Here is a 56,385-nt window from a genome sequence, read left to right as displayed (position 1 = left end):
GTGTTCTATTGGCTGATGTACCCGGCGATCTGGGTGCTCAACACCAGCGCCAACCGCCTGCTGCGGGTGCTGGGCTGGGGCGATGTGGAGCACCAGTCGCATCGCTATTCGCGCGAGGAGCTGATGCTGATCGTCGGCCGCCAGGATCCCAACGCCGCCACGCCCGATCACGGGCTGGCCCTGATGAGCCATGCACTGGAACTGCCCGACCTGGTCGCCGGCGACCTGATGCGTCCGCGCGAGCACCTGCGCAGCCTGCGCGAAGGCATGACGCTGGAATCGGTGCTGGCCGAGTTCAGCGAGTCGCGCTACAGCCGCTACCCGTGGTTCGACGCCGATGGCGAGCAGGTGCTGGGCATCCTGCATACCAAGGATCTGTTGGTGGCGATGGCACGCAGCCAGGATCTGGACGATCTGCGCCCGTTGCTACGCCCGCCCACCCTGCTGACCCTGGAAACCCCGATCCCCAGCGCGCTGGAGCAGTTCCGCACCGGCACCACCCATCTGGCGCTGTGCGTGGGGGAGGAGGGCCGCATCCTGGGCTTTTTCACCCTGGAAGACCTGCTGGAAGTGGTGGTCGGCGAGATCGAGGACGAGCACCGCCACGTGGTACGCGATGCCCCGATCCGCAGCCAGGATGGCTCGCTGCTGGTGGCCGGCAGCACCTCGATCTTCCGCCTGGAACGTCTGCTGGGCCAGGACCTGAGCGCGCCGGACCACGTCAATTCGGTCGGCGGGCTGATCGTGCACCAATTGCAGCGGCTGCCCGAAGAAGGCGAAACCCTGGAGCTGGACGGCCACGCACTGACGGTGCGGCGCATGGCCGGGCACCGGATCCAGGCCATCACGGTGCGGCCAATCGGCGAAGCCGGCGCTGGGGCGGCGTAGAATACGCACCCCCGCCAGCCTCCCAGTGCCCTGCCCATGTCGGATTCCGCCCTGCTCGCCCTGTCCCCGCTCGACGGCCGCTACGCTTCCAAAGTGGATGCGCTGCGCCCGATCTTCTCCGAATACGGCCTGATCAAGGCGCGGGTCAAGGTCGAGATCGAATGGCTGCTGGCATTGGCCGCCGAGCCGGGCATCGCCGAGCTGGCGCCATTCTCGGCCGCCGCCACCCAGACCCTGCGCCGCCTGGCCGACGACTTCAGCGTCGGCGATGCCGCGCGGGTCAAGCAGATCGAGCGCACCACCAACCACGACGTCAAGGCGGTGGAATACTTCATCAAGGAACAGCTCAAGGACGATGCCGAGCTGGGCCCGGCACTGGAATTCGTGCATTTCGCCTGCACCAGCGAGGACATCAACAACCTCAGCTATGGCCTGATGCTGGAACAGGCGCGCCGCGAGGTGCTGCTGCCCACGCTGGACGGCATCACCGCCAGCCTGCGCACCCTCGCCCATGCCCAGGCCGGCCAGCCGATGCTGTCGCGCACGCATGGCCAGACCGCCTCGCCCACCACGCTGGGCAAGGAAATCGCCAATGTGGTCGCGCGCCTGGAGCGGCAGCGCAAGCAGATCGCCGCGGTCGAACTCACCGGCAAGATCAACGGCGCGGTCGGCAACTACAACGCGCACCTGGTGTCGTACCCGGAGCTGGACTGGGCCGCGTTCGCGCAGCGCTTCGTCGAAAGCCTGGGCCTGGTGTTCAACCCCTACACCACCCAGATCGAGCCGCACGACAACGTGGCCGAAATCGGCGACGCCAGCCGCCGCGTCAACACCATCCTGATCGACCTGTCGCGCGACATCTGGGGCTACATCTCGCTGGGCTACTTCAAGCAGAAGCTCAAGGAAGGCGAAGTCGGCTCCTCGACCATGCCGCACAAGGTCAACCCGATCGACTTCGAAAATGCCGAAGGCAACTTCGGCATCGCCAATGCGCTGTTCGAACACTTTTCCGCCAAGCTGCCGATCAGCCGCTGGCAGCGCGACCTCACCGACTCCACCGTGCTGCGCGCGCTCGGCACCGCGTTCGGCCATACCCAGGTCGCGCTGGATTCGCTGGCCAAGGGCCTGGGCAAGCTGACCGTCAATCCCGAACGCCTGGATGCCGATCTGGATGCGGCCTGGGAAGTACTGGCCGAAGCCGTGCAGACGGTGATGCGTCGCCACGGCCTGCCCAACCCCTACGAGCAGCTCAAGGCGCTGACCCGCGGCCAGGGCATCACTGCCGCGTCCATGCAGGCCTTTGTCGAGAGCCTGCAGTTGCCGGAGCAGGACAAGCAGCGGCTGCGGGCGCTGACGCCGGGTGCCTACACCGGGCTGGCCGAACAGCTGGCGCGCGCGATCTAAGCAGCGGTATCCATCCACCGGTATCACGCCCTTGTATCCAGCTGTCAGGAGTATTGCCATGGCATTGCGCGCGCTGCTGTCTGTCTCCCTGCTTGCGTCGGTGGCCTGCGGATTGCTGGCCTGCGGGAAGCAGGCCACTCCCGACTCGCAGCCCGACTCCGCCGCTGCCGTGCCGCGCGCGCCGGCCGGCGTGACGGCCGCACCGGTTCCGTCTGTTCCGTCTGTTCCGTCTGTTCCGTCTGTTCCGTCGGTTCCGTCGGTTCCGAGCATGGACGGCGCCACCCAGGTCGCCAGCAATGGCGAGCGGCCGACACTGATGGTCACCTCGACCAGCGGCACGGTCAGCTGCGACGGCCATAACGTCGATCTGACCGGCCAGAACGCCAATCTGGCCCTCAAGGGTGACTGCGGCACGATCGCAGTGCTGGGCCAGCATGCGATCGTGCAGATCGAGCGCGCCGAGGCAGTGCGCATGGTCGGCAACGATGCCCAGGTCACCCTCGCCGGCGATGCCAGCACCATCGAACTGTTCAGCCGCACCTCCACGCTCAAGGCCGGCCGCATCGGCACGCTGCTGGTGCCGGGCGACGACAACCAGGTACAGGCGCAGGCGATCGCCTCCGCCACGCTGCACGGCCGCGGCAACCGCATCACCCAGCAATCCGGCACTGCGATGGTCAACGACTACGGCAGCAACAACCAGATCTCCACCCGCTGATCTGCTGACACCGAGACACCCAGGTGCATCCCCGGCCGTGCATGGCCCGGACGCGCACCGCAACCTCACCGCGACACCCGCATGCAAGGCAGCGCATGGCGGGCTGGGCGACAATAAGCCACCTCGCCGGCCGCACCGCGCCGGCCCTCCAGTCGGACCCGTGACACCATGAAAAAGACCCCCACAAAAAAGATCGCCGCCAGGAAAGGCGCGCCACTGCCCTTCGAGATCCACGCCACCCGCGACCAGCCGCTGGGCATGCCGGTCGAGCGCTTCCTGCGCAACTACTGGCACAAGCATCCGCTGCTGATCCGCAACGCGTTTGCGGACTTCCAGTCCCCGCTGCAGCCCGAAGACCTGGCCGGCCTGGCCTGCGAAGACGGCGTGCTGGCACGCCTGATCAGCCACGACCGCGCCACCGACGACTGGAACGTGCGCACCGGCCCGTTCCAGGAAACCGACTTCCCCGGCCTGCCCGACCATGACTGGACCCTGCTGGTGCAGGACGTGGACAAGTGGGACGCCGACGTACGCGCACTGCTGGAACAGTTCCGCTTCCTGCCGCGCTGGCGCATCGACGACATCATGATCAGCTTCGCCGCCACCGGCGGCTCGGTCGGCGCACACGTCGACCATTACGACGTGTTCCTGCTGCAGGGCCAGGGCCACCGCCGCTGGCAGATCGACGCACGCGCGCAGCAGGGCCGCAAGGCCGCGCCGCTGGCGTTCCGCGACGATGTCGAGCTCAAGCTGCTGCGCGACTTCAAGCCCACCCACGACTGGGTGCTGGGCCCGGGCGACATGCTGTACCTGCCGCCGCTGGTGCCGCACCACGGCGTGGCCGAAGACGCCTGCCTGACCTTCTCCATCGGCACCCGCGCGCCGTCCTCGGCCGAGCTGATCGGCGACTACCTGGACACCTTGATCGCCGATGCCGACGAGGCCGTGCGCTATCACGACGAAGACCTCAAGGTGCCGGCCGATCCGTACGAGATCGACGTCACCGCGATGAACCGCGTGGTCGAAGCGCTCAACGCGCTGCGCATGAACGATCCGGATCGCCTGGGCGACTGGTTCGGCCGCTTCATGACCACCTACCGCGCCTCCGGCGACGTGGTGCCGGCACCCGAACCGATTCCCCGCGAGGCGGTCGAGCAGGCGCTGGAAGAAGGCGTGCTGCTGCACCGTCACCCCTGGTCGCGGCTGGCCTGGCGGCGCGCCAAGCGTGGCGCCACCCTGTTCTGCAGCGGCCTGGAATTCGCGCTGTCGGCCAAGGATGCCGCGCGTCTGGCCGCAGCCGAAGAGATCGACGGCACGCTGTATGCGCAGCTGTCCAACCGTGGCCGCGAGGTGGTGCTGGAGCTGCTGGCGCAGGGCCATTACCAGCGCGCCCACGAGGACGCGGAGGACGACATCGAGGACATCGACGACGACCAGGGCCACGTCCTGAGCCTGTCGGGCGACCATGACCATGACGATGCCGACGCCGGGGCCGACACGCCGGACGCGGATGACGAGATCGACGCCGAAGCCGACGTCGAGCAGGTCGCCGATGCCGCGGACGGCCCGGCCCAGGCTGAGGAGGCCGAACAAGGCGAGGATGCCGACCAGGGCGACGACAGCGGGCTGGCCGACGACGACGCGGCATCGGACGCTGGCGACGACGACGGGTCCGACCAGCGCGCATGAGTTCCCACGCCGGGCTGCAGATCGTTTCGCTGGATGCGGCGTCCGACGCCGCAACCCTGCGTGCGCTGCGCCTGGCCTGCGGCACCGGCAGCACCGAGGACAGCGCTGCCGACTGGGACGCCCTGGACCCGCTCAGCCTGCACCTGGCGCTGCGCAACGAGGACGGCCAGTTGGTCGGCTCGGTGCGGCTGACGGCGGATCGGCGCATCGACCGGCTCGGCGTGCTGCCGGGCTGGCGCCGCCGCGGCCTGGCCGACCGGTTGCTCGCAGCCGCCGTCGCCACCGCGCAACAACGCGGCTGGCCCGGCCTGCAAACCCGCGTGAACACAGACGCCGAGGCTGTGTTCGCACGCCTGGGCTTCCTGCCGGACACCTCTTCCGACCGGCACCCCGCTAGCGCCGCAACGGCGGGCGATCGTCCGGGCAGGCCGCTGCACCGCCGTCTCGACGGCCCGATGGCGGTGGACGACCTGCGCGCGGCCCTGGCCGCCACCACCGGCCTGCTGTGCGCCGCACGCCGCCAGGTGCTGATCTATACGCGGGCACTGGATCCGCCGCTGTTCGACGACGCCGCAGTGCTTGATGCACTGCGCCGCTTTGCCACCGCCCGCCACGACAAGCGCGTGCAGGTGCTGGTGCAGGACACTGCCGTCGCGGGCGCCAACAGCAGCGCGATGCTGCGGCTGGCCCAGCGCCTGCCCAGCGTGTTCCGCTTCCGTGCGGTCAGCGATCCGGTCGATGCCAGCTACGCGTCGGCCTATGTGGTGGGCGATGACGCCTACTACTTTCGTCCAACAGGCCATCGCTTCGACGATGGCGAAACCTGGCTGTCGGGCGCGGCGCGCAGCCGCCAGCTGGAGCGCGAATTCGCGCAGATATGGGAGCGCAGCGCGCTTTGGAACGAACCACGCGCACTCGGCATCTGAGACCGCAGCGCCCTTCGCACGTAGGCGCCAGGCGCTTGCACCTACCCGTCCGGTCAGCTGGCAGACGCCCCCTCACTAGCGCAAGGGGGTATAATTTTTCGAGATTTGAGACCGACCGACAGGGCATCTCGCCCCGCCGCTTCCGCACAATCATCCCCACAGCAGACCCGACTTACCATCGTGGATAATCTCCTAAAGCAGTTCGCACAGTCATCGCAGCTCGCCGGCGGCAACGCCGCCTATATCGAGGATCTGTACGAGCAGTACCTCGTCGCCCCGGACAGTGTTGACCCGAAGTGGAAGAGCTATTTCGATGGCTTCAAGGGTCGCGATGCCGGTGATGTGCCGCACTCGGCAGCCATTGCCCACATCCTCACCGCCTCCAAGCAGGCTGCCAACGCCGGCACCGGCGCAGCGGCCAGTGACGAGCGCGAGCGCAACGTCGGCCGCCTGATCACCGCCTACCGTGCGCGTGGCCACCTCGGCGCGCAGCTCGATCCGCTCGGCCTGACCCCGCCGGTCAACCCGCCCGACCTGGACCTGCCGTTCCACAGCCTGTCGCAGGCGGATCTGGACAGCGAGTTCAGCACCGGCGGCGTCGGCGGCCAGCCGCGCATGAAGCTGAAGGACCTGCTGGCCCGCCTGAAGGCGACCTACGCCAGCACCATCGGCGCAGAGTTCATGCACATCCAGGAGTTCGACCAGCGCCAGTGGATCTACAAGCGCCTGGAAGATGCCGGCGGCAAGATCGCCGGCGACGCGGCCAGCCGCAAGCGCACGCTGGAGCGGCTCACCGCCGCCGAAGGCCTGGAGCGCTACCTGCACACCAAGTACGTCGGCCAGAAGCGCTTCTCGCTGGAAGGCGGCGACGCGCTGATCCCGATGATGGACGAGATCATTCGCCAGTCCGGCAACGATCAGGTCAAGGACATCGTGATCGGCATGGCCCACCGCGGCCGCCTCAACGTGCTGGTCAATACGCTGGGCAAGAACCCGCGCAAGCTGTTCGACGAGTTCGAAGGCAAGTTCGAGCACGCCCACGACGACCGCGCCCACACCGGCGACGTCAAGTACCACATGGGCTTCTCGGCCGACATCGCGGTCGGTGGCGACAAGCAGGTGCATCTGGCGCTGGCCTTCAACCCCTCGCACCTGGAAATCGTCGACCCGGTCGTGGTCGGCAGCGTGCGTTCGCGTCAGGAGCGCTTCGGCGATGCCGAGCGCAAGAGCGTGCTGCCGATCCTGATCCACGGCGATGCCGCATTCGCCGGCCAGGGCGTGGTGATGGAACTGTTCCAGATGTCGCAGGCGCGCGGTTTCGCCGTCGGCGGCACCGTGCACATCGTGGTCAACAACCAGATCGGCTTCACCACCAGCGCCCGCGACGACGCCCGTTCCACGCTGTACTGCACCGACGTGGCCAAGATGATCGGCGCGCCGGTCTTCCACGTGAACGGCGACGACCCGGATGCGGTGATGTTCGTGTCCAAGCTGGCCTACGAATTCCGCCAGCAGTTCAAGAAGGACGTGGTCATCGACCTGGTCTGCTACCGCCGTTGGGGCCATAACGAGGCCGACGAACCGGCAGCGACCCAGCCGGTGATGTACCAGACCATCCGCAAGCACAAGACCACCCGCGAGCTGTACGCCGCCAAGCTGGAAAGCGACGGCGTGCTGAGCGCCGACGAGGCCAAGGCGCTGGTCGATGGTTACCGCAACAAGCTCGATTCGGGCGAATACACCACCGAACTGGCGACGCGCAAGCCGGACGAATTCGCCATCGACTGGTCCAAGTATCTGGTCGGCACCGCTGCCGATCCGGTCGACACCCGCGTCAAGCGCGAGCAGCTGGACCGTCTGGCCAAGCTGATCACCACGATTCCGGAAGGCGTCGAGCTGCATGCGCGCGTCGGCAAGATCTACGACGACCGCGTCAAGATGGCCGCCGGCGAGCAGGCCGGCGACTGGGGCTTTGCCGAAAACCTGGCCTATGCCACCTTGCTGGCCGAAGGCCACAAGCTGCGCCTGGTCGGCCAGGACGCCGGTCGCGGCACGTTCTTCCACCGTCACGCGATCCTGCATGACCAGAAGACCGACAGCTACCACCTGCCGCTGCGCCAGCTGGTGCAGAACCCCGAAGACGCCACCATCATCGACTCGCTGCTCAGCGAAGAAGCCGTGATGGGCTTCGAATACGGCTACTCCACCACCGACCCGAATGCGCTGTGCATCTGGGAAGCGCAGTTCGGCGACTTCGCCAACGGCGCGCAGGTGGTGATCGACCAGTTCATCGCCGCTGGCGAAGCCAAGTGGGGCCGCATCGCGGGCCTGTCGCTGTTCCTGCCGCACGGCTATGAAGGCCAGGGCCCGGAGCACAGCTCCGCGCGTCTGGAGCGCTTCCTGCAGCTGTGCGCGCTGGAGAACATGCTGGTCTGCGTGCCGACCACGCCGGCGCAGTGCTTCCACATGATCCGCCGCCAGATGCGCATGACCACCCGCAAGCCGCTGGTGGTGATGACGCCCAAGTCGTTGCTGCGCCACAAGCTGGCGGTGTCGAGCCTGGAAGAACTGGCCGAGGGCGAGTTCCAGCATCTGATTCCCGACGCCAAGGCCGATGCCGGCAAGGTCAAGCGCGTGGTGCTGTGCTCGGGCAAGGTCTATTACGACCTGCTCGAAGACCAGACCAAGCGTGGCCAGGACGACGTCGCCATCCTGCGCGTGGAGCAGCTGTATCCGTTCCCGCGTGCGCAGCTGGCCGCCGAGCTCAAGGCCTATGCCAACGCCACCGACGTGGTGTGGTGCCAGGAAGAACCGCAGAACCAGGGTGCGTGGTACCAGATCCGCCACCACCTGAACTTCTGCCTGGCCAGCGGTCAGAGCCTGCATTACGCCGGCCGTGCCCGTTCGCCCTCGCCTGCCGCCGGCCATATGGCCGACCACATCGTCGAACAGCAGAAGCTGGTCGCCGATGCGCTCCTCAATCCGTTCAACGACCAAGTCGCTGAATAACTCACCTTCCCCAAAGAACGAAAACCCTAGGACGCTCCCCGAATGGCCACCGAAGTCAAAGTTCCGGTACTGCCCGAATCCGTTTCCGACGCCACCATCGCCAGCTGGCACAAGAAGGCCGGTGAAGCGGTCAAGCGCGACGAGAATCTGGTCGACCTGGAAACCGACAAGGTCGTGTTGGAAGTTCCTTCGCCGGTCGACGGCGTGCTGAAGGAAATCAAGTTCGAAGCCGGCAGCACCGTCACCAGCAACCAGATCCTGGCGATCATCGAAGAAGGCGCCGTGGCTGCGGCCGCACCGGCCGACGAGAAGAAGGCCGAGGCACCGGCGGCCGCTGCTGCCCCGGCCGCCGCGCCGGCCCCGGCTGCTGCCGCTGCGCCTGCCGCTGCATCCAAGTCCGCTGCCGATGCGCTGCCGCCGGGTGCGCGTTTTTCCGCGATCACCCAGGGCGTGGATCCGGCCCAGGTCGAAGGCACCGGCCGTCGTGGCGCGGTGACCAAGGAAGACATCGTCAACTTCGCCAAGGCCGGCGGCGTGGGCAAGGCATCCGGCGCCCGTCCGGAAGAGCGCGTGCCGATGACCCGCGTGCGCAAGACCATCGCCAAGCGCCTGATGGAGTCCAAGAACTCCACCGCGATGCTGACCACCTTCAACGAGGTCAACCTGGCCAAGGTCTCGGCCGCACGCAAGGAGCTGCAAGACGAGTTCCAGAAGGCGCACGGCATCAAGCTCGGTTTCATGAGCTTCTTCGTCAAGGCCGCCGCCAACGCGCTGCAGCGCTTCCCGCTGGTCAACGCCTCGATCGACGGCGACGACATCATCTATCACGGCTACAGCGACATCTCCATCGCCGTGTCCACCGACAAGGGCCTGGTCACGCCGGTGCTGCGTAACGTCGAGCGCCAGTCGTTTGCTGACGTCGAACAGGGCATTGCCGACTACGCCGCCAAGGCGCGCGCCGGCAAGCTGGGCCTGGACGATCTGCAGGGTGGCACCTTCACGATCACCAACGGCGGCACCTTCGGCTCGCTGCTGTCGACCCCGATCATCAACCCGCCGCAGAGCGCCATCCTGGGCATGCACGCGATCAAGGAACGCCCGATCGCTGAGAACGGCCAGGTCGTGATCGCCCCGATGATGTATCTGGCGCTGTCCTACGACCACCGCATCATCGACGGCAAGGACTCGGTGCAGTTCCTGGTCGACATCAAGAATCAGCTGGAAAACCCGGGCCGGATGTTGTTCGGTCTGTGATGAAAGCCGGGATTGGGGATTCGGGATTGGGGATTGGCGAGAGCCGCCCTTTCCCGAGCATCCCGCTTTTACGAATCCCCAATCCCCAATTCCCAATCTCGTGAGCGAAGAATGAGCGAACAAGAACAATTCGACGTCGTCGTCATCGGTGCCGGTCCGGCCGGTTATCACGCTGCGATTCGCGCGGCCCAGCTGGGCATGAAGGTCGCCTGCATCGACGCGGCTATCGGTAAGGATGGCAAGCCGGCGCTGGGCGGTACCTGCCTGCGCGTGGGCTGCATTCCGTCCAAGGCGCTGCTGGATTCCTCGCGCCAGTTCTGGAACATGGGCCACCTGTTCGGCGACCACGGCATCAGCTTCAACGACGCCAAGATGGACGTGCCCACCATGATCGGCCGCAAGGACAAGATCGTGAAGCAGTTCACCGGCGGCATCGCGATGCTGTTCAAGGCGAACAAGATCACCCCGTACTACGGCTTCGGCCAGCTGCTGCCGGGCAACATCGTCAAGGTCGCACAGCACGAAGGCGGCGAGATCGAACTCAAGGGCACCAACGTGATCCTTGCGGCCGGCTCGGAATCGATCGAGCTGCCGTTCGCCAAGTTCGACGGCGACACCATCGTCGACAACGTCGGCGGCCTGGACTTCACCGCCGTGCCCAAGCGCCTGGCCGTGATCGGCGCCGGCGTGATCGGCCTGGAACTGGGCAGCGTGTGGAAGCGCCTGGGCGCCGAGGTCACCATCCTCGAAGCGCTGCCGGATTTCCTGGCGCTGGCCGATGCCGAAGTGGCCAAGACCGCGCTGAAGGAATTCAAGAAGCAGGGCCTGGATATCAAGCTGGGCGCCAAGGTCAGCAAGACCGAGATCACCGGCAGCGGCGATGCCAAGCAGGTGGTGCTCAGCTACACCGACAGCGCCGGCGAGCAGACCCTGACCGTGGACAAGCTGCTGGTGGCCGTGGGCCGCAAGGCCGCCACCAAGAACCTGCTGGCTGACGGCACCGGCGTCAAGGTGACCGACCGCGGCCAGATCGAGGTCGATGGCCATTGCCATACCGGCGTCGACGGCGTGTGGGCCATCGGCGACTGCGTGCGCGGCCCGATGCTGGCGCACAAGGGCTTCGAGGAAGGCATCGCGGTCGCCGAGCTGATCGCCGGCCTGCCCGGCCACGTCAACTTCGACACCATTCCGTGGGTCATCTACACCGAGCCGGAGATTGCCTGGGTCGGCAAGACCGAGCAGCAGTTGAAGGCCGAAGGCGTCGCCTACAAGGCCGGCAGCTTCCCGTTCGCGGCGATCGGCCGTGCCGTGGCCATGGGCGAGCCGGCCGGCTTCGTCAAGGTCATCGCCGATGCCGAAACCGACCGCGTGCTGGGCATGCACCTGGTTGGTGTGGGCGTCTCCGAGCTGGTGCACGAAGGCGTGCTGACGATGGAGTTCAACGGCTCGGCCGACGACCTGGCACGCATCTGCCACGCCCACCCGACGCTGTCCGAAGCGATCCACGATGCCGCGATGGCAGTGAGCAAGCGCGCGATTCATAAGGCCAACTGACCGGGATTGGTGGATTCGGGATTGGGGATTCGCAACTGCGGCTCTCCGTCCCGGCCCTCACCGGCAATGACATGGCGCCGGGTGAAAACCCGGCGTTATGTTTTTCAAGCCAGGCAATAACTCAAACAATTCAGCGCGCCCCCTGCCGATGGCATCACCTGCAATCAGCAGCGCTGCCTCGCTTTTACCAATCCCCAATCCCAACTCCCGAATCCCATGAAAAGCATCTGCGTCTACTGCGGCTCCAATGCCGGCAACAAATCCGCCTACGCCGAGCGCGCCACTGCGCTGGGCCAGCGCATCGCCGAGCAGGGCCTGCGGCTGGTGTATGGCGGCGGCAATGTCGGGCTGATGGGCACCGTGGCCAATGCGGTGCTGGCGGCTGGTGGCGAGGTGACCGGGGTGATTCCGCAGCAGCTGGCCGATTGGGAAGTGGCGCACCGTGGGCTGACCACGCTGGAAATCGTTGGCTCCATGCATGAGCGCAAGATGCGCATGTTCGAGCTGTCCGATGCCTTCGTCGCCCTGCCCGGCGGCTTCGGCACCATGGAAGAGATCTTCGAGATGCTGACCTGGCGCCAGCTCGGCATCGGCAACAAGCCCTGTGCGTTCCTGGATATCGAAGGGTTTTACGCACCGCTGATCGGCATGATCGATCGCATGGTGGAAGAGCGCTTCCTGCATCCGGACCAGCGCAGCGACCTGTGGTACGGCGCCGATATCGAACAGATGCTGGAGTGGATGCAGCACTACACGCCGGCGCAGGCCTCCAAGTGGATCGACGAGAAGCGCCGCTCCACGCTGGTGTGATGCGGGGCGACGCCCGCTCCCTGCCCTATCGCGGGCCATGCCCGGCGTCATGGTCGGGCATGCGCAACAGCAAGCGCGCAGCGGCGCTGTAGTCATACGTCAGCTGCGTGGAAGTAGCCACGCACCGGGCCATGTCCCACTTATTGCGGCCATCGCTCAGGCGCGATGCCGCACCCGGCGGCGCTGCCGTGTCACGCACCGCGTCACGTTGTTCACCAGGTCGACAGATCAACGACAGCACCCTGGCGTAACCGCCTAGGAGCCACGGCGCTCATTGCACATCCCCCGTCGCAACGCACCGCCCAACCCCCTGCCGATCTGCAAGCTTGCAACGGCAGTCACGATGGCTACGGCGTCGGGCGCGAGCGGCTCGCATAGAATGGCGACGATGCTCGATACCCTCGCCGCTGACGCGCACCACAGCCTGGACATCAAGCACAGTCGCTTTCTGGCCAATGCTGCGGCACTGGACTCTCCCGCGCAGGCGCTGGAGATCGTGCAGCGCGTGTCCGTTGCCGATGCCACCCACAACTGCTGGGCCTACCGATTCGGGCAGGACTACCGTTCCAGCGACGATGGCGAGCCCAGCGGCACCGCCGGGCGGCCAATTCTCGCGGCCATCGATGGCCAGGGCTACGACCGCGTGGTGGTGGTGGTCACACGCTGGTATGGCGGCATCAAGCTCGGTGCCGGTGGGCTGGTGCGTGCCTACGGCGGCGCCGCGGCCGAATGCCTGCGACTGGCGGCGCGACAGCCATTGATTGCGTTGTCGCTGCTCGACCTGCAATGCCGGTTCGACGACCTGGGCCTGGTGCATGCTGCCTTGAGCGCCTTCCACGCCGACAAGCTGGACGAGCGCTTCGACGCGCAGGGCGCGGCACTGCGCGTGCAACTGCCTGCCGATCAACTGGCCGGCTTGAAAACGCGCCTGTGCGACGCCACTCGCAACCGTGTCCATCTCTCATCACCGGAAGCCGCATGAACCAGCCAGCCGCCGCCAGGCCCAACCCGTTGCGGAAGCTTGGCAGCCTGCGCACCTTGTGGCCGTTCGTGCAGCGCCAGCGTGGCCTGTTCGCCGCCTGGCTCATCGCACTGGCCATTTCTTCGGCCGCCACGTTGAGCCTGCCGGCGGCGGTCAAGCAGATGATCGACCATGGTTTCTCCGGCGGCTCGCAGATCAACCACGCCTTCGCGCTGTTGTTCGCGGTGGCGGTGGTGCTGGCGGTGGCAACGGCCGCGCGGTTTTATTTCGTCGCGTTGCTGGGCGAAAAAGTGGTGGCCGACCTGCGCGGCCGCCTGTATGCGCATCTGATCGGGCTGGACGCCGGCTTCCATGACCGCAGCCGCAGTGGCGAGCTGGTGTCGCGCCTGTCGGCCGACAGCGAGCTGCTGCGCGGGGTGATCGGCACCACCATGTCGGTGGCGTTGCGCAGCTCGGTGACGGTGATCGGCAGCATGGTGATGCTGTTCGTCACCAGCCCGCGGCTGGCCGGCTTCACCCTGATCGGTATTCCGCTGGCGGTACTGCCGATCGTGCTGGGCGCACGCCGCCTGCAGAAGATCTCGCGCGCCAGCCAGGACCGCGTCGCCGATGCCAACACGCTGGCAGCCGAAACGCTGGGCGCGGTGCGCACCGTGCAGGCGCATGCGCGCGAGCGCTACGAGAGCCAGCGGTTCAGCCAGGCCCTGTTCGCCGCGATCGATACCGCACGGCTGCGCATCCGCACCCAGGCCACCGTGACAGCGGTGGCGATCATGCTGATCTTCGGCGCCATCGTCGGTGTGCTGTGGCTGGGCGCGCACGATGTCATCGCCGGACGCATGACCCCCGGCACGCTGGGACAGTTCGTGTTGTACGCGCTGATCGGCGGCGGCTCGGTCGGTGCCTTGGCCGAGGTCTGGAACGAGTTGCAGCGCGCGGCCGGCGGCATGGGCCGGGTCGGCGAATTGCTCGACGAGCGGCCGGCGATCGTCGCGCCGGCCACGCCGCAGCCCTTGCCGCAGCCGCTGCGCGGCGCGATCCATTTCGATCAGGTGGTGTTCCATTATCCGCAGCGCCCCGATGCGCCGGCGCTGGATGGCTTCGACCTGCATGTCCATCCGGGCGAAACCGTGGCGCTGGTCGGGCCCTCCGGCGCCGGCAAGAGCACGGTGCTGGCGATGTTGCTGCGCTTCCACGACCCGGTCAGCGGCAGGCTGCGTATCGACGAGGTGGACCTGCGCGATACCGACCCGGTACTGCTGCGCGAACGCATCGCCCTGGTGCCGCAGCAACCCACGCTGTTTGCCGCCAGCGCCGCCGACAACATCCGCTATGGGCGCCTGGACGCCAGCGATGCGGAGGTGCAAGCCGCCGCCGCGGCCGCCGAGGCCGACAGTTTCATCCGCGCCCTGCCGCAGGGCTACGCCAGCGAACTCGGCGAACGCGGCACGCGCCTGTCCGGCGGCCAGCAGCAACGGGTGGCGATCGCGCGCGCCTTGCTCAAGGACGCGCCGATCCTGCTGCTGGACGAGGCCACCAGCGCGCTGGATGCGCAGAGCGAACGCGCCGTGCAGCAGGCGCTGGACCGGCTGATGGAAGGCCGCACCACGCTGGTCATCGCCCATCGCCTGGCCACCGTGCTCAAGGCCGACCGCATCGTGGTGATGGATGCCGGCCGCATCGTCGCGCAGGGCACGCACGCGCAGTTGATCGCCGAAGGCGGCCTGTACGCGGAGCTGGCGCGGCTGCAGTTCATCGATCAATGACGCCTGGGTGACACCGGCGTGTGCTGTCATGCCAGCGTGTCTGCGGCAGCGGCCCGGGCCGATCCTGCGCCCCCACGCGCCCCCACCTGACGACGTCACGCATGCCCCGCCCCAGAACCACCATTCGCCAACTCAGTTATTTCGTCGCGCTCGCCGACACCGGCAGCTTCACCCGCGCCGCCGAGCAGATGGGCGTGTCGCAACCCTCGCTGTCGCAGCAGATCCGTGCGCTGGAAACCATCGTCGGCGCCGCGCTGTTCGAACGCGGCGTGCCGGCCATCCTGACCCCGTTGGGGCGCGACCTGCTCGAGCGCGCGCGCAGCATCCTGCTGGACGTCGCCGATCTGGAAGAGGTCCGCGCCACCTCGGCCGACACCTTGATCGGCACCATCCGGCTGGGCGTGTCGCCAACGCTGGGCGCCTACCTGATGCCGAGCCTGGTCGCGCGCCTGCACCGCGAACATCCGGCACTGCGCGTGCACGTGCGCGAAGGCCTGCCGACCGCGCTCGCCAGCGGCCTGGCCAGCGGCGTGCACGACCTGATCCTGGCGCAATTGCCGGTGGCCGGGCGCGGCCTGCACAGCGAGCGGCTGTTCCGCGAACCGCTGCACGTGACCATGGCCGCCGATCATCCCTTGCGGGCCAAGACCTGCATCACGCCGGCCGATCTGCGCGGCGCCAACCTGCTCACCTTGATGCCAGAGTACCGCCTGGCCGAACAGGTGGCGGCGATCGCCATGGACGTCGGTGCCAATGTGCTGCGCGATTACGAAGGCACCAGCCTGGATGCGATCCGCCAGATGGCCGGGATGGGCATGGGTCTTGCACTGCTGCCAGACCTGTATGTGCGCCAGGAAATCCGCGAGGGCGACGATGTCGTGGTCCGGCCGATCAAAGGCGGACGCTACTATAGGGAGATCGGGCTGTTGTGGCGGCAGGGCGCAGGACGCGCGCCGGCCTTCGGCCTGATCGCCGATCTTCTGCGTGCGGTGGCCGCATAGGAAAATCCTATGCGTCGAATAAGTGCTGCGGCCTTGTTCGCCAGCTGCAACTCGTCAATGCTTCATTGAACTCATCAACGGAAATCGAATGGCGGGCAAGCAGATCGGATGGCGGGAAGCGGGAGCCTGGCTGGCGGAAATCGTCGGGCCGGACATGCCCTATGTGCGCCTGGCCATGGTGTACGGAGTCGCGATCAGCCTGCTGTCGCTGGCCACGCCGATCTCGGTGCAGTTGCTGATCAACAGCGTGGCCAATACCGCGCTGGCGGCGCCGCTGTGGACCCTGTCGAGCCTGTTGCTGGGCCTGTTGCTGCTGGTCGCCGGCCTGAGCGCGATGCGGGTGTGGGTCATGGCGCTGTTCGAGCGCCGGCTGTTCGCACGCGTGGTGTCGGAAATCACCGTGCGCGCGGTGCATGCGCAGAATCCGTTCTTCGCCGACCAGAACCGCGGCGACATGTTCAACCGCTACTTCGATCTGGTGGTGGTGCAGAAAGCGGTGCCGAGCCTGGCCATCGGCGCCTTCACCATCGTGCTGCAATCGGCGGTCGGGCTGATACTGACCAGTTTCTACCACCCGTTCTTCCTGGGCTTCAACGCCCTGCTGCTGCTGGTCATCTTCGGCATCTGGATGATCTGGTCGCGCGGGTCGATCCGCACCGCGGTCGACCTGAGCCATGCCAAGCACGAGGCTGCGCGCTGGCTGGAAAGTGTCGGCGGCTCCAACGGTTTCTATAAGTCCAGCCGCCACCTCAACTTTGCGATGGACCGCTCCGAGTCCGTCACCGCCGCCTATGTCGACCGGCATCGGCGCCACTTCCGTTACAGCTTCACCCAGACGGTGGCGTTCCTGCTGGTCTACGCGATCGCCAGCGCGGCGCTGCTGGCGCTGGGCGGCAACCTGATCCTGCGGGGCGAGCTGTCGATCGGCCAGCTGGTGGCAGCCGAGCTGATCCTCAGCGCGGTCTTTTACGGCATCTCGCAACTCGGTGCGTACCTGGACGCGTTCTACGACCTGGTGGCCAGCTCCGAGGAACTGTCGCTGCTGTTCGCCATCCCGCAGGAACGCGCGGTCGTGGCGCCCGGCAAGACGCCCGGCAACAGCGCGGTGCGCCTGGACGGGGTGGTGATCGACGGCGCGCGTTTCGATTTTTCGCTGGCTGCCGGCGAGCAGTTGGTGACGATCGCCGATGGCGGCGCGGAGCGGCTGCTGGCGATGATCCTCAAGCGCCACGTGGTCCCCGATCGCGGGCTGGTCATGGTGGGCGGTGCGGACCTGGCCACCTTCGACATGTATCTGCTGCGCTCGGAAGTGACGGTGCTCGACCGGCCGACCATTGTCGAGGTCACCATCCGCGAATATCTGGCGCTGGCGTCGGCCGATGTGAACTCCGAAGCGATGCTGGAGGCGATCGATGCGGTGGGCTTGCGCACCCGTATCGCCGCGCTGCCGCAGGGCCTGGACACGCGGCTGGCCGCCTCCGGCTACCCGCTGTGGATCGGTGAAGTGATGGCCTTGAAGCTGGCCAATGCGCTGCTGGTGCGCCCGCGCGTGCTGATGCTGTCGCAGCTGTACGACCTGATTCCCGCCGACCGCCTGGCCGGCGTGCTGCGACGCCTGAAGGCGGCCGGCACCACCGTGCTGCTGTGCACCGGGCGGCCGGAAGACATCACCCTGGATGGCTGGTTCCACCTGCAGCCCGAGCGACAGCAGCGCTTTGCCACCCGCGCCGAACTGGTCGCCTCCACGCAGGAGGCAAACGATGCAGCACGCTACTGATCGCGACGCGCACTTTCCCACCCTGGCGGCGATGCGCCCACCCAGCATTGCCAAGGCGCTGGCCTGGATGCTGCTGATCGGCATTGTCATTGCCAGCGCGATCCTGGCGCTGGCGCCGTGGGTGCAGACCGCCAGCGGCAAGGGCCAGGTGGTGGCGCTGGATCCGGGCGACCGCCAGCAGCAGGTCACCGCCTTCGTGCCCGGCCGGGTCGAGCGCTGGTATGTGCACGACGGCCAGCATGTCTCGCGCGGCGATCCGATCGCGCGTGTCGGCGACCTGGACCCGGATCTGCTCGCCCGCCTGGCCAGCGAGCGGGCCCAGGTGCAGGCGGAAATCACCGCGATCCAGCAATCGCGCGCGGTTGCCAGCATCGATGTGGCGCGCAGCAGGCAATTGCTCGCCGAAGGGCTGGCCGGCCGCCGCGACTTCGAGCTGACCCAGATCAAGGTCGCCGAGGCCGATGCCAAGCTGGCCGAATCGCGCGCCAAGCTGACCCGCATCGACATCCAGTTGAACCGCCAGTCGGCGCAGCTGGTGCGTGCACCGCGCGATGGCCGCGTGCAGCAGCTCAACGCCGCCAGCGGCAGTGCGATGGTCTCGCCCGGCACGGTGCTGGCGGTGATCGCGCCGGAGCGGGTGGAGCGCGCGGTCGAGCTGTATATCGACGGCCGCGACGTGCCGCTGATCCGCCCCGGCCGCCCGGTGCGGCTGGAGTTCGAAGGCTGGCCGGCGATCCAGTTCAGCGGCTGGCCGTCGGTGGCGCACGGCATGTTCGATGGCCGCGTGCGCGCCATCGACCCCAATGCCGCGCCCGACGGCCTGTTCCGCATCCTGGTCGAACCGCAGCCGGGCAAGCCGGCCTGGCCGGCGCAGGAATTCGCCCGCCAGGGCGGCAAGGTGCGCGGCTGGGTGCAGGGCGAAACGGTGAAGGTGGGCTACGAACTGTGGCGCCAGCTCAACAATTTCCCGCTGGAGTTCGGCCGCCGTCCGGCAGCGACGACGCAGGATGAGGGCAAGGCCAAGGCGGCGCCCAAGGCCGAAGACGACGAGACCGGCAAGAAATGATCCGCCGTCTTGTCGCCTTGCTGATCGCGCTCGTACCGGGCGTGGTCGCCGCCCAGACCACCCCGCTGACGCTGGACGAAGTGCTGCGCTCCTCTGCACGCGCTTCCCCGCAGATCGTCGAAGCGCTGGCCAAGGTCCGCCAGGCCGAGGGCAAGGGCATCTCGGCCGATGGTGCGTTCGATACCGTGTTCGATCTCGACGGCCGCTCGCGCGAGGCCGGCTACTACGACGGCAGCACGATCGAAAGCACCGTCAAGCGTCCCTTCGATGACAACGGCGGCTATTACTACGGCGGTTACCGCTCCTCGCGCGGTGCGTTCCCGGTCTACGAAGACAAGTCCTACACCGACCGCGGCGGCGAAGTGAAAATCGGCGCGCTGTATGCGCTGCTGCGCGACCGCGTCGTCGACGAACGCCGCACCCGCCGCAGCGTTGCCGGTGGCGATATCGATGTCGCCCAGTACGAAGCGCAAATGGTCGCCATCGGCGTGCAACGCCGTGCGGTGGATGCCTACCAGAGCTGGGTCGCGGCCGGCCTGAAGCTGCGCGCGTACAACGACCTGCTGCAGCTGGCCGAGCAGCGCCGCAATGCGATTTCCCGGCAGGTGACGCTGGGCGCGCGGCCCACCATCCTGCTGACCGAGAACGACCAGAACCTGGTCCGCCGGCGTGCCCTGGTGGTGCGTTCGGAGCAGGACTTCGCCAACGCCGCCAATGCCTTGTCGCTGTACCTGCGCGACGATGCCGGCATGCCGTTGATCGTCTCCACCGAACGCCTGCCGGCCGATACGTCGGCGCTGGAAGGTCTGGCCGGTGCCAGCAGGATCACCGCGCCGGTGGAGCGCCCCGATTACCGCGCGGTGCTGACCCGGATCGACCAGGCCACCGCGCGGCTGATGCTGGCGCAGAACGATCTCAAACCACGCCTGGATGTCAGCTTCGAGGTCAGCAAGGATCTGGGGGCGCCCGGTGTGGGCGGCCCGAACCGCTCGCCGACCGATGCGATCATCGGCTTCCGCTTCAGCGTGCCGCTGGAAAACCGCACCGCCAAGGGCAAGGTCGCCGAGGCACGCGCCGAGATCGAGGCGCTGGATCAGCGCAGCCGCTACCTGCGCGACCAGATCACCGTGGAGGTCGAGTCGATCGTCATCTCGCTCACCGCTGCCGAGCGGCTGGCTAAGATCGCCGACGAAGAACGTAGCCTGGCCGACCGCTTGGCCGTGGCCGAGCGCCGCCGCTTCGAACTGGGCTCGGGCGATTTCTTCCTGGTCAATCAGCGCGAGGAAACCGCCAACGATGCCCGCGTGCGCCTGATCGATGCGCAGGCGCGGATTGCCTCGGCGCGTGCCGAGCTGGCAGCGGCAACGGCCGACCGGGACGCATTGCAGCTGAGCCGTTGAGCAGGCTGCCTGCTGGCTCCCGAGCGATGCCGCAGTGCGCAATGACGCCCGGGTAACACCTGCCTGCGCATGCTCGCCTGCACCGGCAAAGTGCCGGGCGTGCGGTCCTTTGCGGCTCGCACTGCGACCCTGAAATCCTTCGGAGGTGCGTATGTCTTTCCGGCAATTTCCCGCAATCGGTGCAGATGGCGAGTCCTACGTCATCATCGAATTCCGCGACGAGCTCGAATCTCGCAACGGGCAGCAAGCACGCACGCAAGCGCATACCGCGCCACGCTACGAACTGCCCGATGGGCGCCGCCTGCAACGGCAGGGCCAGCGCTTCATCACCGCTGGTGGCGAGCTGCGCCTGTCGACGCCCTGAAATAGCACTGGTCATTTTTTGACCAACCTGTCTGTAGCCGTTGCCGCGCAAAGGCTGCGCGCAGTTATCCACATGCTTGTGCCGGTTTCATCCACACCCTGTGTGGATGAAACCGGTCTGCCTTATCCGGCATTGCGCCCAATGACAATCACCCTCGCCCTTGGCGGCGACGCATGCGGTGTCACTCGGCCAGCACATGATCGGTGCCTGATATCTGCACCCTGCTGCGGCCATCGACAGCGGGCAAGCCCACGGTCGCCCCGCACTGCTGCTACCCGTTGCGGTCGGAACGCTCCAGCACCCGTCCGATGCCGCTGCGGTCGATTTCGCTGGCCGCCTGCGCCAGCGCGGCGCGATCGCTGCCCGGCTCGAACCCGATGCGGAAATGCAGCTCGCCGACCGGCGTGCGCGAGGAGTGGATCGACGACAGGTTCACCCCATGCTGCTCGAACACATGCAGCAAGGCACGCAACGACCCGGGCTGGTCTTGCGGCAGATACACGCTCAAGGTCAGCGGTTCGGTGAGGTCGGCCAGCAGGTAGCCCACGCGCTCATAGGTGTAGTTGCCGGCCGCGAGCGATTCGCCCTGCAGCGCCTGCGCGTTGTCGTCCAGGAACCGGGCGCGAAACTGCGCGCGCGCCGCATCGTCACCTCGCGCGACCAGGGCGCGCAGCTCCTGCAGTTGCAGCAACAGCCGATCGAGCATCTCGCCAACATAGGGGTTGCCGAACTGGATGTCTTCGTAGATCGCCGGATTGAGCGAGAGGATGCGTGCGATCACCGCGGTATCCAGCTCGAACGAGGCCGAGCGATACGGCATCAGCGCGCGCAGCTCGCCGAGCAGCGGCGCGTAGTCGCGCAAGGTGCCGGCCTGCGCCAGATGGGTGGCGTGCACCATTGCCTGCACCAGCGCCATCACGCGGTCGTGGTGCTCGGGCGTGGCGTACACGCACTCGGCCTGCAACGCGGTGCACAGCGCCTGTACCCACGTGGACCAGTGCTGCAGGCGTGCCTGGCAGACCACCATCACCCGACCTTTCAAGGTGGGCGATTTGGGCGGTGCGGTCATCGGATGCAGGCCGACGACCTCGGCCGGCGAGGCCAGCATCGCAGCCACCGGTGCCTGCTTGATCGAGGTGACATCCATCCACAACTGCGACGCGGCGCGCGGGCCGGCAAGCGCCACATAGCGCTCGATCAAGCCGGCGGTGTGGCGGATCGGCGCAGAAAAAATCAGCACGTCCGCTCGCTGCGCCAACGTGGCTTCGTCGATGTCGCCGTCACCGGCCGGATCGAAGCCGATCACCTCCAGCCGCATGCGCGTGCGCAGGAACTGCGCCAGCCAGCGTCCGTAGGCGCCGGCGATGCCGACGATGCCGACCACCGGCTGCGCCATCACGCCAAGCGCTCGACGGCAAAGCGCGGTGCGGCCGCGAGTGCGGCCGGCGCGGCGGCCAGCACATCGAACTCTTCGAAGCCTGCAGCCAGGGTCGCTTCCAGCGCGCTGTGCACGCCGCTGAGCGCATGCCCCACCGCCTGCTCGAACGGCACCTCGCGCAGCAGCAAACCGATCAGCAATGCCATCAGCACATCGCCGGTGCCGGCCACATCCACCGGCAGATGCGGCGTGGCCCAGCGATACACTGCCGCGTTGCTCACCGCCAACGTCACCAGCTCACCGGCCGCACCGGCCACGCTGTGCGCAAGCACCCATTGCGGGCCGCGCGCCAGCAATGCGCGCGCGGCGACGATGGCATCGTCCTGCTGCAGACTCGGCAAACCGGTCAGGCGCCCGAGTTCGAACGCATTCGGCGTCACCAGCCAGGCATGCGGCAACAGCCGCTCGGCGAAGACGCGCTCCAGTCCGGGCTCGACATACGGGCCGGTGTGCGTGTCGCCGATCACCGGGTCCAGGCAATACCGCAGCTGCGGCGCCTGCGGCAGGGTTTGCTCGAGCCATTCTGCGAATGCCTCGCCATTGGCCAGGCTGCCGAAGTAGCCGGAGACCAGCATGCGCGCACGCTGCGGCAGGCCGCGCTCGGTGGCACCCAGCAACAGGTCGGCCAGCCAGTCGGCCGGCAGGATGCGGCCGCGCAAGGTGGCGTAGAACGGCGCGTTGCTCAGCAGCGTGGTGGGCACTTCCGCCACCCGCAGGCCCAGCGCACGCAACGGCGGCACCGCCGCGCTGTTGCCGGCATGGCCGTAGACCAGTTGCGATTGCACCGAGATCACATCGATCGGTGAAGGACCATCCGGGCGCTGGCGGCGACCGTGGACGAGGTGACTGTCGGGGGCATTGTTCATCGCCGCATTTTACGCCAGCGCCACGACGCGCCCAGCGTCGATCGATGCGCCCACCGTCCGCTCGCCGCTGCATGCTCCGCCGCCAGGCTGGTCTATGCGCCGGCAGCAGTCGCTATCGCTCTTACCTTTACGGGCTCCCGCCGCACAAACGCAAATGCCGGCCCCTGGGGCCGGCATTCGTAGGGAGAACTTCGCTCAGCCGTGCAACTCTCCGGGCATTCGGAAGCGGGCATCCGCTCCCACGAATCCCGAATCGCCACACTGGCGCACTACCCCGGCAGGCCGGGCCACACCGCCCTTACGATTCCCCAATCCCGATTCCCGACCCCCGGCCTCAGGACGTCATCCGATCCCAGAAGCCCTTGACGCCATCGATGAACGTGGCCGACTTGGGCGAATGCTTGCGGGCATCCTCACCGGTGAACGTGGCCTCGAACTGCTGCAGCAACGCGCGCTGGTCGGCGGTCAGATTCACCGGCGTTTCGACCACCACGCGGCAATACAGGTCGCCTTCGGTACGGCTACGCACCGAGCGCACACCCTTGCCGCGCAACCGGAACAGCTTGCCGGTCTGGGTTTCGGCCGGAATGCGGATTTCCGCCTCGCCGCCCAGGGTCGCCACGCGCACGGTGTCGCCGAGCGCCGCCTGCGAGATACGGATCGGCACTTCGCAATGCAGGTCGTCGCCGTCGCGCTGGAAGATCGCATGCTCGCGCACGCGCACCTCCACATACAGGTCGCCCGGCGGCGTGCCAGCCGGACCGGCCTCGCCCTCGCCTGCCAGGCGGATGCGGTCGCCGGTATCCACGCCGGCAGGCACCTTGATCGACAGCACCTTGTCTTCTTCCACGCGACCGGCGCCGTGGCAGGTCTTGCACGGATTCTGGATCAGCGTGCCGCGCCCGTCGCAATGCGGGCAGCTCTGCTGCATGGCGAAGATGCCGCGCTGGATGCGTACCTGGCCGCGTCCGTGGCAGGTCCCGCACACTTCCACCTTGCCGTCTTCCGAACCGCTGCCGTGGCAGGGCTCGCACTCGATCAGGGTCGGGATCTCGATGCGGCGCTCGATGCCAGCGACGGCTTCTTCCAGATCCAGTTCCAACACGTAACCGACGTCGGCGCCACGTCGCGCAGCGCGCGGACCGGCGGCGCCACCGCCGAAAATATTGCCGAAGATATCGCCAAAGATATCTCCCATGTCCGGGCCACCGGGCCCACCACCACCGCCCATGCCGTGCTCGAACGCAGCGTGGCCATGCGCATCGTAGGCACGGCGCTTGTTGCCATCCGACAACACTTCATAGGCTTCCTTGCACTCCTTGAACATCGCCTCGGCAGCAGCGTCGCCTGGATTGCGGTCCGGGTGGTGCTTCATCGCACAGCGCCGATACGCCTTCTTCAGCTCCTCGTCGCTGGCGCCACGGGCAACGCCCAGCACTTCGTAGTAATCGCGTTTGCTCATAAGCCGGTATTGGGGATTCGTGATTTGAGATTCGTTGAAACGCAAAAGCGGACAGCATGCGCTGGTCCGCCTTGGCGACGCGACGCGTAAAGGATATCGGGATGGCGATCGGCACCTTTAGCGGCTGCCAATCCCCACTCCCGACTCCCAAATCACGGCTTACTTTTTGTCGTCCTTGACCTCGGTGAACTCGGCGTCCACCACGTCGTCGGCGGCCTTGGAGGCCTGCGCGTTGCCGCTGGCCGCATCGGCGTTGCCGCCCTGCTCTGCCGCGGCGGCGGCGGCGTACAGCGACTGGCCGGCTTCTTCCAGGGTCTTGCTGCGGGCCTCGATCTGCGCCTTGTCGTCGCTCTTCATGGCGGTTTCCAGATCCGACAGCGCCGCTTCCACCTTGCCGATCACATCGCCACCGACCTTGCTGCCATGCTCGGTGATCGCGGTGCGGGTGGCGTGGATCAGGCCATCGGCCTGGTTACGGGCCTGCACCAGTTCCTGGAACTTCTTGTCTTCCTCGCGGTTGGCTTCCGCGTCGGCGACCATGCGCTGGATCTCTTCGTCCGACAGACCCGAACCGGCCTTGATCTCGACCTTCTGTTCCTTGTTGGTCTTCTTGTCCTTGGCCGACACGTGCAGGATGCCGTTGGCGTCGATGTCGAAGGACACTTCCACCTGCGGCATGCCGCGCGGCGCCGGCTCGATGCCGGACAGGTCGAACTTGGCCAGCGACTTGTTGAAGCGGGCCTGCTCGCGCTCACCCTGCAGCACGTGCACGGTCACGGCCGACTGGTTGTCCTCGGCGGTGGAGAAGGTCTGCGAGGCCTTGGTCGGGATGGTGGTGTTCTTTTCGATGATCTTGGTGAACACGCCGCCCATGGTTTCGATACCCAGCGACAGCGGGGTCACGTCCAGCAGCAGCACGTCCTTGACGTCGCCGGCCAGCACGCCGCCCTGGATCGCAGCGCCCACGGCCACGGCTTCGTCCGGGTTGACGTCCTTGCGCGGTTCCTTGCCGAAGAAATCGGCAACCGCCTGCTGCACCTTCGGCATGCGGGTCTGACCGCCGACCAGGATCACTTCGTTGATGTCGCTGGCGCGCAGGCCGGCATCGTTCAACGCGGTGCGGCACGGCTCGATCGACTTCTTGACCAGGTCTTCCACCAGCGCTTCGAGCTTGGCACGGGTCAGCTTGATGTTGAGGTGCTTCGGGCCCGAGGCATCGGCGGTGACGTACGGCAGGTTCACTTCGGTCTGCTGGCTGGTCGACAGCTCGATCTTGGCGCGCTCTGCGGCGTCCTTCAGGCGCTGCAGTGCCAACGGATCCTTGCGCAGATCGATGCCCTGATCCTTGTTGAATTCGTCGACCAGGTACTCGATGACACGGTTGTCGAAGTCTTCGCCGCCCAGGAAGGTGTCACCGTTGGTGGCCAGCACTTCGAACTGCTTCTCGCCATCGACTTCAGCAATTTCGATGATCGACACGTCGAAGGTACCGCCGCCCAGGTCGTACACGGCGATCTTGCGGTCGCCGCCGTTCTTGTCCAGGCCATAGGCCAGGGCGGCTGCGGTCGGCTCGTTGATGATGCGCTTGACGTCCAGACCGGCGATGCGGCCGGCGTCCTTGGTGGCCTGACGCTGGCTGTCGTTGAAGTACGCCGGCACCGTGATCACGGCCTCGGTGACCTTCTCGCCCAGGAAGTCCTCGGCGGTCTTCTTCATCTTTTCCAGCACGCGCGCAGAGATTTCCTGCGGCGCCATGCGCTTGCCATCGCTGGTCTGCACCCAGGCATCGCCGTTGTCGTGGGCGAGGATGCCGTACGGCACGTGCGAAATGTCCTTCTGCACTTCGGCGTCGGTGAACTTGCGGCCGATCAGGCGCTTCACCGCGTAGAAGGTGTTCTTCGGGTTGGTCACCGCCTGGCGCTTGGCCGAGGCGCCGACCAGCACTTCGCCGTCCTTGGTGTAGGCGACGATCGAAGGCGTGGTGCGGTCGCCCTCGGAATTTTCGATGACGCGGGCCTTGCCGCCGTCCATGATCGACACGCACGAGTTCGTGGTGCCGAGGTCAATACCAATGATCTTGCCCATGGATACGCTCCTGATGATTCTGTAGCTGTGTCCGGCGACGCCGGGTCTGGCTGAGATGTGGGGGTGGTGCGCAGGTGTTCAAGCCACCTGCACGAATCTGCGTTTCGCGCATGCGCCCGGCAGTTCAGCCGGGCGCTGCGGTTCAGTCGTGCTTGGCCACGACCACCAGGGCCGGGCGCAGCAGACGCTCGTTGAGCAGATAGCCTTTCTGGAACACCTGCACCACGTGGCCCGGGGCGATGCCCTCGGCCTCGCCCTGGCTGATCGCCTGGTGCTGGTCCGGGTTGAACGGCTGGCCGACCGGGTCGAGCAGGGTCAGGCCGTTGTCAGCCGCGACCTTGAGCAACTGCTTGTAGGTCATGTCCAGGCCATCGCGCAGCGGGCTGGGTTCGGTGCCGGCCGCGGTCAGGCCGGCGTCCAGGCTGTCGAACACCGGCAGCAGCTCGCCCAGCAACTTCTCGTTGGCGAACTTGCGCGCGTTCTCGACGTCGCGGGCGATGCGCTTGCGCTGGTTTTCCAGATCGGCCCGCTCGCGCAGGGCATCGGCCTTGACCAGCGCGATCTCGCTGCGCAGCGACTCGATCTCGGCCTTGAGCGGATCGGTCTCGGGTGGGTTCTGGGACAGGTCTTCGGAATCGAATTCGGGGTGGTCTTGGTTCATGTGCAGTTCCCGGGCAAGCGGAACGCCCGCCCCAACGTCACCCCGTATGTGGGCGCGCGCGCGCGTTTCAAGCAAAACGATCGTATCGATCGCTGCCGCTTATCGCGTGCCGGGCGGTTCCATGGCAGCGCCCAGCACCTGGGCGGCGGTCTGCACCAGCGGAATCACCCGGTCGTAGGCCATGCGTTTGGGCCCGATCACGCCCAGCACGCCCAGCACCTGGCCATTGGCGGCATACGGCGCGGTGACCAGCGAGACATCGTCCAGCGACAGCATGCCGGTCTCTTCGCCGATGAAGATGCGCACGCCCGGCGCCTGGATGGTGCGTTCGAGCAGTTGCAGGATCTCGCGCTTGCTGGCGAAGGCCTCGAACAGCTCGCGCAGCCGGTCCAGGTCCGACAGGTCCTGCACGCCCATCAGGCGGGTCTGCCCGGCCATCACCATGTCGTCGGCGTCGGCCGGCACCAGCGCCTCGCTGGCCAGATCCACGCTGTGCGCCAGCAGCTGCTCCATCTCGTTCTTGGCCATGCGCAGCTCGCGCAGCAGCGAGGCGCGGATGTCCGACAGCGCGCGCCCGGCAAATTGCGCATTGAGGTAATTGGCCACCCGCTCCAGCTCGGCCGGCTCGTAGGCCCGGCGCGGCTCGATCACCCGGTTCTGCACCTCGTTGTCGGCAAACACCAGGATCGCCAGCACCCGGCGCGCGTCCAGCGCCACGAAGTCGATATGCCGGAACGCGAACTGCTCGCGCCGCGGTGCGCTGACCACGCCGACGAAATGGCTCATCGCCGACAGCATCTGCGAGGCGCTGCCCAGCAGCGACTGGGTGCCGTTGCCGCTGGCAAGCTCCGCGCGCAGACGGCGCACTTCTTCCTCGCCGGGCGGCTGCATCTGCACCAGGCTGTCGACGAACACCCGGTAACCGTGCGCGGTGGGCACCCGCCCGGCCGAGGTATGCGGAGAGCTGAGCAGCCCCACATCCTCCAGGTCGGCCAGGATGTTGCGGATGGTGGCCGGGCTGACGTCCAGCCCGGCGTGCTGGGCCAGCGTCTTGGAGCCCACCGGCTCGCCATCGCGGATGTAGCGGGCAATCAGCGTCCGCAGCAGTTGGCGTGCGCGGGGATCGAGCGTTGGGGACTGTGACGCGCGCATGGGATCATCCGGTGAGACTGGGCATAGATAATGTCTGGCCCTGCGGTTGGCAAGCGTCTTATTCCCTGCCCGCCGCTCCCACCCTAAGCTTCCCCAAAGCGTTCACACTCGATCCCATGCTCAGACACCTCTCCATCAAGGATTTCGCCGTCGTCCGCGCCACCGAACTGGAATTCGGGCCAGGCATGACCGTGGTTTCCGGCGAAACCGGCGCCGGCAAGTCGCTGATGGTGGACGCGCTAGGCTTCCTGTCCGGGCTGCGCGCCGACAGCGGCGTGGTCCGCCACGGTGCCGACCGCGCCGAACTGTCGGCCGAATTCCAGCTGCCGGCCCAGCACCCGGGCCTGACCTGGCTGTCGGACAACGAACTCGACGACGACGCGCAATGCCAGCTGCGCCGGATCATCCGTGCCGATGGCGGCTCGCGTGCCTGGATCAACGGCCGCCCGGTGACCTCTTCGCAACTGGCGGAGCTGGCCTCGCGGCTGGTGGAGATTCACGGCCAGCACGAACACCAGGCCTTGATGGCCCGCCACAGCCAGCTCGCCCTGCTCGACGCCTACGCCCGCAACGGCGCGCAGCGCGAGCAGGTGCGCCAGGCCAGCCAGCGCTGGCAGGCCCTGTTGGACGAACGCGATGCGCTGTCCGCGCAGGGCGATGTCTCCGACCGCATCGGCTTTCTGGAACACCAGCTCAGCGAACTGGAACGCGAGGACCTGGATCCGGCCGCGATCGCCGCGCTGGACGTCAATCATCGCCGCCAGGCGCACGCCACCGCATTGATCGGCGCGTGCGACAGCGTGGCCCTGCAGCTCAACGGCGACGACGGCGTCTCCGCACTGGGCCTGCTGCAGGACAGCCGCCATGACCTCGCGCGCGTGGCCGAGCACGAGCCGCGCCTGGGCGAGGTCGATGCACTGCTGGACAGCGCGGTCATCCAGATCGAGGAGGCGCTGGCCCTGCTCGACCGCGTGCGCGACGACCTGGAGGCCGACCCGGCCCAGTTCGAGGCGATGGAGCGCCGGCTCGGTCGCCTGCACGATCTGGCCCGCAAGCACCGCGTCACCCCGGACGAACTGGCCGCCCAGCGCGACCGCATGAGCCTGGAAGTGGAGAGCCTGCGCGGCGCCGACGAGCGCCTGCAGCAGCTGGACAAGCATATCGAGGCGGCGATCGGCGTCTGGCGCAGCGCGGCCAGCAGCCTCAGCGCCAGCCGCACCACCGCTGCCGAGGCCTTGTCGGCCGCCACCACCACGCTGATCGGCGAGCTGGGCATGGGCGGCGGGCAGTTCCTGATCCAGCTGCTGCCGCAGGACACCCTGCGCCCTGACCCCAACGGCGCCGAGCGGGTGGAATTCCTGGTCGCCGCCAACGCCGGGCAGCCACCGCGCGCATTGCGCAAGGTCGCTTCCGGCGGCGAGCTGTCACGGATTTCGCTGGCGATCGAGGTCGCCGCGCTCGGGCTGGACAGCGTGCCGACCATGGTCTTCGACGAAGTGGATTCCGGCATCGGCGGCGCAGTGGCCGACATCGTCGGGCAAAAGCTGCGCGCCCTGGGCGAAGAGCGCCAGGTGCTGTGCGTGACCCACTTGCCACAGGTGGCCGCCAAGGGCCACGCGCACTATCGGGTCAGCAAGGCGCCGGTGGACGGCATGACCCAGAGCGCGGTCGAACTGCTCGGCCCGCAGGCGCGCCAGGAAGAGCTGGCGCGCATGCTGGGCGGGGTGGAAGTCAGCAAGGAAGCCCGCGCGGCGGCACGCAAGCTGCTGCAGAGCGCCTGAGCCGCCGGGCGCTGTCTCGGCCGCCATCGGGGTTGCCCAGGCAGCCGATGGCGGCAAACGCACAAGGCGGCCGAAGCCGCCTTGTCGTTACCGCGATGCCACCGGCTTGCCGTCAGCGCGGACGCTTCTTGCGCACGTACAGCACCAGCGAGTGCTCTTCCAGCTCGTAGCCATGCTGGGCGGCGATCTGCCGCTGCAAGGCCTCGATCTCTTCGCTCTCGAACTCGATCACGTGGCCGGTATCCACGTCGACCATATGGTCGTGATGGCCGCCACGATCCAGCTCATAGACCGCCTGGCCGCCTTCGAAATTGTGCTTCAGCACCAGGCCGGCGGCCTCAAACTGGGTCAGCACCCGGTACACCGTGGCCAGACCGATTTCGTCGCCATGGTCGAGCAGCTGCCGATAGATGTCTTCTGCGCTGAGGTGGTGCTGGTTGCTCTTCTGCTCGAGCAACTCCAGGATCCGCATCCGCGGATGGGTCACCTTGAGCCCGACTTTGCGCAGGTCGTGGGTTTCCATATGTTCTCCGTTCATTGGCGATTTAGCGCCAGCTGCCATCAAACGGGTCGCGGCGACCGGCAGGAGTGTATCATCGGCGTGATTTCCTCAGCACTTAATCCCCGATGCGTAATCTCCTGCTGGTCGCCGCCGTTGCTCTCTCCACCGCTGGCTGCGGCATCATCTACAAGCAGCCGATCTACCAGGGCAATCTGATCAAACAGAATGCCGTGGAGCAACTGCAGGTAGGCCAGAGCAAGCAGCAGGTCAGCGCGTTGCTGGGTACCCCCTCGATCCCCGATCCATTCCATTCGCAGCGCTGGGACTACACCTCCACCCAGCGCGTGGACCGTCTGGCGCGCACCGAGATCAAGAACTTCACCGTGTTCTTCGAGAACGAGCAGGTCGTTCGCTGGGAAGGCGATTATTTCCCGTCGCAGGACGAGCAGCTGGCCAAGTCGGCACCCAAGCAGTTCGGTCGCAATCTGGCCCGCGACAAGAAAAAGCAGCGCGGCCGTTGATGCGCTCGGTCGCGCACTGCGCGATCGCCTGAGTGTCGCCGCACCAGAAAACGCATCCGTTTGAACGGATGCGTTTTTTATTTGCCTGGTCGCAGAGACGTGTTGGGTCAGGAACTGCAGCGCTGATCCAGATATCGACATCTGCGGCTCACCGTCAGCCGTCTTGCGGCGACATGCGCCTGCCCAAGCCACAAGCTGCGCTCGCTTGTCCAGGTCATTCAACAGAAGAGCTCGCTGTTGTGCACGGCGCACATGCATCGCAGTGCCGGCCAACAGCTATCCGTTGGGACCGGCCTTTTTGCTCGGTCCGGCACGGCGACGCCGTGCCTCCTTCGGGTCCAGCAGCAGCGGCCTGAGCAATTCGACCCGGTCGCCGTCACGCAGCACCTGATCCGCGCGTGCAATCAGCCCATGGATCGCCTGGGCGGCAGGTGGTCGATCCGGTGCCAGACCGGAGGCGGCAATCGCCTCGGCGACGGTGGCGCCCTCGGCCAGTTCCAGCGATACCGAACTGCAGCGGTCCGGCCAGGCCAGCACGACGTCGACCCGCATGCTCAGACGTCGCCGCGATCGGCGACCCGCACGAAATCGTTGACCATGCGGTCGGCCAGGCCTTGAAAGCCCAGCGCCAGCGCGGGACCCAACAGCCGCGAGCTGGTTTCCACCTCCAGGGTCAGGCTGACCTTGCAGGCGTTCTCTCCCAGCGACTGAAACTCCCACAGGCCTTCCAGGCGCTTGAATGGCCCGTCGCGCAGATGCATGACGATGCGCTGCGGACGTTCGAGCACGTTTTCGGTGGTGAACCAGGTGCGGAACGACCCCAACCCCAGATCCAGCCGCGCCACGATATGCGCCTGGTCCTGTTCAAGCACCTGCGCAGCATCACACCAGCCGAAACGGCGCGGATAGGCGGCAACATCATTGACCAGATCGAACATGCGGGTGGCGCTGTGTTCGACCAGGGCGCTGCGACGGATGGTAGGCATTCGCTAACTTGTGAAAGACAGAAGATCGTTTGATGACGCCGAATCGGCGACAATGGCGGCATGAGCAAGAAACCAGCCAAGGATAAAGCAAACGGCGCGACGGCCACGAAAACCATCGCGCTGAACAAGCGTGCGCGCCATGAATACCACCTGGAAGAGCGCTACGAAGTCGGCCTGGCCCTGCAGGGCTGGGAGGTCAAGGCGATCCGCGCCGGCCGCGCCAACATCATCGACGGCTACGCCTATGTGCGCTCCGGCGAGATCTTCCTGATCGGCGCGCAGATCACCCCGCTGATCCAGGCCTCCAGCCACACCGTGCCGGTGGAACGCCGCGATCGCAAGCTGCTGCTGCACCGCCGGGAAATCGACAAGGTGCTGAGCAGCGTCGAACGCGACGGCTACACCCTGGTGCCGACAGCGCTGTACTGGAGCAACAACAAGGTCAAGCTGGAAATCGCGCTGGCCAAGGGCAAGCAGAACCACGACAAGCGCGACGCCGCCAAGGACCGTGACTGGCAACGCGACAAGCAGCGCGTGATGCGGCGGCATAACCGGGATGCGTGAGTAGCCGGGATTGGGAATTCGGCATTGGGGATTGGTAACGGCAAAGCCGACCGCAGCCGGCGTTTGCATGGCTCTCGGCCCCGGCGAGCAAAGCGGCGCGTAGAACCCATGCTCTTGCGAATCCCCAATTCCTAATCCCGAATCACGTCGCTCCAAGCATCCGCATCAAATTCGGCACTCCCCTGCCCTGCACATAGCGATCGCGCTGCAGGTCGGTGCTGGTGTCCAGCATCAGCTGCTTGACCCGATCCGGGAAGCCGATGAACTCGCGGCGGGCGGAGAGGAAACCAGCCAGCACGCCGGAGACGTGCGGTGCGGCCATGCTGGTGCCGCTCATCTCCACCATCAGGCTGGCCGGATCTTTCGGGTCGAAATCGTAATAGGCCGACAGGATCTTTTCGCCCGGCGCCACGACATCCGGCTTGCCGCGTCCATCGGCGGTCGGCCCGCGCGACGAAAAATACGACACGCCGTAATTGTGCGGGCTGCTCTTGTGCACCGAGCCGACCACGATGGCGTCTTCCAGATTGCCCGGGTCGCTGATCGACAGATCCATGTTGGCCGGATACGCATCACCATCGTTGCGCATCAACCAGGCCAGGCCTTCGTTGCCGGCGGCCACCACCACCAGCACGCCTTGCCGCCATAGCCGCCGCAACTCGTTGCACAGCGGCGTAAAACCGCAGCCGTAGCTCTCCGGATCGAAGTAACCGCCCAGGCTCAGATTGACGCCGTGGATGACCAGCTCGCCGGCGCGCTCGTTGATCGCTGCGACCTGCTGCACCGCCTTGATCATCCACGAATCACGGCCGTTGCCGGCATCGTCCAGCACCTTGAACCCGTACAGCTGGGTGTCCGGCGCCATGCCGGCAAACTCCAGCGGTTTGCCCGGGTTGCCCTGCGCGTCGGGAATCACCGCGCGGCTATGGCCGGCGATGATCCCGGCGATATGCGTGCCGTGCCCGTGCCGATCCAGCCGAGCGAAGGCATCGCCGTCGGCGCGCGTCAATCGCCTGGCTGCACCCCGCCGCGTGCAATCCCATTGCGCGACCACCGTGTCGCGCTCCCCCTTTACGAAGAAATGCGGGTGACTGGCTGCGATACCGGTGTCCAGCACCGCCCAGCCGATCTGTTGCCCGCGCGCGCGATACGCGGTGCGCGCCGCATCGGCATGCAGGACGTTGCCGGACACGTTGATCAACGCGCGCTTGCCGGCATCGCGCCACACGCGCCGGAATCCCAGCGCGCGGTAGCGGTCCTGCAGCGATTCGATCTCGAACCGCGTCAGCCGCGCCGACACAAACCGCTGCAAGCCATCTTCCAGCTCGATCGCCTCGTCCAGCGCATCGCCGCTCAAGCCGGTGGTCGCTGCAGCGGTCTGGCGCAACTGCGCCAACAGCAGCGCACGCGTGGCGGCCGGGTCGTCGCCCAGCAACCGGCGATCCAGCTCGATCAGCACTTCGTGCCGATACTCGGCGCCATGTGCTTCCAGCTGCTCGCTGAGATCCTTGATCAGCACCGCATTGGAGACCGGTTGGTCGAAGCCGACGCCCACCGCTTCGCGCACCGCCGCGCGCACCTGCGGAATCGACAGATAGCCCGAGCCCGAATGCGCGTTGTGCTGCCAGTCCGGATTCAGGCGCGCACCCGCGAGGTTTTCGAAACGCCCCTTGGCGTTGGCGATATCGTCGCCGAGATCCGGATCCAGCGCGATCGGGTCGCGCGTGTCGGCCACGTTGATCCAGCGCCGTACGCACGCGGGAAACGGCAGCTTGCGTGTGCCGGTCCAGCGCTTGAACATGCTGCGCACCTGCGGCAAGCCCAAAGGCGAGCCCAGGGTCAGGAACAGGCTGACCTCGCACTCTTCCGCCTGGAGCTGACGCAACACGTCAAAGGCGATCATCGATCCCTGGCTGTGCGCCACCACCACAAACGGCCCGCCACCCGAACGCAACCGCTGCGTCAGGCTCTCGCGCATCAGCGCCGCACGCTCGGGCACGAAGAACAAATCGTGCACGTCCTGCAGCAGCGCGGCGGAGATCAGCCGCAGCAGTACGCGGTTGATCGCATCGATCGGACCTTTGGCCTGCACCTGGCCCGCCGCCGGCATCGCGGGCGCGGCATCCAGTTCGTCCAGCAAGCGGTGCAGATCGACACGCTCTTGCTCGCTCTGCGCCAACGCATCGGCGAGCAGATGCAGATCCTGCTCGCCTGGCACCAGCCCAAGCGTGCTCAGGGCGCGCTGCACGCTCTGATTGAGCGCCGGGCCGACATCGCGCGCATCGCAGTTACCGGGTTCGGCAACGGGATAGCGCTCGCGATTGACCCAGTACGCCAGGCGCGTGCGCTCGCCCATCGGCCGCCCGAACAAGGCCTTGTCCCACTGACAGCGCAGCACCTCGGCCGGCGGTTTGTTGCCGATGCCATGGATGTAGATCACGGTGCGCGCCTTGCCCTGCACGCGCGTCAGTACGGTGTCCTGCGCCTGCTGCTGCGCAGCCTTGACTGCGCGTCGAGGCCTGGGGGCGTCGACGCCCGGTGCGCGTTTGCGGGGCGTACTGCGTGCCTGCCGCGGACCTGGGGGCTTGCCTGTCGCCATCGCTTCGCTCCTTGATTACCAGACTTTTCCGTCCGATAGGACTGAAGCCACTGTAAGCGCTGCACGTCTCACCACTTGTGACAGGGCGCTCCGATCCCTACACTGACCAGGTCAGCGTTTTGATGCTTTCCCCGGGGGTGCACTGGTTTCGACGGGGGTCGCGAAGTCGCTTGGCGCATGCCGAGGGGGCAGCTTTCCTCGTTAATCCAGCAGCAAACTTTTAGTTGCCAACGATGACAACTATGGTTCGGACTTCGCTATCGCCGCTTAATTGGCTTTAGTTGTAGTTCTACAGCCGCCTAAGGCGAACCCCCGAACCTACTTGTGCCCGTGCTCGTAGGTGTAGGGTCATTATCACGGAACCATCGGTAGTGGCTGCCTGTCAGCTACCGGTTAGATAAAGCAGGCTGGTTTCCAGGTGCGCTTTGCCAACCGTGCTGCCTGGGAATGAGATCCAACGGAGGGCTAAGCATGTAGTGCTGGGGATGGAGTGCTTCCGGACGGCGGTTCGATTCCGCCCACCTCCACCAATGAGCGGATCTTGAAGATCCGAAGAAGGCCGGGAACCCCCTTAAATCAAGGGTTCTCGGCCTTTTTTATGTGCAGAGCAGTGCGTACGTGAACGTATCAGGCTATGCGACGTTGGGGGTACATATTGGGGTACCTCGCCACTTGGCAGACTCTGATACCCCCAATGCCCCTCACCGACCTCGCAATACGCCGCGCCAAGCCCGCCGACCGCCCGCAGAAGCTCTCAGATGGCGGCGGCTTGTATCTGATGGTCGCTGTGAACGGTGGGCGCTATTGGCGCTGGAAGTACCGGTTCGCAGGCAAAGAAAAGCTGCTGGCCCTCGGCATCTATCCTGAGGTTCCGCTGGCCCTTGCCCGACAGCGCCGCGATGAGGCTCGCCAGCTATTGGCCCAGGGCATCGACCCGGGCGAGCACCGGAAAGCAGCAACGGCAGCGCGTGCAATCCTCGGCGCCAACACTTTCGAGGTGATCGCCAACGAGTGGCTGGAGAAGCGCAACTGGGTGGATGGGTACCGCGTGAAAGTCGTCGGGTGGTTCACGAACGACGTGTTCCCCTACATCGGCGCGCGACCGGCGGCGGAACTGGAAGCGCCCGAATTCCTGGCCGTGGCCAGACGCATCGAGAAGCGCGGCGCCTTCGAGTCGGCGCATCGGATCATGCAGAACTGCGGCCAGGTCATGCGATACGCCATCGCCACCGGGCGTGCCAGCCGCAACCCGGTGGCGGATCTGCGCGGCGCGCTGAAACCAACGCCCGAACGCCACCTTCCGGCGGTGACCGATCCGGACGAGCTGGGGCCGCTGCTGCGCGCCATGGACGGCTACAAGGGCAGCCACGTCACGCGCTGCGCTCTCGTGCTGGCGCCACTGATGTTCGTCCGGCCGGGCGAGCTACGGCAGGCCGAGTGGTCGGAGTTCGACATTGAGGCCGCTCGGTGGAACATCCCCGCCGACAAGATGAAGATGCGCCAGCCCCATGTTGTCCCGCTCTCGCGCCAGGCGCTGACTGTCCTGGCGGACCTGCAGCGGCTCACCGGTGCCGGCCGCTACCTCTTCCCCAGCACCAGGACGAAGCTGCGGCCGATGTCGGACAACGCGGTGAACGCGGCGTTGCGCCGCATGGGCTACGAGGTAGGCACGGTGACCGGCCACGGCTTCCGCGCCACAGCCCGCACGATCCTCGACGAGGTCCTGGGATTTCGGCCGGACATCATTGAGCACCAGCTGGCGCATGCAGTGAAGGATCCTAACGGCCGGGCTTACAACCGCACGACACATATCGCAGAGCGCGTGCGCATGATGCAACGTTGGGCTGACTATCTCGATGATTTGAGAATCCGTCGCTAGCTGCAACACCACGAAGTTGCAACCGCCCCTCTTCGCGGAGCTGAGGTCGGATCCTCACTCGCCCTCACTGAGCCTGATTGGTAAACATGTCCTTTGGCACGGTTCTGATTTCTGATCGATCGCTACCATCGCCTGCCCAACACGTAATTGCCTGGCATGCAGCACTCTATCCCGTCTGTTAGTTCGAATAAAAACACTTCGCGCGTGATGAGGCACCCAGTCATTAGGCTAGCGATGATCTGCACAATCATGGCGCTTGCTTACTTCTCCTGGCTGCCCTTCCCGTGGCGAATGCCAGTAGTCGGCCTAATCGGTGTTGCGGTAGTTTGGGCAGAGACACGCGATAAATGGGCTTGCGGCCTAGCATGGCAGCGATTCAGCCCGACCATCGGGTGGGCGGCGCTCTTGGTGTTGTTTGTGGTCGCGATTGTTACGCCAGTCGTCCAGCCTCTTATCGACTATCTAACGGGTACCAAGACTGACTACAGTGCCTACGGAGCACTTCGCAACAACGCACCGGCGGCAATACAGCTCGTCGCTTATGCGTGGGTCAGCGCAGCGATCGGAGAGGAGCTGGTGTTTCGAGCGTTTCTTATGCACCAGGTTGATGCTCTATTCAAGCGCATTGGTCTTGGCCGCATCAGCGCAGTGGCCGTTGGCGGAATTGTGTTCGGTGTTATGCACGCCAATCAGGGACTCTCGGGGATTCTCCTCACGGGTATCGTCGGCGCAGGTTTCTCCTATGCGTATTTGCGCTCGAAACGCAATTTGTGGGCCCTCATACTAGCCCACGGATTAGTGGACACCTGGGGAGTCACCACGCTCTATCTTGGATGGTATTGAGTACTTATTGCCCACGCCGCATCTAAGCCAAGTTCGCCAGCGGCGGGGAGAAGGCAGCTAGCCGAGAGCTCACTGCAACGAAAAATGGAGTCTTCGGCAACGAGAAGCTGACCAACTTTGCCATGGAATTGGGAGACTCGGCTTACATCGGCGTGGATAACAGATAGCAGCCTCTCAAATGTCGCGATCTGGATCCTGGAGGCCATGCCAAGCCAACATCTCATCGAGCCGCCGGGATACGAATTCGGAATCGCCAGCTGTTGCGGCGCTGTCCTCAATCAAATCTGCCATGTCAGCAAAGGCCTTCCAAAAGTGGCACCGATCGGGGCTGTTCTTCAGCAGCGGCTGGACTGCGGCGTCCAGGTTGTCGAGGTGGGTTCGCAGTTGGGCTCTGTCCATGCCCGCAGCATTGGCACGGCCGTCTCATCGCCTGAGACGCCGCCGCGTAGACTGCGGACATGGACACCACGCCCCCAAGCCTCTTTGAACAGCTGCAGCAGCGGCTGGCGTGCGCTTCCGAACCGCTGGAAGTGCTCAATCAGTTCGAAGCTGAGCTGCTTTATGCCTTCCCAGGCGAGGCGACCGCAGTCGTAGAGCTGGTTGCGTCATGGGGTTTCGGCTTGGCGTGCTTACGTAAGAGAACCTCGAAGGCCTCGTCTAGCCCTACTTTGGTCTTAAGCCGGCTTATCTGACACGCCCTTCGCGCAGGCTGCCTTACAACAGGCACTCCCCCGCATGTGTGCCGAGTAATGAACAACAGCGCCGCCTATCAGGAGCTCAAGCAGAAACGGGACGAGGCTCTCCAAGAGCGGAACAAGGTTGTTGCCCTACTTGCCCGACTCTTTCCTGCTGGGATTTCGAACAAGCGGATCCCTGACGGGCATGGAAACGTCAAAGGTTGTGTCCTCATTGACCTGCCCACGGGACAAATCTCTTGGCACTTCGCTGACGAGGACGCTGACCACTTCCGAGGCCTTCCCTCGTACCTTGGCGAATACGATGGGCACTCACAGGAGGAGAAGTACAAGCGGTTAGAACAGTGGACCCGCATGCTCGATCTGGGAGAAGCGCACACGACCTGGCGTGCATATAGCACTAGAAAAACCATTGCCGACTAGTCGGCGGCATCCCAGAAAGCAAGAAGGCGCTTAATTGCGTCAGGCTTGTCACCTGCGGCAACCAACGCGAGACGCGTCCGGTCCCACCGCTGTGAGCTGACCTGCACAATCGAACCCGGATTGACTTGACGGCATGCCATCTGCCATTGCGGAAAATGCCGTTCTGTGATCGGTCCGTAGTACACCTCGGCAATCAGGTCATGGCGGGTTGATTGCTTGATACGGTCGTACGTCCGAAGAAGATGCGTTGGCGCGCCCTCGATGTACTGAAAAAATCGCCGCCCGTCGTAAAGCAAGACGCCTGTCACGGAATTCTGGGCGTTGAGAGCACTTGCCGATATCAGCAGGCGATCAATTTCCCCGATGGACCAAGGTCGACGAACTTCACTCACGTACGCAACGGCGTGAAGAGGGAGATTTTTCAAGTAGTCACTCTAGGTGTGACCTGCTGGCTGCCTCCATGCAAGCAGATCAAGTAATGCCGGCCACTCCCCCAGCCGGTTCGTGCGCCAGTATCGTGCCTGGCATCACACTTCACAAGCCATTACGGCGAATGGGCAGCTTGCGGCTTGCCTATAACGCCTCGCCGAGCCCCCGAGGTGTCTAGCGATGATAAGCAACCCAGTCTCATCGGCTGAGACTGGATTGGAAGGCTTTGGGGTGACCAGCAGGCCGTTTAGGGACGGCCTCCTCAGCCTCGCCGCGCGCGAAAGAAGAAATAGCCAGCCCCCACCAAGGCGACAACACCTACATACAGCCCGAACTGGCCGTTGTCCCGGCGAGCCTCAAGTGCACCTTTCGGGGTCACAACCGTCTTCCCGTTGAGCTCGAGTCCCCAAAGCTCTGGATCTGCTTGGTCGCCGCTATAGGTCACATGTACTTGGTTTCCCACTTCCATCTCACGCCACAGCGCATCGATGTTCGGCAGCACGCTCGAGTACTCGAACTCCGACGCCTCAGGCTTCAGCGTGAAACGAACGCTCTGAAGGCGCATTTTTCTTTGAGTCGCCTCAGCATCGACAACTATGCCCCGCGCTTCCTTCAGGTCACTGGGAACTTTTGAAGGCTGGCCAAAATACGAAATAACGCTAGCAATCGTGACTGCCAAGCAAAGTGCGGCGATGATTGTGAAACGTGTTCTGTGCGGATGCATCTCGATATCCGAGTCAAGAAGGCGCCGCGATCCTGCGGCGGCGCGCATTTTTCCCTGACCGGCTTGGATCGTCAATCAATCATTGGTCATACGTCACGCCTGCCTGTCTCCAGCCGTAGCGCACCACTCAAGCTGCCGAGCGCTCAGCGTTCGCCAGGCTGGCTGCTATTGTACTGTCCGTTGCCGCCTTGATTAGGGCCTGGAGCTTCCAGCCCTCAAGCGCCTGGGTCGCCTCCGCGCCGGGATATCGGATGGCGTACGTTGGCGCGATCAGGTCGGCAATGGGTGCCGCCAGCACGCCGAGGGCGTCGCCGCGGGCCGCGACTCGGAATCTCACCGTGAGGTATCGTTGATCGGGTTTCAAATGATCGTGATCTGCTGCGTGAGCGGGTCTGCCTTGATGCCATCAGCAGATGCACGCCCTGCTGCGAAAGAAGAGCAGTCATGTCGTCGGGCGTCTCCACGCCGACCTAGTGTGTGGGCCAGGATTCGTAGCCCATGACGTGAACCGCGTCGAGCGATCAGCCCTCGTTGGGAACACGCTTATTCGGCCTCGATGCGCTACGCGTTCTCACGCGCTACGCCATGGGTCCCCCTGACTTTTTTCACTGCGATTACTCAGCCGCGCAGACGTAGGCTTGCGCCCTCCCACCCATGAGTCGATTCGATGCGTCATATCTTGCTTTTATTGGCCTTATTATCAGCCTCCTGGCCAGTCGCAGCGGCATCCTCAGCTACACGCCAGGCGCTTACCGAAATACGCCGGCATTCGAAAGAAACCAGCTCAGACGCCGTCGTGATCCGCCATCGCGGAACGACCATGCTTGATCTGGATTCCGCTCGGTCCGGCCAGCCCATCGAGCTGATGTCCGCCACCAAGTCAGTGGTAGCGCTGGCGATCGGGCTGCTCATTGACGACGGCAAGTTGGCCTCGCTCGATGAGCCTGTCTACGGCATCTATCCGGAGTGGGCACAGGGCCGCAAGCGCGACATCACTGTGCGCATGCTGCTCAACCACACCTCGGGCCTGCAGAATGTACCGAATGCCGGCGCGGAACTCGAGCCCGCACCGGACTTGGTCAAGCTGGCGCTGGCGGCGGAACTGGACAGTGCGCCAGGTACAGCCTTCTCCTACAACAACAAGGCCACCAACCTGCTGGTAGGCATCGTCGAGACGCTATCGGGCCAACCGATTGACCGCTACCTGGCGCAACGCATCTTCGCCCCGCTGGACATTACCCGGTTCACCTGGACCCGCGACACCGCCGGTAATCCGATGGCAATGTCAGGGCTGGCGCTGTCGGCTGACGACGCGGCCAAGATCGGCGAGTTGCTTCTGCGCGATGGCGTGACATCGGACGGTCGGCGTCTGCTGCCTCACGAATACATCCTCCAGCTCCAGGCGGCAAGTGAACGCTCGCCCGAGGTGGGGCTACTGTGGTGGCGTATTCCGGCATGGGAGCGCTACACCCTGAGGGCCGATGCCAAGAACTTGTTGCAGGCCAAGGGCGTCGCCGCGGACATGCAGGCGGCCTTCGTTGGCCTGGCTGGACGGACCTACGCCAGCAAATCCGAGATCCTCGCAGCAGTGGGCGCCAAAGTTGGCGACAGCTGGGCCGCTCGTTACGGGCCAGAGGTCATCGGCAAAGGAATTAAGTTGGTAGACCTCTTCGACCTCGAACGCGGGCCTGTGGAGGCGTACGCTGCCAACGGCTACCTGGGCCAGTACATCGTAATAGTGCCGGCCAAGGGCCTGGTCGCGGTCAGGCAGAAGCGCCGCGTGGATGAGCATGTTTGGCCACGTGATGACTACCAGGATTTCTTTGCAGATGTGATGCGCCTCGCAGAGACGATACGCTGAGCAGACTCACTATAGATCCTGGTTGGCTCAGACAGACCTGATCCGCTGCGCTATTAGATATTGAGCCTAGCTGCGAAGCGGCTGGGCTGACCTGCAGCGTGCCACTGCCGCACCGCGGCCTCGACCATCCCCCTAGCAACCGTGGCATCCCGATCGAATGCGCGCGGGTATACGTAATAGTCGATGTAGCCGATTTCCATCGCCGGCTGCACCACGCACGAGAGGTGAAGCAGGAGTTCGCCGTAATCCTCTAGGGCCGACGGTAGCCCCAGCTCCTGCTCCACTTCGGTGGCAAGCTGGCGCGCCGCCGTCCGCATGGTATCCACCGCAGCCACACCATACTTGCGCAGGTCATTGGCAAGCTGCGTGGCAGTGGGTGAACCGAAGTAGACGGGGACGATTGTGGGCATCTTGGCGCCCCGAATAGGTGTGTCGGCACGTTCAACCTTTGCGATCTCACAGGCTGAGACGCGATGCCGCACCCTTCAGGCTGCTACCGGCCCGGCATCATCCAGATCAGCGGCGATCGCTGCATCCGTTGCCGCCTTGATCAGCGCCCGGAGCTTCCAACCGTCCAGCGCCTGCTCCGCCTCCGCGCCGGGATAGCGGATGGCGTAGGTCGGTGCGATCAGATCGGCGATCGGTGCCGCCAGCACGCCAAGTGCGGCGCCGCAGTCCTCGACCTGGAAGGTCACGGTGCCGGTATCGTTGATCGGATTCCATACGATGGTGATCTGCTGCGCGAGCGGGTCCGCATCCGGGTCCGGCGTCACCACGTTTGCATCGTGGGCGGCGCGGGTAGCTGCCTTGATGCCCAGCAACAGGTGTACGCCAGGCTCGGTGACCGTCTCGCCCGGCACTTCCGCGACCGCGCCGGTGGCTGGGTCAACCTCGGTCGTCGAGGGCGCGGTGATGTCGTAGCTGCGGCCGATCAGGTCGCTGATCTGCACTGTGAGCACGCGCAGGAAGAAGCGCTCCAGCGTCTGCGTCCAGCCATCGGGGTGTGGCTTGGTGGTCATCTGCTCGAGGTGGAACTCGACCGGCCCGTCGTTGGTGGCCGGGTTCCATCGGATCTCGATGCGTGGCGACACGATCTTTGTCTGCGTGCCGAAGGTTGGGTTCTCGCTGATAAGCATGGTCAGTATCCAGTGACGTCGAGGATGGGAGCGCGCACCCAGGCTTGACCGTAGTTGCCCGGGGGTGGCTGTGGGTTGTTGTCGGAGCCGGTGCGCAGGTCCTGGGCTGTATCGATCGTGGCGATGGATGCAACGTTGCTCTTGATGTTGACCACGCCCTTGCGCCAGAGCTGCTGCACCTGCCATTGCGGGCCGCCGCCAATAGGGCCGCCGATCGCCAGCATGATGTTGCCCGTGGATCCGGCCAGCGCGGCATAGGTCCGCCCGGCCGGCAAGGTGATCGACCCGCCCTGATTGGCATTGCCCTGCAGCAGCGCCCGTACCTTCATGTACTTCAGCGTGGCGTCGAAATGCACCTGATCCGTATCGGGATTGGTGATCACCAAGTAGTCCCGACGTCCAAAGTTCGGCTCGTCGAAGACGTAGGCGGTAAAGCTGCCGCTGGTGGTGAAGCCGGTGAACGTGAAACTGTTCCCGCTTTGGATGCGCGCGGCGAGCACGGCATTGCTCTCCCCCAGAAACGCGAGGGCAGGATTGGTGCCGGCGACCGTCAGGCTCCAGGTTTTGAGCACGCCGCTGCCTGTGGGCGTGAGCGTCTGCTTCGACGCCAACGCCAAGTTCTTCCAGGTTTCAGAGATGACAACGCGGTTGGGGCCGGCCTCGAAAATTGCATAGGCCATCAGAACCTCCCGTAGAACAGGGTGCCGCCGGCGCGTGCCGTCAACGTTGCAGAGGGCGACACCCAGCTGATGGTGTTGCCGTCGTCACTGAAATACGGAAGCAGGCTGTTGCCGGCCCCGGTGTCGGCCACGAACCAGTAGTACAGCTGGTTAGCGCTTCCGGTGACCGGTACCAGCACCGAGCCATTGCTACCGCTGGCGATCGCAATGGCTCCCATGTGCTGCGTCAACAGGTCCGAGTCGGGCTGATCGGTGATCTGCAACAGCACGACGCCGGTGTCGGCGTCGTTGATGATCAGGACGTTGGTCATGTCACTCCATAGCCGAGCGCCACCACACGGCGGCCGTTGGGCGCATAGGCGTAGAACTTCCCGCCGACGAACTCGTTACGACCGCCTCCAGGTGTGGCGCCGATGATTTCGACCACGTCAGCAGAGAAGGTGATCTTGCCCAGAACCCCATCATTGACTGAACGCATGCCGACCACTTTCTTGTTCACGTCCAGCGCCCAGGTGTAGGAAGCGAAGTAGCTCGCGACGCCGTTCTCGTTGACCGTCATCCGCGCTTCCAGCGCCTGCGTCGCTGAGGCCATCGTGTTGACCGCGTTCTCGTCCGTGTACAACGTCGAGACCGCGCCCGCCTCAAGCTTCACGCGACGGAAGCTGACGTTGGCGTTGGTCTGCTCACAGATCAGGCGCACCCGAATGGTGGTCGTCCCGGCAGCAGGCGGCGCCGACGCAACAATTCGCTGCCACGTCCCTACGATCGACGAATCGGTTGCAACTGTCGCGCCGCCCACCGGCTGCCCCGATGAGTTGAGGTAGCTCAGTTCGATGCGCGCCGTCCCAACAGAGCTATTGCGGTACACGTCCGTTGCCACCGTGTAGGTGCCTGCGGGCGCGGCACGATCCTGCACCGCTGCGAGTCCGTTTGCAGTGGCCTGGTTGAAGCCGAACGCAAGGTAATAGCCGAACCTCGCCTCGTTGGCGATCGACATGCCCGTGGGCAACGTCCAGCCCAGAGAGCCCTGCGAGAACGTCGGATTGACCAGCATGTTGCCGTTGACGTTGGTCTTGGCCGTGACGCCGGTGATCGCCGTACCCTGCGCCGTGATCTGGTTGCCCTGCTGCGTCACCTGACCCTGCAGCGCCTGCACCGCGCTGGCGTCTGCCTTGCCCGCAAGTGTCGACTGCACGGTGCTGATCAACTGCGACAGCGAAGAAACGTTGTTCTCGGCCTGCGTCAGGCGCGTGTTCATCGCCTGCACCACTGTCGAATCCGCCTTCCCTGCAAGGCTGGATCTCACGCCACTGACGTCCCGCGCAACGATCTGCAGCTCCCGCTCCACCTGCTGCACGTCGGTGGTGACCTGCTGCAAGGCCAAGCCAATCGCACCCACCGCCTCAGCCAGGCTCGCGTACTGCCCGATCACCGTCCAATACGCAGTGTTGGTGATGGCTGTGCCAGCTGGCACAGCTTGCCTTGCGACGTACAGCCCGCCGCTGTGCTTCACGATTGAGCCATCCGGCCAAGCCTGATCCACCCACTCCGGCGCATTCACCAGCGCCTCTAGGTTGGCCAGGTCTTGCGCCTGCTGGAAAAGCTGGTCAGCCAGCTCCCGGTCGCGTGCGGCCGCCTCGAGGAAGCCCTGGCGGATTTCCTCGGTCGTCTTGTCAATCGCATGCTGCATCTCCTCCTGCAGCTCGCCCAGGTTCTTGCCCAGCGTCTTCGTGACGTACTTGGCCGCCACCGACAGCGTGCCGTTGGTGTTCCGGGCGCGGACGGCGAACGTCCACTTGCCCGAGGACGGGATGGGCGAGTCGAACGCACCGGTGTGGTAACCGCTATCGCCTACCGGCGTCATGGCGTCCCACGCCGGCATCGGCGCGCCCTGCTCCGGGGCCTGGGCGTAGCGGATCTCCGCACCGGCCAGGTTGGCCGACTGGATGGTGTCGTTGAAAAAGCCCCAGGTGTAGCGCCGGATGCCGCCGGAGATCTCCTCCACGTCGAACAGGTCGTAGTTCACCGGCGGCGCGTCGGCGCCGATGGTCGTGTAGATCAGCGAGGCGCCCACGCCCATCTGCCCATCCGGGCCGAACGGGCGCACGTTGAGCGTGTAGGTGCCGGCGCGCGGGATGCGCCACCGCGCCGTGCGGGTACGCGTCTGTGCCACTTCCACCAGCTCGCCATTGCCGTCCGACGCCGAGGCGTACACCACCGCGTGATCGAACGGGCCGGTGATGTCGAAGGTGGCTACCAAGTCGGTAGCCGTAACGTCACCCGTGGTGATCAGATCCTCGTTGATTGCCAGGTTGCTGAGGATCGGCCGGGTTGCCAGCGATGAGCCATTCTCCGGCCGAATGTACTGTCCGGTCTTGACGTAAATCCAGAACTCGGGGCCCTCCGGCACCACGTTGATGCTTGCGCCTTTGAGATCACTCTCCGGCTCGATCACCACCACGCGCGCGCGCAGGCCGGGTGTGGCCTTGAAGTCGTAGATCCACACCGTGTCATGGGCCGGGTTGTCCTGCCAGCCCCCCTGCACCATCGAATCCTCATAACCCTCACCCGGCAGCGGCGCATCATCCGGCCATTCTTCGATCAGCTGGATGGTGTCCGTCGCCTCGGTGAAGTTGCGCACGCGGAAGGTGCGATACACCGCCTCGCCCGGGATGCGCAGGCCGATAAAGGCGCTGCGCGCATCTGGTGGCGGCACGGGCTCGTCCAGCGTCAGCGTGACCGTGCCCAGTAGCTCGCTACGTTCTGCCGCGACGATGCGCCCGCCGAAGCCCCACTGCGTGAGGTCGTGCGAGATCGACAGCATCGACATGCGGCGATAGGACAGGTACTGCAGATCCTGCGCGAACCCGATGTCCTTGTACTGGAACAGGCTTTGCGCGAGGTGGTAGCGCGCCATTTCGGCCGCATGTTCCTCTCGCCCAATGCCCTCACCGGTGAGCCGCGCAGGGCTGAGCATATCTTCGACCTTGACGCCCGGTGCCGGCACGCGCAGCATCTCGACCTTCTTGGTCGTGCTGTCGAAATAGCTGTACTCAATGCCGTCGGCAGCGCTGGCCAACGTGTAGTCCACGCTGAAACTGCCTTTCTTCATCTCCGCCATGTTGACCACGCCCGAGAGCGGCTGCTCATCGGCGGCCCACACCACAGAAAGGCGACCGCCGGCCCAGGTGGTCTGCCCCATGCCAACCAGAGCGATCGCCTGCAGTACCTCGTCGTGGTTGCGCTCTTCGGTCAGCCAGTAGTCGTAGGTGTAGCCGTTCGCCTCGCAGTGGCCCATGAAGCCCTGCAGCGACTCGATGTCGATCTCTTCGTCGCTCTTTCCCATGCCGGCGATGAGCTTGCCGTTCTGGTCGTAATAGCCGCGGACGTAATTGAGGATGTGGGCGCCCGGGTTGCTCGTCTCCTCCGTTACCCAGCTGCCATTTCGCCACACCGGGATCGGCGCGGCGATGTGCTCGGCGCGCAGTTCATCGGGCTGCCCGTTGATCTGGCCGGTGGCCTTCAGCAGGATGCCGGTGCGCGCCAAGCCGGCGTAGGTGGCAGCGTCGGCCTGCACGCTGCCCATCGTCGACCATTGGAAGTCGTTGCGCTGGGTGTTGTCACCCTCGTAGTTTCCCTGCCCCAAGATGCGCACGCGCACGTCGTACTGCCCCTTGGGCACATCTGCGGACACGGTCGCCCGCTTGCTGACGTCCAGCTTGTCGCCAGTGAACGTCTGCGTGGCCAACGTGGCCCAGATCCCTGTGCCCGCAGGCGCGTATTGCACCTGCACGGTTTCGGAGACGTTGTAGGCCTTGCCCGAGGTGCCCACACCGCCCAGCACGTATTCCAGGTTGATCTGGATGCGCACGGTGTCGGCGCTGGTGGTGCGGGTGACGAAATCGGCCGTATCCGGCAGCTCGCCACCGTCGGTGGTGTCCACGTTGCTGTACAGCGGGATGGTCTCATCCGGCATTTGGCTGTAGCCGGAGTGATAGACGCTCACTCCCTCGTAGCTGGACAGAGGCGTGTTGGCGTTAGTGAACACGCCTACGCGGCCCACGCCGATGCCCGGCGTGAGCACCATGCCGATGTACTGGTTGTCGCCCTCATAGAACGTGTAGGGCTTGCTGGCGAAGTCGGGGGCGATCGGCATGCGACCAAACAGCAGGCCCACCGGCTCATACGGGCGCAGACGGTTTCGCGGCGCTGCCAGGCTGTAAACCGTGCCGGCCGTACTGGGGCCGGTCGGACTCTCTACCTTCGGGCCCAACACCTTGTTGATCACCAGCGAGCCGGCCACGAAAACCGCAGACGCGGCTAAGCCGCCCCAGGCGCCTGCCACAGCACCGCCAGCACCCGCGATGCCGAAGGTGAAGTAGGTGAGCGCGATCATCGCCACGATGTACAGCGCATTCCTGCCAACCGCGCCGCGCACCTCGATGACCTGGCCATCCTTCGGGTAGACGTAGGCCCACAGATGCCGCGGCACGACGCGACCGCCGATCGAGACCGTCCATTCCCCCTCGTCCAGGTCGATCACATGCCGGTGCAGGAACTCGCACAGACGCTCACCCGGCTGCAGGTCCATCGCAATATGGCGCTGCCCTTCCAGGGTGACCGGGTGCGGCGTCAGCACCAGCTGGCCGTTGCTCGCAGGCGTGGTCATCAGACCCATGTGTAATACCCCTCAATGCGTGCGCCGTAATCCGGCAGCTCGCGTGCCCGATGCAGCCAGCTGCTGCCGAGCGCGCTCGTTGTGTGAAGCACCCACCCCTCGTGGGCTAGGTAGAAGAAGATGCCGACGTGTCCGGGCCGGCTCTGGCCTTTGTCGAACATCAGCACCAGATCGCCGTCGACCGGCTTATCAGTGGGCACGGCGTACGCCCGGGACAGCTCGCCGAGGGCTGCCTGGCCAGCAGCACCGCGCGGGCGTCGCGCCGGCATCTGCACCACCCGGCCGAAAAGCTCCTGCTGCACCTGCACCACCAGGTCTGCGCAGTCGTAGGTGTCGGCGTCGTAAGGGATGTTGAGGAACCGCTCAACCTCGCTGGCCTGCATCAGAAAATCCCCGGCAGCGTGTGTGGATTGGCGCGGAGCTTCACAGCCTGCTGGCGCATGAAGAAGTCCGCGCCGATCTGCGCGGTGATCAGCGGGCCGGCAGCACGCACCCTCGTCATCGGCAGATAAAGCCGCCGAGCAATGACGTCGGGCTGGGTACGGTCGGTGATCAGGACACGACACATCACGACCTCGTTGGGCTGCACGCGCTCCAGATCGTCGGTGATGCCGCGGCCCACGTTATCCACCTCGAGCTGAGCCCGAGGCGTCTCGCCGGCTGAGTCGGCCGGCGGCGCAAAGCGGAATGGATACCCCATGTACGTATTGCCATTGCTAACCCAATCCTGAGTGTCGTTGGCGATGCGCAGCACCGCGCCCATGGATGGCGCCGTCATTTCCAGCAGCTCTAGCGGCCCATCTGGATCTGTCACGCGCTGCCGGCGTTCAAGGAAATTGCTCATCGCAGGTACTCCATGACGGCCTGCCGCGTGCCCTGGGTGAAAGCTGAATTGGTGGCCTGAAGACGACCGATGGCACCACCTTTGAAGCGCGCGGAGATCTGCTTGCGCGTGCGCGGGTGGACCATCGTGAAGTACCCCACGCGGCCGATTTCGTCGAAGTAGAATTCATCGAACGCGACCATTGACTCGGCAGTCAGGAACACCATAGTGACTGGAAGCTCCACCATGACTCGCGTGTTGATGATTGCCTGTTTGGCTGGGCCGCGCTCCATCTCGGTGCGCTGCACTGACGGGTCTGGCTCTTCACCTAGATCGTTGGTGAGAAGCCTAATGTTTGCCGGGAGGGTGGCCATCAGGCGAGCCCCCTCGTCGATAGAGTTGGGGGCATGAAACATCCTCAGAAAGCAACCGGAGTGATTGATGACAATGAATAAAAAAGACTTCGACGTGCTAGGGCATCTCACGTCGTTGAACATCCTGGTAGCGATTGCGCTTGCGACAGCAATCCATGACAAAGCTGACGCACGCACCCTTGCGTTCAAACTCATCTCTTCAGCAGAGCAACAGGTGGCCGATGTATTCACGGATCTGAAATCAACCATCGATCCCGAAAACCTCGCCGCGCTGGATGCCTCCGCTCGCCTGAATCTGATGAACGTAGGCGCGCTGGTGGACACCTTCCTGACTCATATGGGCGCTGCGCCGAGTAGCGGCTAACTCAGCGTCGCTCACGTACGTCGAAGCGCGACTTCGTAGCTCCTGCCGTGCGCCCACCGCTGGCCATGTCGTCCGAGATGATGTTGATGACGTATTTCCTGAGCTCTGTGCCGTCGGGCATCGTCGACCGCTGCTCTCGCGCCTGCACCTGATTGCTTGAGTAGTTGTCGATCTCGATCTTGGTCTCCGGGCTAGCCGAGCTGCCGCCTCCCGAAGCCATCGGCGCTGCCGGCACCACCTGGCCGCGGTTACCCGGAATCAGGTAGCTGCGGCCGCCCTGCTGGAACAGCTCCGGATCGCCGCCTTCGCCCACCTCGTACAGCGAGCCCGGCGCAACCGGACCACCATTCGCGCGGCCGCCGCCGAAGCTCATCCAGCCACCACCGGCAAACGACCCGGCATTGCTGCCGAAGTTGAGGTTGCTGCCCGCGCCTGCGGCGGTGCCAGTCCACGACCCACCTGCACCGCCGCCCGTCAGCCCGCCCATGACGGTGCCGAGCAGACCGACCGCAGCCTGCTTCGCGGCATAGCGCGCTAGGTCGGCAATCATCGAGTCCACCAGGCTGCTGAAGGAAAACTTGCCGGTCTGCGCAAACTGCACAAACTGGTCTTCCCACGAACTCAGGCTGTTGGACAGGAATGAGCCGGCCTGCCCGTATGCATTGGCCGCGCTGAACTCGTAGTCCTTCCATACCTGCATGAAGCCCATGCGCCAGTCACCCAACATGGCGAGGCGCTGCTGCTGGTAGTTCCGCTCAATGCCGAGAGAGTTATTGAGGCTCGTGGCCAGCTTGAGCGTGTCGTCGTCGTACTGTGCTTTACGGACTGCAAGCGCCTCTTCGCTGAGGGTGTTTCTATCGCTGTTGTAGGCCTTGTCGAGCTTTTCCTGCTCGCGCAGGTACTCGCGCTGGATATCCAGTTGCCGCTGAAGCACCTGCGTTTCGTCGGTGCCCCTACCCATTCCGAGCAGGTCAATGTCCGCCTGCTGCTGCCGTTGGTCTTCCAACTGTGCCAGCCGCTCAGTGAGCGCGATGCTGGCCTGCATGCCTCGCTGCCGCTCCACTTCGGCCTGAGCCTGTGCGTCGGTAGTCTCCAACTGCGGAATCAGTGCCTGCAATAGCTGCTTGCTCGCCGCCGTCATGGTGTTGGTCTCGGCCTTGAGCAACTGCCGTGCCTGGATCACCATGCGATCACTGGCCGACACCTTGTCGCCGCTCTTTGCCAGCTGCTCATTGGCGATGATCTGCCGCTGCACGCTGGCGATGAAGCTCTGCGCCGCGTTGTCGTCCGTGTTCGCCTTGCCGATGCCCTCACGCTGATTGAACTGCTTGTCCACCTGCGCATTCGACTGCGCGATCAGCCGCTGCATCGATCCGTCGAAGTGGCGTGCGTCGCTGTCTGGCAGCTTGTTGTAGATCTCGATGATCTTGTTGAGCGCGGCCTGCTTTGCGCTCGCCCGATCCAAGCCTGCCATTCGAGCGTTCAGAGCCTCGGATGCAGCCTTCTCAGCTGCTTGGCTGTCGTGCAAAACCTTGTTGTAGTCCTCGACCGCCTTGCGGTTGTCGGGAGCCTCTTCGTTTACGGCCGCCGGCAGTCCGTATGGATTGCGCGCCTGAGCCGACAGCCGGCCCATCTCATCCTTCAGGCCGGCCAAGAGGGCGAAGCCGGTACGCGGACCTGCGCTGGCCAGCTTCGCGATCCAGGAATCTTGCAGCCCGCTGTTCCGGCCGACATCCGTGAGCGCGCCGCCGAAATTGACCAGTGCCCCCCAGGCGCCGCTGATCTCGTCCTTGATGGTGCGCCACCCTTGCGCCATCCCGGGCATGACGGCCTCGGTCTGGTTCGCAACGTTGATGGATCGCTCGTAGTACAGCTGCAGCGCTTCGGCCACGGCCTCCTGCTGCCGCCCCTCTTCCTGCAACGTGATGATCCGCTGCAGCTGTGCGGTGTTGAGAAAGCCTTCCTGCTTGTTGAGCTCCACCAACGCATCCACAGGATCACGTGCGATGCGCTGGAACGCCTCGACGGTCTTGCTGGTGGCGTGGCCGGTGGACGCCTCCATGCGTGCCGCTGCCTCGGCCACCATCGTGAACTGCTTGCCGGCGAACTGGCCGGAAGCAGCGACAGCATTCAGCGCATCAAGCGCCCCGCCTCGCGTCACGCCCTTCAGATTTTCCAGCTCCGAAACCAAGCCGCGGAACTGGCCACCGCTGATATCCGCATTGCGGCCAGTGAGTATCAGGTTCTTCTGGAAGTCGAACAGCTCATCCTGGCTTTGCTTCAGCGCCACCGCCATCGCGACTGCAGCGGCAGCCGACAATGTCATCGGATTGACCATGCCCAGTACGTAGGACGAGACGGCCCTGGCTGCCGGGCCGATGCCGCCGAGCTGGTCCTTCAGCTGTCCACCCTGCTGGATCGCCACCATCCAGATAGGCTGCCCGCTCACGATGCTGGTGACGATGTCGGTCATCTGCGCTGGGATCATGCGCATCGCCGCGGCCGTCTGGCGTGCGGTCATGCCGTACTGCTCGGTGGTGTTCTTGGACTTCAGCAGCGCCTGCCGGCTCGCCTCGATCTGCGCCTGGTATTGCTGCATCACCTGCGGCTTGATCAGCCCGAGGTCGCCGGCACGCTCCAGCCGCTCCTCCATCTCGGCCAGCCGGTTCAAACCGGCAACGGTGGGATCGATCTGCGCGAGCAGGCGCTTGAGGTTGATCTCCTGCGCCTGCGCCGCCTCCGCCGCCGCACGTGCCTGGTTAGCGGTGCGCGCCTCGGCCTCCTGCAGCGCACGTGCACGCGCCATCATCCGTTCCTGCTCGGTACCGGCGCGCGACATCGCCGCAGCCTGCACGTCGATGCCCGCCGCCGCATCGCGCGCAGCCTCAGCCAGGGCACGATCCGACAGGTTCGTCGTGCGGCCTGCTTCGGCATAGGCCATCGCCTGCTGCGCGACGCTGCGGTAGCGCGCCTCCTGCTCTGCCAGCTGCCGTTCCAGCTTCTGTGACGCCGCGGCAGATGCACTCGCATCGGCGGCGGCACTCTTGCCCGCCGCACTGTAGGCCTGCAGTCCAGCCGCCGCACCGGTGAGACGGCCTTCCATGGCCGCCAGCGCCGAGACGATCTCCGCCTGCGCGCGGTTCATCGCCTGTAGTTCGGTGATTACCGTGCCGGTACCGACGCCGATCCGCTCCAGCGCTCCGCCCAAGCGGTCGCCGAGCACAACGGCTGAGCGGTCGATCGAGCGGGACATCGACTGGAAGTAACGCTCCAGCCGATCTGCTGATCCACTGGCCTTGTCGGCGGCGGCGGCGTTCTGGTCCAGTGCCCTGGTGCTTTCGACCAGGCCACTCGAATCGACTTTAAAGCCAAGTTCGGCGATATCCATCAATCAGCTCCAGGTGTTGCTCGGTTCCGGCGGCCGCTCGCGCGCCGCTGCTTGTTCTTCGCGCACGGCACGCAGGTAGGCGTCGTCCATCGCCATGAGCATCTCCACCTCTTCGGGGAGCACATCGCGCAGCAGCAGGCGCTGCCACGCGTCGAGTTCGGCGTAGGACAGCGCCTCAGGGCCGGATCGGCGCCGGCCTGAGATCAACCAGAACCAGTCCCACACGTGGGTGGCTTCTTCTGGCATGTCGACGGCAGGCGCCGGTTCGTCGAAGCGGGCGTTGCGCTGCCGCCGCGTCTCGCCCTTCGCGTCCGGCATGTCGTACCGGACGGTGAGATACGTGGCGTCAGCTATCCGCGTCTTCAGCGCTGCGAAAAAACTCCGCGCGGTTGCCCAGCTCCACCTCCAGCTGGTCGCCGATCCACGGCAGTTCCTTCAGCACCTTGCGGACAGCTTCATCGGAAAGCGGCGGCTTGGCCCCGTGGAAGGTCAGGTCGCCCTGCCATTCCCAGGCGCCCACAGAAGCAACCAGCATGTCGATGCGGCCCTGCTCCATCTTCTCGGCGGTGATCTTGCCCTTGCCCATCAGGCGGTCGTTCAGCGCCTTGCGGCTGGCCGCGCGCACATTCGGGTGGGTATCGGGCAGCAGGGTGATGCGCAGGCCCACAGGAGCCTCGGTGGCGGGGTGCTTGATGTCGATGGCGCGCTCGGCGGCAACGATGGTGGTCAATTCGGTCATGAGTGATCCTTTGCGATCAATCCGGAGAGGAAGCGGGGGAAGCCGGCCGGATCAGATCCGGCGTGTCAGGCGGCTGCCCTATCCCCCGCTGTTCGGTTACGGGGTGACGGGCGCCGGCACTTCGATCGGCACCTGGTTCAGGGCGAGCGAATAGACGTGCAGCACGAAGTCCTCGTTACGACCGCCCGGCGTGCGGGGGCCGGTGACCAGCCCTCGCAGGTACTCGATTTCGCCGGACGGGCGCTCGACCTTGAAGGCGTACGCGTCGGTGACCGACGGCAAGCCGGCGGCACGCATGGCGACCTGTCCCGGATCGTCCAACACGCGCGCCACCTCGACCTCGGGGTCGCCGGCATTCGAGATGCCCTTGCCCTTCAGTGCCACAGCGGTGTCCCACGTGTCGTAGGTGACGATGTTGGTGGTCAGACCGCGCTCGCCCACGCTGCCGACCTTCTTGACCTGCACCCAGGTCAGCGCCGCGAACTGGGTCTGGGTCAGATCCTCGTTCTTCGGCGTGGCGCAGATGTAGAGCTTGGAACCGCTGTTGGTTTGTGCCTCAGCCATTGCTGATATCTCCTCGCTTTGGGCATAAAAAAACCCGCCACGGGGCGGGGTTGGAAAAAAAGCGCTGCTGTTCTGCAGACTGTCTGGCTGGACTTACACCCGGAAGCCCGAGGTATCGTCTTCATCCAGGCTGAAATCGTCCGGCATTCTGTTGATGGATAGGGCGGACTGCTCAAGAACGTCTCTTTCAAACGCCCTGGAGTCCACGAACATCTTTTCCAGCAACGCCACATCTGACCTGCATTGCGCGTTGTCTGGCTCCTGTACCAGCCGCCGATTCAAGACGCCGAGTTTGTCTCTAATCTTTTTGTTCGAGTGTGCCGAGTCGACTGCGATCTTCAGCCAAAAGATGGCTCGCTTCACGCCCTCAAGGCTTGCTGCAGCTCGCGGCAATTGCGAGCGATGAGCGTAAATTTCAGCCTGAATGCCGACAACCAACCCTCTCAGTCCCGGCGAGAGATCATCTGGCAGGTCACCCAAGCCGACGCCATCGAGCTCAGCTTGCAAATCATCAAGATTGATCATCTGTCACCTCGGGGGGTATTCGAGCGCCAAGCCTAGCACCGCGCTCACCCGTCGAAGCCCCGCCACATGATGGTCACCGGATGCATGTGCCGCTCCGGGTCTTGAATGATGGTTGAGGTCCAGGGCATGCGGTACACGCGCATGCCGGCGAAGGTGGTGCCCTTGCCGAATGCGGCGATGATCTGGTCGGTGAGCTGCGTGCCGACCATGATGCCGGCGCCTGGCCGGTAGCACGCCGCCAGCTGGCCGAAGCCCTGCATCAGCGACGGCCCGTCGTCCTCCATGCCGTAATTCTGGGTCTGGTTGGGGAACCACTGCAGCTCGAGCCAGGATCCGCTGGTCGGCGGGGTGAAACCAATGCCCGGATAGGAGCACGGCAGGCCGATACTCGCGGCGAAGGCGCCAACCAGGCCGGCGAAGGCGTCATAGATCGCGGTGTCGCTCATGGAATGCGTGCCTTCACCTTCGCGGTGACCTCGTTGACGATGAAGTCCCAGTTCTGCGCAGCAGCGCGCATGAAGCCCTTGCCGGCCTGCTCGTACTGCCGGCCCAAGCTGTCCTTGCCGCTGAATCCATGCTCCATGCGCATCGCATAGGCGGCGGTCCAGCCGGCCCAGACGGCCTCGCCCAGCTGCAGGGCTGCGAAGACCAGCGCGGGCTCGCCGCTTTCCGAGGACGCCGGACCATCTTTGGATGCGGCAGCGGAGTTGCGCAGGAACCCGGTATCAACCGGCATCCTCCCGCCCTGCCCCTCCGGCGTGTTCGCCTGGTCCATCACCGCCTGCGCCGACTCGCGAAAGATGGCCTCCTGCCGCTGCTTGGCCTTCTCGGCGAATGCACGGACCTGGTTACCGAACTTGCTTGCCACGTAGCACCTCCGCTGTCATGTCGATCCGGTACTGCTTCATGCAGCGACAGCCGACGATCTCCTTCGGGCCAGCGCCGAGGCTCGTGTCGCCCGGGTAATTCATCAGTGCGCCGCTGGGCGACTGGAATGGCTCGCCGAAGGCGCGCCGCTGCCCGTTCATGGCTTTG

General features: G+C 65.3%; 54 protein-coding genes and 1 other RNA gene (2 of these 55 running past the window's edge). 26 read left to right on the top strand and 29 right to left on the bottom strand.

From position 1 onward, the window contains the following. From AC1PLS_RS08080 to AC1PLS_RS08005, 16 genes are all read left to right on the top strand, one after another. Positions 1–888, top strand: partial view of a hemolysin family protein gene (locus tag AC1PLS_RS08080; RefSeq protein WP_481104376.1) — the 3' portion only. The gene continues 435 nt to the left of window position 1, outside the view; the window shows 888 of its 1,323 coding nt (coding positions 436–1,323); its start codon lies off the left edge, out of view; its stop codon occupies positions 886–888. A 36-nt stretch (positions 889–924) separates the two neighbouring features. Beyond that, positions 925–2,292 (top strand): adenylosuccinate lyase, encoded by a 1,368-nt coding sequence (gene purB / locus AC1PLS_RS08075; RefSeq protein WP_179464850.1) that lies wholly within the window; start codon positions 925–927, stop codon positions 2,290–2,292. Between the two features lie 58 nt (positions 2,293–2,350). Continuing rightward, the gene (locus AC1PLS_RS08070) at positions 2,351–3,010 is read left to right on the top strand and encodes a DUF3060 domain-containing protein (RefSeq protein WP_481104375.1); all 660 of its coding nucleotides are present in this window, start codon (positions 2,351–2,353) and stop codon (positions 3,008–3,010) included. A gap of 192 nt (positions 3,011–3,202) precedes the next feature. After that, positions 3,203–4,699 carry a ribosomal protein uL16 3-hydroxylase gene (locus AC1PLS_RS08065; protein ID WP_184434411.1) on the top strand — a complete coding sequence of 499 codons (1,497 nt, stop codon included), beginning with the start codon at positions 3,203–3,205 and terminating at the stop codon, positions 4,697–4,699. Next, positions 4,696–5,625 carry a GNAT family N-acetyltransferase gene (locus AC1PLS_RS08060; protein WP_184434104.1) on the top strand — a complete coding sequence of 310 codons (930 nt, stop codon included), beginning with the start codon at positions 4,696–4,698 and terminating at the stop codon, positions 5,623–5,625. Before AC1PLS_RS08065 ends, AC1PLS_RS08060 begins: the two co-directional genes overlap by 4 nt. Before the next feature lie 180 nt (positions 5,626–5,805). Continuing rightward, entirely contained in the window at positions 5,806–8,634 is a 2,829-nt protein-coding gene (locus tag AC1PLS_RS08055; RefSeq protein WP_065032436.1) for a 2-oxoglutarate dehydrogenase E1 component, read from the top strand. Between the two features lie 42 nt (positions 8,635–8,676). Then, positions 8,677–9,888: a dihydrolipoyllysine-residue succinyltransferase gene (gene sucB / locus AC1PLS_RS08050; protein ID WP_065032437.1), complete on the top strand. Its 1,212-nt coding sequence runs from the start codon at positions 8,677–8,679 to the stop codon at positions 9,886–9,888. A 111-nt stretch (positions 9,889–9,999) separates the two neighbouring features. Next, the gene (gene lpdA, locus AC1PLS_RS08045; RefSeq protein WP_104608029.1) at positions 10,000–11,442 is read left to right on the top strand and encodes a dihydrolipoyl dehydrogenase; all 1,443 of its coding nucleotides are present in this window, start codon (positions 10,000–10,002) and stop codon (positions 11,440–11,442) included. 216 nt (positions 11,443–11,658) lie between these two features. After that, a complete protein-coding gene (locus AC1PLS_RS08040) occupies positions 11,659–12,252 on the top strand; it encodes an LOG family protein (protein ID WP_184434101.1) in 594 nt (197 codons plus the stop codon). Between the two features lie 379 nt (positions 12,253–12,631). Next, entirely contained in the window at positions 12,632–13,234 is a 603-nt protein-coding gene (locus AC1PLS_RS08035; RefSeq protein ID WP_024939326.1) for an IMPACT family protein, read from the top strand. After that, positions 13,231–15,000 (top strand): ABC transporter transmembrane domain-containing protein, encoded by a 1,770-nt coding sequence (locus AC1PLS_RS08030; RefSeq protein ID WP_054591685.1) that lies wholly within the window; start codon positions 13,231–13,233, stop codon positions 14,998–15,000. The genes AC1PLS_RS08035 and AC1PLS_RS08030 overlap by 4 nt, the downstream gene beginning before the upstream one ends. A gap of 101 nt (positions 15,001–15,101) precedes the next feature. Further along, positions 15,102–16,001, top strand: a complete 900-nt coding sequence (locus AC1PLS_RS08025) for a hydrogen peroxide-inducible genes activator (RefSeq protein WP_024939324.1) — start codon at positions 15,102–15,104, stop codon at positions 15,999–16,001. 88 nt (positions 16,002–16,089) lie between these two features. Next, entirely contained in the window at positions 16,090–17,778 is a 1,689-nt protein-coding gene (locus AC1PLS_RS08020; protein ID WP_167762788.1) for an ATP-binding cassette domain-containing protein, read from the top strand. Beyond that, positions 17,762–18,844, top strand: coding sequence for an HlyD family secretion protein (locus AC1PLS_RS08015; RefSeq protein WP_184434098.1), 1,083 nt, complete (start codon positions 17,762–17,764; stop codon positions 18,842–18,844). The genes AC1PLS_RS08020 and AC1PLS_RS08015 overlap by 17 nt, the downstream gene beginning before the upstream one ends. Beyond that, a complete protein-coding gene (locus AC1PLS_RS08010) occupies positions 18,841–20,244 on the top strand; it encodes a TolC family protein (protein ID WP_184434095.1) in 1,404 nt (467 codons plus the stop codon). The genes AC1PLS_RS08015 and AC1PLS_RS08010 overlap by 4 nt, the downstream gene beginning before the upstream one ends. A 151-nt stretch (positions 20,245–20,395) precedes the next feature. After that, positions 20,396–20,608, top strand: a complete 213-nt coding sequence (locus tag AC1PLS_RS08005) for a hypothetical protein (RefSeq protein WP_184434092.1) — start codon at positions 20,396–20,398, stop codon at positions 20,606–20,608. A 271-nt stretch (positions 20,609–20,879) separates the two neighbouring features. Here AC1PLS_RS08005 and AC1PLS_RS08000 read toward each other — a convergent pair whose 3' ends face one another. The 6 genes from AC1PLS_RS08000 to hrcA all read right to left on the bottom strand — a co-directional run bounded on the left by AC1PLS_RS08000 (position 20,880) and on the right by hrcA (position 28,272). Then, positions 20,880–22,007: a prephenate dehydrogenase gene (locus AC1PLS_RS08000; RefSeq protein WP_481104374.1), complete on the bottom strand. Its 1,128-nt coding sequence runs from the start codon at positions 22,005–22,007 to the stop codon at positions 20,880–20,882. Further along, positions 22,004–22,912, bottom strand: coding sequence for a pyridoxal kinase (gene pdxY / locus AC1PLS_RS07995; protein WP_184434086.1), 909 nt, complete (start codon positions 22,910–22,912; stop codon positions 22,004–22,006). The genes AC1PLS_RS08000 and pdxY overlap by 4 nt, the downstream gene beginning before the upstream one ends. Positions 22,913–23,246: 334 nt before the next feature. Continuing rightward, a complete protein-coding gene (gene dnaJ, locus AC1PLS_RS07990) occupies positions 23,247–24,374 on the bottom strand; it encodes a molecular chaperone DnaJ (protein WP_024939317.1) in 1,128 nt (375 codons plus the stop codon). Between the two features lie 159 nt (positions 24,375–24,533). Further along, the gene (gene dnaK / locus AC1PLS_RS07985) at positions 24,534–26,459 is read right to left on the bottom strand and encodes a molecular chaperone DnaK (RefSeq protein ID WP_016901561.1); all 1,926 of its coding nucleotides are present in this window, start codon (positions 26,457–26,459) and stop codon (positions 24,534–24,536) included. A 142-nt stretch (positions 26,460–26,601) separates the two neighbouring features. Then, entirely contained in the window at positions 26,602–27,120 is a 519-nt protein-coding gene (grpE, locus tag AC1PLS_RS07980; protein ID WP_010366360.1) for a nucleotide exchange factor GrpE, read from the bottom strand. Between the two features lie 99 nt (positions 27,121–27,219). Beyond that, positions 27,220–28,272 (bottom strand): heat-inducible transcriptional repressor HrcA, encoded by a 1,053-nt coding sequence (hrcA, locus tag AC1PLS_RS07975; protein ID WP_024939315.1) that lies wholly within the window; start codon positions 28,270–28,272, stop codon positions 27,220–27,222. 116 nt (positions 28,273–28,388) lie between these two features. On the opposite strand from hrcA, the gene recN reads away from it, so the two are divergent. Beyond that, on the top strand, positions 28,389–30,053 hold the full coding sequence (gene recN, locus AC1PLS_RS07970; RefSeq protein ID WP_154831740.1) for a DNA repair protein RecN: 1,665 nt from the start codon (positions 28,389–28,391) through the stop codon (positions 30,051–30,053). Positions 30,054–30,165: 112 nt separating this feature from the next. Here the strand turns inward: recN and fur are convergent, their stop codons facing one another. Then, on the bottom strand, positions 30,166–30,576 hold the full coding sequence (fur, locus tag AC1PLS_RS07965) for a ferric iron uptake transcriptional regulator (protein WP_016901564.1): 411 nt from the start codon (positions 30,574–30,576) through the stop codon (positions 30,166–30,168). Positions 30,577–30,680: 104 nt separating this feature from the next. Between fur and AC1PLS_RS07960 the strand changes: the two genes are divergently transcribed. Then, positions 30,681–31,076: an outer membrane protein assembly factor BamE gene (locus AC1PLS_RS07960; protein WP_039528130.1), complete on the top strand. Its 396-nt coding sequence runs from the start codon at positions 30,681–30,683 to the stop codon at positions 31,074–31,076. A gap of 276 nt (positions 31,077–31,352) precedes the next feature. Here AC1PLS_RS07960 and AC1PLS_RS07955 read toward each other — a convergent pair whose 3' ends face one another. Further along, positions 31,353–31,628 carry an RnfH family protein gene (locus tag AC1PLS_RS07955; RefSeq protein ID WP_016901566.1) on the bottom strand — a complete coding sequence of 92 codons (276 nt, stop codon included), beginning with the start codon at positions 31,626–31,628 and terminating at the stop codon, positions 31,353–31,355. 2 nt (positions 31,629–31,630) lie between these two features. Further along, a complete protein-coding gene (locus AC1PLS_RS07950; protein WP_016901567.1) occupies positions 31,631–32,062 on the bottom strand; it encodes a type II toxin-antitoxin system RatA family toxin in 432 nt (143 codons plus the stop codon). Positions 32,063–32,122: 60 nt separating this feature from the next. On the opposite strand from AC1PLS_RS07950, the gene smpB reads away from it, so the two are divergent. Then, positions 32,123–32,626 (top strand): SsrA-binding protein SmpB, encoded by a 504-nt coding sequence (smpB, locus tag AC1PLS_RS07945; RefSeq protein WP_184434082.1) that lies wholly within the window; start codon positions 32,123–32,125, stop codon positions 32,624–32,626. Between the two features lie 142 nt (positions 32,627–32,768). Here the strand turns inward: smpB and AC1PLS_RS07940 are convergent, their stop codons facing one another. Then, positions 32,769–35,225 carry a S8 family peptidase gene (locus AC1PLS_RS07940; RefSeq protein ID WP_184434079.1) on the bottom strand — a complete coding sequence of 819 codons (2,457 nt, stop codon included), beginning with the start codon at positions 35,223–35,225 and terminating at the stop codon, positions 32,769–32,771. A gap of 133 nt (positions 35,226–35,358) precedes the next feature. Between AC1PLS_RS07940 and ssrA the strand changes: the two genes are divergently transcribed. From ssrA to AC1PLS_RS07925, 3 genes are all read left to right on the top strand, one after another. Next, positions 35,359–35,755, top strand: a transfer-messenger RNA (tmRNA) gene (gene ssrA, locus AC1PLS_RS07935). A gap of 104 nt (positions 35,756–35,859) precedes the next feature. Continuing rightward, positions 35,860–37,104 (top strand): tyrosine-type recombinase/integrase, encoded by a 1,245-nt coding sequence (locus AC1PLS_RS07930; protein WP_481104373.1) that lies wholly within the window; start codon positions 35,860–35,862, stop codon positions 37,102–37,104. A 291-nt stretch (positions 37,105–37,395) separates the two neighbouring features. Next, positions 37,396–37,947 (top strand): CPBP family intramembrane glutamic endopeptidase, encoded by a 552-nt coding sequence (locus AC1PLS_RS07925; RefSeq protein WP_481104482.1) that lies wholly within the window; start codon positions 37,396–37,398, stop codon positions 37,945–37,947. 174 nt (positions 37,948–38,121) lie between these two features. Here AC1PLS_RS07925 and AC1PLS_RS07920 read toward each other — a convergent pair whose 3' ends face one another. Then, positions 38,122–38,346: a hypothetical protein gene (locus AC1PLS_RS07920; protein WP_481104372.1), complete on the bottom strand. Its 225-nt coding sequence runs from the start codon at positions 38,344–38,346 to the stop codon at positions 38,122–38,124. A 59-nt stretch (positions 38,347–38,405) separates the two neighbouring features. Here AC1PLS_RS07920 and AC1PLS_RS07915 point away from each other — a divergent pair, with 59 nt between their 5' ends. Next, positions 38,406–38,639 (top strand): hypothetical protein, encoded by a 234-nt coding sequence (locus AC1PLS_RS07915; RefSeq protein WP_481104371.1) that lies wholly within the window; start codon positions 38,406–38,408, stop codon positions 38,637–38,639. A gap of 57 nt (positions 38,640–38,696) precedes the next feature. After that, a complete protein-coding gene (locus AC1PLS_RS07910; protein WP_481104370.1) occupies positions 38,697–39,065 on the top strand; it encodes a hypothetical protein in 369 nt (122 codons plus the stop codon). Here AC1PLS_RS07910 and AC1PLS_RS07905 read toward each other — a convergent pair. Both AC1PLS_RS07905 and AC1PLS_RS07900 read right to left on the bottom strand, forming a co-directional pair. Continuing rightward, the gene (locus AC1PLS_RS07905; RefSeq protein ID WP_481104369.1) at positions 39,062–39,457 is read right to left on the bottom strand and encodes a BLUF domain-containing protein; all 396 of its coding nucleotides are present in this window, start codon (positions 39,455–39,457) and stop codon (positions 39,062–39,064) included. The two genes, AC1PLS_RS07910 and AC1PLS_RS07905, sit on opposite strands and share 4 nt — an antisense overlap. A 299-nt stretch (positions 39,458–39,756) precedes the next feature. Continuing rightward, positions 39,757–40,293 carry a hypothetical protein gene (locus tag AC1PLS_RS07900; RefSeq protein ID WP_481104368.1) on the bottom strand — a complete coding sequence of 179 codons (537 nt, stop codon included), beginning with the start codon at positions 40,291–40,293 and terminating at the stop codon, positions 39,757–39,759. Between the two features lie 745 nt (positions 40,294–41,038). Here AC1PLS_RS07900 and AC1PLS_RS07895 point away from each other — a divergent pair. After that, positions 41,039–42,079 carry a serine hydrolase domain-containing protein gene (locus AC1PLS_RS07895; protein WP_481104367.1) on the top strand — a complete coding sequence of 347 codons (1,041 nt, stop codon included), beginning with the start codon at positions 41,039–41,041 and terminating at the stop codon, positions 42,077–42,079. Between the two features lie 53 nt (positions 42,080–42,132). Here AC1PLS_RS07895 and AC1PLS_RS07890 read toward each other — a convergent pair whose 3' ends face one another. The 8 genes from AC1PLS_RS07890 to AC1PLS_RS07855 form a co-directional block, all read right to left on the bottom strand. Next, positions 42,133–42,489, bottom strand: coding sequence for a hypothetical protein (locus tag AC1PLS_RS07890; RefSeq protein ID WP_481104366.1), 357 nt, complete (start codon positions 42,487–42,489; stop codon positions 42,133–42,135). Positions 42,490–42,564: 75 nt separating this feature from the next. Continuing rightward, on the bottom strand, positions 42,565–43,170 hold the full coding sequence (locus AC1PLS_RS07885) for a hypothetical protein (RefSeq protein WP_481104365.1): 606 nt from the start codon (positions 43,168–43,170) through the stop codon (positions 42,565–42,567). 47 nt (positions 43,171–43,217) lie between these two features. Next, a complete protein-coding gene (locus AC1PLS_RS07880) occupies positions 43,218–43,895 on the bottom strand; it encodes a hypothetical protein (RefSeq protein WP_481104364.1) in 678 nt (225 codons plus the stop codon). Next, positions 43,895–44,206, bottom strand: a complete 312-nt coding sequence (locus tag AC1PLS_RS07875) for a hypothetical protein (RefSeq protein WP_481104363.1) — start codon at positions 44,204–44,206, stop codon at positions 43,895–43,897. The genes AC1PLS_RS07880 and AC1PLS_RS07875 overlap by 1 nt, the downstream gene beginning before the upstream one ends. Beyond that, positions 44,203–48,573: a TipJ family phage tail tip protein gene (gpJ, locus tag AC1PLS_RS07870; RefSeq protein ID WP_481104362.1), complete on the bottom strand. Its 4,371-nt coding sequence runs from the start codon at positions 48,571–48,573 to the stop codon at positions 44,203–44,205. Before gpJ ends, AC1PLS_RS07875 begins: the two co-directional genes overlap by 4 nt. Continuing rightward, positions 48,564–48,956: an NlpC/P60 family protein gene (locus AC1PLS_RS07865; protein ID WP_481104361.1), complete on the bottom strand. Its 393-nt coding sequence runs from the start codon at positions 48,954–48,956 to the stop codon at positions 48,564–48,566. The genes gpJ and AC1PLS_RS07865 overlap by 10 nt, the downstream gene beginning before the upstream one ends. Then, positions 48,956–49,417 (bottom strand): DUF1833 family protein, encoded by a 462-nt coding sequence (locus AC1PLS_RS07860; RefSeq protein ID WP_481104360.1) that lies wholly within the window; start codon positions 49,415–49,417, stop codon positions 48,956–48,958. The genes AC1PLS_RS07865 and AC1PLS_RS07860 overlap by 1 nt, the downstream gene beginning before the upstream one ends. Next, positions 49,414–49,770 (bottom strand): hypothetical protein, encoded by a 357-nt coding sequence (locus AC1PLS_RS07855; RefSeq protein ID WP_481104359.1) that lies wholly within the window; start codon positions 49,768–49,770, stop codon positions 49,414–49,416. Before AC1PLS_RS07855 ends, AC1PLS_RS07860 begins: the two co-directional genes overlap by 4 nt. Positions 49,771–49,837: 67 nt before the next feature. On the opposite strand from AC1PLS_RS07855, the gene AC1PLS_RS07850 reads away from it, so the two are divergent. Next, positions 49,838–50,134: a hypothetical protein gene (locus AC1PLS_RS07850; protein WP_481104358.1), complete on the top strand. Its 297-nt coding sequence runs from the start codon at positions 49,838–49,840 to the stop codon at positions 50,132–50,134. Position 50,135: 1 nt separating this feature from the next. Here the strand turns inward: AC1PLS_RS07850 and AC1PLS_RS07845 are convergent, their stop codons facing one another. From AC1PLS_RS07845 to AC1PLS_RS07810, 8 genes are all read right to left on the bottom strand, one after another. Further along, on the bottom strand, positions 50,136–53,522 hold the full coding sequence (locus AC1PLS_RS07845) for a phage tail length tape measure family protein (protein ID WP_481104357.1): 3,387 nt from the start codon (positions 53,520–53,522) through the stop codon (positions 50,136–50,138). Positions 53,523–53,525: 3 nt separating this feature from the next. Further along, positions 53,526–53,840 carry a phage tail assembly chaperone gene (locus AC1PLS_RS07840; RefSeq protein WP_065031480.1) on the bottom strand — a complete coding sequence of 105 codons (315 nt, stop codon included), beginning with the start codon at positions 53,838–53,840 and terminating at the stop codon, positions 53,526–53,528. 28 nt (positions 53,841–53,868) lie between these two features. Continuing rightward, positions 53,869–54,261, bottom strand: a complete 393-nt coding sequence (locus AC1PLS_RS07835; RefSeq protein WP_481104356.1) for a hypothetical protein — start codon at positions 54,259–54,261, stop codon at positions 53,869–53,871. Positions 54,262–54,357: 96 nt separating this feature from the next. Further along, the gene (locus AC1PLS_RS07830) at positions 54,358–54,825 is read right to left on the bottom strand and encodes a hypothetical protein (RefSeq protein WP_047124396.1); all 468 of its coding nucleotides are present in this window, start codon (positions 54,823–54,825) and stop codon (positions 54,358–54,360) included. 93 nt (positions 54,826–54,918) lie between these two features. After that, complete coding sequence (locus AC1PLS_RS07825) at positions 54,919–55,350, bottom strand: hypothetical protein (protein ID WP_481104355.1); 432 nt, start codon at positions 55,348–55,350, stop codon at positions 54,919–54,921. A gap of 44 nt (positions 55,351–55,394) precedes the next feature. Beyond that, entirely contained in the window at positions 55,395–55,796 is a 402-nt protein-coding gene (locus AC1PLS_RS07820) for a phage tail terminator-like protein (RefSeq protein ID WP_481104354.1), read from the bottom strand. Beyond that, positions 55,793–56,218 carry a hypothetical protein gene (locus tag AC1PLS_RS07815; RefSeq protein ID WP_481104353.1) on the bottom strand — a complete coding sequence of 142 codons (426 nt, stop codon included), beginning with the start codon at positions 56,216–56,218 and terminating at the stop codon, positions 55,793–55,795. The genes AC1PLS_RS07820 and AC1PLS_RS07815 overlap by 4 nt, the downstream gene beginning before the upstream one ends. Further along, on the bottom strand, positions 56,199–56,385 hold the end of the coding sequence (locus tag AC1PLS_RS07810; RefSeq protein WP_481104352.1) for a phage minor head protein. 911 nt of this gene lie beyond the right edge of the window; 187 of the gene's 1,098 nt are visible here — the last part of the coding sequence; its start codon lies beyond the right edge, outside the window; the stop codon is at positions 56,199–56,201. The genes AC1PLS_RS07815 and AC1PLS_RS07810 overlap by 20 nt, the downstream gene beginning before the upstream one ends.

This window comes from Xanthomonas sp. NCPPB 3218 (assembly GCF_056725185.1).
This window is presented reverse-complemented; position numbering and strand designations above follow the sequence as displayed.

Excerpts from the sequence above, each read along its gene's own strand:
- dnaJ (WP_024939317.1), bottom strand. The coding sequence starts at position 24,374 with ATGAGCAAACGCGATTACTACGAAGTGCTGGGCGTTGCCCGTGGCGCC.
- AC1PLS_RS07925 (WP_481104482.1), top strand. The coding sequence starts at position 37,396 with ATGCCAGTAGTCGGCCTAATCGGTGTTGCGGTAGTTTGGGCAGAGACA.
- AC1PLS_RS07915 (WP_481104371.1), top strand. The coding sequence starts at position 38,406 with ATGGACACCACGCCCCCAAGCCTCTTTGAACAGCTGCAGCAGCGGCTG.
- AC1PLS_RS08030 (WP_054591685.1), top strand. The coding sequence starts at position 13,231 with ATGAACCAGCCAGCCGCCGCCAGGCCCAACCCGTTGCGGAAGCTTGGC.
- lpdA (WP_104608029.1), top strand. The coding sequence starts at position 10,000 with ATGAGCGAACAAGAACAATTCGACGTCGTCGTCATCGGTGCCGGTCCG.
- sucB (WP_065032437.1), top strand. The coding sequence starts at position 8,677 with ATGGCCACCGAAGTCAAAGTTCCGGTACTGCCCGAATCCGTTTCCGAC.
- AC1PLS_RS08020 (WP_167762788.1), top strand. The coding sequence starts at position 16,090 with ATGGCGGGCAAGCAGATCGGATGGCGGGAAGCGGGAGCCTGGCTGGCG.
- AC1PLS_RS07910 (WP_481104370.1), top strand. The coding sequence starts at position 38,697 with ATGAACAACAGCGCCGCCTATCAGGAGCTCAAGCAGAAACGGGACGAG.
- AC1PLS_RS08060 (WP_184434104.1), top strand. The coding sequence starts at position 4,696 with ATGAGTTCCCACGCCGGGCTGCAGATCGTTTCGCTGGATGCGGCGTCC.
- AC1PLS_RS07840 (WP_065031480.1), bottom strand. The coding sequence starts at position 53,840 with ATGCCGGACGCGAAGGGCGAGACGCGGCGGCAGCGCAACGCCCGCTTC.
- pdxY (WP_184434086.1), bottom strand. The coding sequence starts at position 22,912 with ATGAACAATGCCCCCGACAGTCACCTCGTCCACGGTCGCCGCCAGCGC.
- dnaK (WP_016901561.1), bottom strand. The coding sequence starts at position 26,459 with ATGGGCAAGATCATTGGTATTGACCTCGGCACCACGAACTCGTGCGTG.
- AC1PLS_RS07950 (WP_016901567.1), bottom strand. The coding sequence starts at position 32,062 with ATGCCTACCATCCGTCGCAGCGCCCTGGTCGAACACAGCGCCACCCGC.
- AC1PLS_RS07930 (WP_481104373.1), top strand. The coding sequence starts at position 35,860 with ATGCGACGTTGGGGGTACATATTGGGGTACCTCGCCACTTGGCAGACT.
- AC1PLS_RS08025 (WP_024939324.1), top strand. The coding sequence starts at position 15,102 with ATGCCCCGCCCCAGAACCACCATTCGCCAACTCAGTTATTTCGTCGCG.
- AC1PLS_RS07835 (WP_481104356.1), bottom strand. The coding sequence starts at position 54,261 with ATGACCGAATTGACCACCATCGTTGCCGCCGAGCGCGCCATCGACATC.
- AC1PLS_RS07895 (WP_481104367.1), top strand. The coding sequence starts at position 41,039 with ATGCTTGATCTGGATTCCGCTCGGTCCGGCCAGCCCATCGAGCTGATG.
- AC1PLS_RS07890 (WP_481104366.1), bottom strand. The coding sequence starts at position 42,489 with ATGCCCACAATCGTCCCCGTCTACTTCGGTTCACCCACTGCCACGCAG.
- purB (WP_179464850.1), top strand. The coding sequence starts at position 925 with ATGTCGGATTCCGCCCTGCTCGCCCTGTCCCCGCTCGACGGCCGCTAC.
- AC1PLS_RS08035 (WP_024939326.1), top strand. The coding sequence starts at position 12,632 with ATGGCGACGATGCTCGATACCCTCGCCGCTGACGCGCACCACAGCCTG.
- AC1PLS_RS07955 (WP_016901566.1), bottom strand. The coding sequence starts at position 31,628 with ATGCGGGTCGACGTCGTGCTGGCCTGGCCGGACCGCTGCAGTTCGGTA.
- AC1PLS_RS08040 (WP_184434101.1), top strand. The coding sequence starts at position 11,659 with ATGAAAAGCATCTGCGTCTACTGCGGCTCCAATGCCGGCAACAAATCC.
- AC1PLS_RS07920 (WP_481104372.1), bottom strand. The coding sequence starts at position 38,346 with ATGGACAGAGCCCAACTGCGAACCCACCTCGACAACCTGGACGCCGCA.
- AC1PLS_RS07855 (WP_481104359.1), bottom strand. The coding sequence starts at position 49,770 with ATGGCCACCCTCCCGGCAAACATTAGGCTTCTCACCAACGATCTAGGT.
- fur (WP_016901564.1), bottom strand. The coding sequence starts at position 30,576 with ATGGAAACCCACGACCTGCGCAAAGTCGGGCTCAAGGTGACCCATCCG.
- grpE (WP_010366360.1), bottom strand. The coding sequence starts at position 27,120 with ATGAACCAAGACCACCCCGAATTCGATTCCGAAGACCTGTCCCAGAAC.
- AC1PLS_RS07940 (WP_184434079.1), bottom strand. The coding sequence starts at position 35,225 with ATGGCGACAGGCAAGCCCCCAGGTCCGCGGCAGGCACGCAGTACGCCC.
- smpB (WP_184434082.1), top strand. The coding sequence starts at position 32,123 with ATGAGCAAGAAACCAGCCAAGGATAAAGCAAACGGCGCGACGGCCACG.
- AC1PLS_RS07850 (WP_481104358.1), top strand. The coding sequence starts at position 49,838 with ATGACAATGAATAAAAAAGACTTCGACGTGCTAGGGCATCTCACGTCG.
- AC1PLS_RS07830 (WP_047124396.1), bottom strand. The coding sequence starts at position 54,825 with ATGGCTGAGGCACAAACCAACAGCGGTTCCAAGCTCTACATCTGCGCC.
- AC1PLS_RS08015 (WP_184434098.1), top strand. The coding sequence starts at position 17,762 with ATGCAGCACGCTACTGATCGCGACGCGCACTTTCCCACCCTGGCGGCG.
- AC1PLS_RS07860 (WP_481104360.1), bottom strand. The coding sequence starts at position 49,417 with ATGAGCAATTTCCTTGAACGCCGGCAGCGCGTGACAGATCCAGATGGG.
- AC1PLS_RS07865 (WP_481104361.1), bottom strand. The coding sequence starts at position 48,956 with ATGCAGGCCAGCGAGGTTGAGCGGTTCCTCAACATCCCTTACGACGCC.
- AC1PLS_RS07820 (WP_481104354.1), bottom strand. The coding sequence starts at position 55,796 with ATGAGCGACACCGCGATCTATGACGCCTTCGCCGGCCTGGTTGGCGCC.
- AC1PLS_RS08010 (WP_184434095.1), top strand. The coding sequence starts at position 18,841 with ATGATCCGCCGTCTTGTCGCCTTGCTGATCGCGCTCGTACCGGGCGTG.
- AC1PLS_RS07845 (WP_481104357.1), bottom strand. The coding sequence starts at position 53,522 with ATGGATATCGCCGAACTTGGCTTTAAAGTCGATTCGAGTGGCCTGGTC.
- recN (WP_154831740.1), top strand. The coding sequence starts at position 28,389 with ATGCTCAGACACCTCTCCATCAAGGATTTCGCCGTCGTCCGCGCCACC.
- AC1PLS_RS08070 (WP_481104375.1), top strand. The coding sequence starts at position 2,351 with ATGGCATTGCGCGCGCTGCTGTCTGTCTCCCTGCTTGCGTCGGTGGCC.
- AC1PLS_RS07880 (WP_481104364.1), bottom strand. The coding sequence starts at position 43,895 with ATGGCCTATGCAATTTTCGAGGCCGGCCCCAACCGCGTTGTCATCTCT.
- AC1PLS_RS07825 (WP_481104355.1), bottom strand. The coding sequence starts at position 55,350 with ATGATCAATCTTGATGATTTGCAAGCTGAGCTCGATGGCGTCGGCTTG.
- AC1PLS_RS07875 (WP_481104363.1), bottom strand. The coding sequence starts at position 44,206 with ATGACCAACGTCCTGATCATCAACGACGCCGACACCGGCGTCGTGCTG.
- AC1PLS_RS08005 (WP_184434092.1), top strand. The coding sequence starts at position 20,396 with ATGTCTTTCCGGCAATTTCCCGCAATCGGTGCAGATGGCGAGTCCTAC.
- AC1PLS_RS07960 (WP_039528130.1), top strand. The coding sequence starts at position 30,681 with ATGCGTAATCTCCTGCTGGTCGCCGCCGTTGCTCTCTCCACCGCTGGC.
- hrcA (WP_024939315.1), bottom strand. The coding sequence starts at position 28,272 with ATGCGCGCGTCACAGTCCCCAACGCTCGATCCCCGCGCACGCCAACTG.
- gpJ (WP_481104362.1), bottom strand. The coding sequence starts at position 48,573 with ATGGGTCTGATGACCACGCCTGCGAGCAACGGCCAGCTGGTGCTGACG.